Origin of the sequence: Enterobacter sp. EC_64, assembly GCF_019584165.1 — a bacterium.
Taxonomy (GTDB): Bacteria; Pseudomonadota; Gammaproteobacteria; order Enterobacterales; family Enterobacteriaceae; genus Enterobacter; species Enterobacter roggenkampii.
Genome location: NZ_VDAS01000014.1, coordinates 1 through 55,375, shown reverse-complemented (window position 1 = coordinate 55,375; position 55,375 = coordinate 1). Strand labels below are relative to the sequence as shown.

The 55,375-nt window shown below is 54.9% G+C and carries 60 protein-coding genes and 2 tRNA genes (1 of these 62 cut by a window edge); 39 read left to right on the top strand and 23 right to left on the bottom strand.

What is annotated here, in order from left to right; genetic code table 11:
- The 4 genes from lptG to mtgA form a co-directional block, all read left to right on the top strand.
- Positions 1–552: the 3' portion of an LPS export ABC transporter permease LptG gene (gene lptG, locus FHC52_RS13205; protein WP_023326171.1), read on the top strand. It extends 531 nt beyond the left edge of the window; 552 of the gene's 1,083 nt are visible here — the last part of the coding sequence; the start codon falls outside the window, past its left edge; its stop codon occupies positions 550–552.
- A 135-nt stretch (positions 553–687) separates the two neighbouring features.
- A complete protein-coding gene (gene arcB, locus FHC52_RS13200; protein ID WP_008501438.1) occupies positions 688–3,021 on the top strand; it encodes an aerobic respiration two-component sensor histidine kinase ArcB in 2,334 nt (777 codons plus the stop codon).
- 232 nt (positions 3,022–3,253) lie between these two features.
- On the top strand, positions 3,254–3,907 hold the full coding sequence (gene elbB / locus FHC52_RS13195; protein ID WP_032653621.1) for an isoprenoid biosynthesis glyoxalase ElbB: 654 nt from the start codon (positions 3,254–3,256) through the stop codon (positions 3,905–3,907).
- Positions 3,904–4,629 (top strand): monofunctional biosynthetic peptidoglycan transglycosylase, encoded by a 726-nt coding sequence (gene mtgA / locus FHC52_RS13190; RefSeq protein WP_023326169.1) that lies wholly within the window; start codon positions 3,904–3,906, stop codon positions 4,627–4,629. Before elbB ends, mtgA begins: the two co-directional genes overlap by 4 nt.
- A 41-nt stretch (positions 4,630–4,670) precedes the next feature.
- On the opposite strand, the gene npr is transcribed toward mtgA, so the two are convergent.
- The 11 genes from npr to FHC52_RS13135 all read right to left on the bottom strand — a co-directional run bounded on the left by npr (position 4,671) and on the right by FHC52_RS13135 (position 12,590).
- Positions 4,671–4,943: a PTS phosphocarrier protein NPr gene (gene npr / locus FHC52_RS13185; RefSeq protein WP_003861872.1), complete on the bottom strand. Its 273-nt coding sequence runs from the start codon at positions 4,941–4,943 to the stop codon at positions 4,671–4,673.
- Positions 4,940–5,794, bottom strand: a complete 855-nt coding sequence (gene rapZ / locus FHC52_RS13180; RefSeq protein WP_008501442.1) for an RNase adapter RapZ — start codon at positions 5,792–5,794, stop codon at positions 4,940–4,942. Before rapZ ends, npr begins: the two co-directional genes overlap by 4 nt.
- A gap of 45 nt (positions 5,795–5,839) precedes the next feature.
- Positions 5,840–6,331: a PTS IIA-like nitrogen regulatory protein PtsN gene (gene ptsN, locus FHC52_RS13175; RefSeq protein ID WP_008501443.1), complete on the bottom strand. Its 492-nt coding sequence runs from the start codon at positions 6,329–6,331 to the stop codon at positions 5,840–5,842.
- A gap of 82 nt (positions 6,332–6,413) precedes the next feature.
- Positions 6,414–6,701: a ribosome hibernation promoting factor gene (hpf, locus tag FHC52_RS13170; protein ID WP_008501444.1), complete on the bottom strand. Its 288-nt coding sequence runs from the start codon at positions 6,699–6,701 to the stop codon at positions 6,414–6,416.
- Between the two features lie 22 nt (positions 6,702–6,723).
- Positions 6,724–8,157 carry an RNA polymerase factor sigma-54 gene (gene rpoN, locus FHC52_RS13165; RefSeq protein ID WP_008501445.1) on the bottom strand — a complete coding sequence of 478 codons (1,434 nt, stop codon included), beginning with the start codon at positions 8,155–8,157 and terminating at the stop codon, positions 6,724–6,726.
- 47 nt (positions 8,158–8,204) lie between these two features.
- The gene (gene lptB, locus FHC52_RS13160; RefSeq protein WP_008501446.1) at positions 8,205–8,930 is read right to left on the bottom strand and encodes an LPS export ABC transporter ATP-binding protein; all 726 of its coding nucleotides are present in this window, start codon (positions 8,928–8,930) and stop codon (positions 8,205–8,207) included.
- Between the two features lie 6 nt (positions 8,931–8,936).
- Positions 8,937–9,491: a lipopolysaccharide ABC transporter substrate-binding protein LptA gene (gene lptA / locus FHC52_RS13155; RefSeq protein ID WP_008501447.1), complete on the bottom strand. Its 555-nt coding sequence runs from the start codon at positions 9,489–9,491 to the stop codon at positions 8,937–8,939.
- The gene (lptC, locus tag FHC52_RS13150; protein WP_021242266.1) at positions 9,460–10,035 is read right to left on the bottom strand and encodes an LPS export ABC transporter periplasmic protein LptC; all 576 of its coding nucleotides are present in this window, start codon (positions 10,033–10,035) and stop codon (positions 9,460–9,462) included. Before lptC ends, lptA begins: the two co-directional genes overlap by 32 nt.
- The gene (gene kdsC, locus FHC52_RS13145; protein WP_008501449.1) at positions 10,032–10,598 is read right to left on the bottom strand and encodes a 3-deoxy-manno-octulosonate-8-phosphatase KdsC; all 567 of its coding nucleotides are present in this window, start codon (positions 10,596–10,598) and stop codon (positions 10,032–10,034) included. Before kdsC ends, lptC begins: the two co-directional genes overlap by 4 nt.
- 14 nt (positions 10,599–10,612) lie before the next feature.
- Positions 10,613–11,599, bottom strand: coding sequence for an arabinose-5-phosphate isomerase KdsD (kdsD, locus tag FHC52_RS13140; RefSeq protein WP_008501450.1), 987 nt, complete (start codon positions 11,597–11,599; stop codon positions 10,613–10,615).
- Between the two features lie 13 nt (positions 11,600–11,612).
- Positions 11,613–12,590 carry a calcium/sodium antiporter gene (locus FHC52_RS13135; RefSeq protein ID WP_126289146.1) on the bottom strand — a complete coding sequence of 326 codons (978 nt, stop codon included), beginning with the start codon at positions 12,588–12,590 and terminating at the stop codon, positions 11,613–11,615.
- Positions 12,591–12,817: 227 nt separating this feature from the next.
- On the opposite strand from FHC52_RS13135, the gene mlaF reads away from it, so the two are divergent.
- From mlaF to murA, 7 genes are all read left to right on the top strand, one after another.
- Positions 12,818–13,630 carry a phospholipid ABC transporter ATP-binding protein MlaF gene (gene mlaF / locus FHC52_RS13130; RefSeq protein ID WP_008501452.1) on the top strand — a complete coding sequence of 271 codons (813 nt, stop codon included), beginning with the start codon at positions 12,818–12,820 and terminating at the stop codon, positions 13,628–13,630.
- A gap of 7 nt (positions 13,631–13,637) precedes the next feature.
- Complete coding sequence (mlaE, locus tag FHC52_RS13125) at positions 13,638–14,420, top strand: lipid asymmetry maintenance ABC transporter permease subunit MlaE (RefSeq protein ID WP_008501454.1); 783 nt, start codon at positions 13,638–13,640, stop codon at positions 14,418–14,420.
- A gap of 4 nt (positions 14,421–14,424) precedes the next feature.
- Positions 14,425–14,973 carry an outer membrane lipid asymmetry maintenance protein MlaD gene (gene mlaD / locus FHC52_RS13120; protein ID WP_008501455.1) on the top strand — a complete coding sequence of 183 codons (549 nt, stop codon included), beginning with the start codon at positions 14,425–14,427 and terminating at the stop codon, positions 14,971–14,973.
- Positions 14,974–14,991: 18 nt separating this feature from the next.
- Entirely contained in the window at positions 14,992–15,627 is a 636-nt protein-coding gene (gene mlaC, locus FHC52_RS13115; protein WP_220420110.1) for a phospholipid-binding protein MlaC, read from the top strand.
- Positions 15,627–15,920: a lipid asymmetry maintenance protein MlaB gene (gene mlaB / locus FHC52_RS13110; RefSeq protein ID WP_021242262.1), complete on the top strand. Its 294-nt coding sequence runs from the start codon at positions 15,627–15,629 to the stop codon at positions 15,918–15,920. Before mlaC ends, mlaB begins: the two co-directional genes overlap by 1 nt.
- Positions 15,921–16,046: 126 nt before the next feature.
- The gene (gene ibaG / locus FHC52_RS13105; RefSeq protein ID WP_008501458.1) at positions 16,047–16,301 is read left to right on the top strand and encodes a BolA family iron metabolism protein IbaG; all 255 of its coding nucleotides are present in this window, start codon (positions 16,047–16,049) and stop codon (positions 16,299–16,301) included.
- Between the two features lie 50 nt (positions 16,302–16,351).
- The gene (gene murA / locus FHC52_RS13100) at positions 16,352–17,611 is read left to right on the top strand and encodes a UDP-N-acetylglucosamine 1-carboxyvinyltransferase (RefSeq protein WP_008501459.1); all 1,260 of its coding nucleotides are present in this window, start codon (positions 16,352–16,354) and stop codon (positions 17,609–17,611) included.
- A gap of 60 nt (positions 17,612–17,671) precedes the next feature.
- On the opposite strand, the gene sfsB is transcribed toward murA, so the two are convergent.
- Positions 17,672–17,959: a DNA-binding transcriptional regulator SfsB gene (sfsB, locus tag FHC52_RS13095; RefSeq protein ID WP_008501460.1), complete on the bottom strand. Its 288-nt coding sequence runs from the start codon at positions 17,957–17,959 to the stop codon at positions 17,672–17,674.
- Positions 17,960–18,188: 229 nt separating this feature from the next.
- Complete coding sequence (gene ispB / locus FHC52_RS13090) at positions 18,189–19,160, bottom strand: octaprenyl diphosphate synthase (protein ID WP_008501461.1); 972 nt, start codon at positions 19,158–19,160, stop codon at positions 18,189–18,191.
- 257 nt (positions 19,161–19,417) lie between these two features.
- On the opposite strand from ispB, the gene rplU reads away from it, so the two are divergent.
- From rplU to cgtA, 4 genes are all read left to right on the top strand, one after another.
- Positions 19,418–19,729 carry a 50S ribosomal protein L21 gene (gene rplU, locus FHC52_RS13085; protein ID WP_003025032.1) on the top strand — a complete coding sequence of 104 codons (312 nt, stop codon included), beginning with the start codon at positions 19,418–19,420 and terminating at the stop codon, positions 19,727–19,729.
- A gap of 19 nt (positions 19,730–19,748) precedes the next feature.
- On the top strand, positions 19,749–20,006 hold the full coding sequence (gene rpmA / locus FHC52_RS13080) for a 50S ribosomal protein L27 (protein WP_004385076.1): 258 nt from the start codon (positions 19,749–19,751) through the stop codon (positions 20,004–20,006).
- A 96-nt stretch (positions 20,007–20,102) separates the two neighbouring features.
- Complete coding sequence (locus tag FHC52_RS13075) at positions 20,103–21,068, top strand: DMT family transporter (RefSeq protein ID WP_008501462.1); 966 nt, start codon at positions 20,103–20,105, stop codon at positions 21,066–21,068.
- Positions 21,069–21,083: 15 nt separating this feature from the next.
- Positions 21,084–22,259 (top strand): Obg family GTPase CgtA, encoded by a 1,176-nt coding sequence (gene cgtA, locus FHC52_RS13070; protein ID WP_021242261.1) that lies wholly within the window; start codon positions 21,084–21,086, stop codon positions 22,257–22,259.
- Positions 22,260–22,293: 34 nt separating this feature from the next.
- Here the strand turns inward: cgtA and pmrB are convergent, their stop codons facing one another.
- From pmrB to dacB, 3 genes are read right to left on the bottom strand one after another with little or no spacing between them, the layout of a single operon-like run.
- Complete coding sequence (gene pmrB, locus FHC52_RS13065) at positions 22,294–23,337, bottom strand: two-component system sensor histidine kinase PmrB (protein ID WP_126289148.1); 1,044 nt, start codon at positions 23,335–23,337, stop codon at positions 22,294–22,296.
- The gene (gene pmrA, locus FHC52_RS13060; RefSeq protein WP_008501465.1) at positions 23,334–23,996 is read right to left on the bottom strand and encodes a two-component system response regulator PmrA; all 663 of its coding nucleotides are present in this window, start codon (positions 23,994–23,996) and stop codon (positions 23,334–23,336) included. Before pmrA ends, pmrB begins: the two co-directional genes overlap by 4 nt.
- Positions 23,997–23,998: 2 nt before the next feature.
- Entirely contained in the window at positions 23,999–25,432 is a 1,434-nt protein-coding gene (gene dacB, locus FHC52_RS13055; RefSeq protein ID WP_021242259.1) for a serine-type D-Ala-D-Ala carboxypeptidase, read from the bottom strand.
- Positions 25,433–25,660: 228 nt separating this feature from the next.
- Here dacB and greA point away from each other — a divergent pair, with 228 nt between their 5' ends.
- Entirely contained in the window at positions 25,661–26,137 is a 477-nt protein-coding gene (gene greA / locus FHC52_RS13050; RefSeq protein ID WP_003861815.1) for a transcription elongation factor GreA, read from the top strand.
- A 151-nt stretch (positions 26,138–26,288) separates the two neighbouring features.
- On the opposite strand, the gene yhbY is transcribed toward greA, so the two are convergent.
- On the bottom strand, positions 26,289–26,582 hold the full coding sequence (yhbY, locus tag FHC52_RS13045; RefSeq protein ID WP_003861814.1) for a ribosome assembly RNA-binding protein YhbY: 294 nt from the start codon (positions 26,580–26,582) through the stop codon (positions 26,289–26,291).
- A gap of 127 nt (positions 26,583–26,709) precedes the next feature.
- Between yhbY and rlmE the strand changes: the two genes are divergently transcribed.
- The 6 genes from rlmE (at position 26,710) to FHC52_RS13015 (ending at position 32,302) form a co-directional block, all read left to right on the top strand.
- Positions 26,710–27,336 (top strand): 23S rRNA (uridine(2552)-2'-O)-methyltransferase RlmE, encoded by a 627-nt coding sequence (gene rlmE / locus FHC52_RS13040; RefSeq protein ID WP_003861812.1) that lies wholly within the window; start codon positions 26,710–26,712, stop codon positions 27,334–27,336.
- A 102-nt stretch (positions 27,337–27,438) separates the two neighbouring features.
- Positions 27,439–29,373, top strand: a complete 1,935-nt coding sequence (ftsH, locus tag FHC52_RS13035; protein WP_013098921.1) for an ATP-dependent zinc metalloprotease FtsH — start codon at positions 27,439–27,441, stop codon at positions 29,371–29,373.
- A 98-nt stretch (positions 29,374–29,471) separates the two neighbouring features.
- A complete protein-coding gene (folP, locus tag FHC52_RS13030) occupies positions 29,472–30,320 on the top strand; it encodes a dihydropteroate synthase (RefSeq protein WP_008501468.1) in 849 nt (282 codons plus the stop codon).
- Positions 30,313–31,650, top strand: coding sequence for a phosphoglucosamine mutase (gene glmM, locus FHC52_RS13025; RefSeq protein ID WP_021242257.1), 1,338 nt, complete (start codon positions 30,313–30,315; stop codon positions 31,648–31,650). Before folP ends, glmM begins: the two co-directional genes overlap by 8 nt.
- 223 nt (positions 31,651–31,873) lie before the next feature.
- A complete protein-coding gene (gene secG / locus FHC52_RS13020) occupies positions 31,874–32,206 on the top strand; it encodes a preprotein translocase subunit SecG (RefSeq protein ID WP_021242256.1) in 333 nt (110 codons plus the stop codon).
- Positions 32,207–32,215: 9 nt separating this feature from the next.
- Positions 32,216–32,302 (top strand) — tRNA-Leu (locus FHC52_RS13015).
- Positions 32,303–32,481: 179 nt separating this feature from the next.
- On the opposite strand, the gene argG is transcribed toward FHC52_RS13015, so the two are convergent.
- Complete coding sequence (gene argG, locus FHC52_RS13010) at positions 32,482–33,828, bottom strand: argininosuccinate synthase (protein WP_023294661.1); 1,347 nt, start codon at positions 33,826–33,828, stop codon at positions 32,482–32,484.
- Between the two features lie 287 nt (positions 33,829–34,115).
- On the opposite strand from argG, the gene FHC52_RS13005 reads away from it, so the two are divergent.
- The 12 genes from FHC52_RS13005 (at position 34,116) to mtr (ending at position 47,800) form a co-directional block, all read left to right on the top strand.
- Positions 34,116–34,192: transfer RNA gene (locus FHC52_RS13005), tRNA-Met, on the top strand.
- A 207-nt stretch (positions 34,193–34,399) separates the two neighbouring features.
- Complete coding sequence (gene rimP / locus FHC52_RS13000) at positions 34,400–34,852, top strand: ribosome maturation factor RimP (RefSeq protein ID WP_014833432.1); 453 nt, start codon at positions 34,400–34,402, stop codon at positions 34,850–34,852.
- Positions 34,853–34,880: 28 nt separating this feature from the next.
- Complete coding sequence (gene nusA, locus FHC52_RS12995) at positions 34,881–36,383, top strand: transcription termination factor NusA (protein WP_003861798.1); 1,503 nt, start codon at positions 34,881–34,883, stop codon at positions 36,381–36,383.
- Positions 36,384–36,407: 24 nt separating this feature from the next.
- Positions 36,408–39,095 carry a translation initiation factor IF-2 gene (gene infB, locus FHC52_RS12990; protein ID WP_008501472.1) on the top strand — a complete coding sequence of 896 codons (2,688 nt, stop codon included), beginning with the start codon at positions 36,408–36,410 and terminating at the stop codon, positions 39,093–39,095.
- Positions 39,096–39,184: 89 nt separating this feature from the next.
- Complete coding sequence (rbfA, locus tag FHC52_RS12985) at positions 39,185–39,589, top strand: 30S ribosome-binding factor RbfA (RefSeq protein WP_003024988.1); 405 nt, start codon at positions 39,185–39,187, stop codon at positions 39,587–39,589.
- Entirely contained in the window at positions 39,589–40,539 is a 951-nt protein-coding gene (truB, locus tag FHC52_RS12980; protein ID WP_058655019.1) for a tRNA pseudouridine(55) synthase TruB, read from the top strand. Before rbfA ends, truB begins: the two co-directional genes overlap by 1 nt.
- 154 nt (positions 40,540–40,693) lie before the next feature.
- The gene (gene rpsO / locus FHC52_RS12975) at positions 40,694–40,963 is read left to right on the top strand and encodes a 30S ribosomal protein S15 (protein ID WP_003861789.1); all 270 of its coding nucleotides are present in this window, start codon (positions 40,694–40,696) and stop codon (positions 40,961–40,963) included.
- Between the two features lie 242 nt (positions 40,964–41,205).
- Positions 41,206–43,344, top strand: coding sequence for a polyribonucleotide nucleotidyltransferase (gene pnp, locus FHC52_RS12970; protein WP_008501475.1), 2,139 nt, complete (start codon positions 41,206–41,208; stop codon positions 43,342–43,344).
- Between the two features lie 108 nt (positions 43,345–43,452).
- Positions 43,453–44,337, top strand: coding sequence for a lipoprotein NlpI (gene nlpI / locus FHC52_RS12965; protein WP_008501476.1), 885 nt, complete (start codon positions 43,453–43,455; stop codon positions 44,335–44,337).
- A 107-nt stretch (positions 44,338–44,444) separates the two neighbouring features.
- The gene (gene yrbN / locus FHC52_RS23030) at positions 44,445–44,525 is read left to right on the top strand and encodes a protein YrbN (protein WP_100122156.1); all 81 of its coding nucleotides are present in this window, start codon (positions 44,445–44,447) and stop codon (positions 44,523–44,525) included.
- On the top strand, positions 44,518–46,413 hold the full coding sequence (locus FHC52_RS12955) for a DEAD/DEAH family ATP-dependent RNA helicase (protein WP_021242253.1): 1,896 nt from the start codon (positions 44,518–44,520) through the stop codon (positions 46,411–46,413). The genes yrbN and FHC52_RS12955 overlap by 8 nt, the downstream gene beginning before the upstream one ends.
- A gap of 142 nt (positions 46,414–46,555) precedes the next feature.
- The gene (gene mtr, locus FHC52_RS12950; protein ID WP_087449354.1) at positions 46,556–47,800 is read left to right on the top strand and encodes a tryptophan permease; all 1,245 of its coding nucleotides are present in this window, start codon (positions 46,556–46,558) and stop codon (positions 47,798–47,800) included.
- 86 nt (positions 47,801–47,886) lie between these two features.
- Here mtr and FHC52_RS12945 read toward each other — a convergent pair whose 3' ends face one another.
- The 3 genes from FHC52_RS12945 to FHC52_RS12935 form a co-directional block, all read right to left on the bottom strand.
- Positions 47,887–48,894: a luciferase-like monooxygenase gene (locus tag FHC52_RS12945; protein WP_220420109.1), complete on the bottom strand. Its 1,008-nt coding sequence runs from the start codon at positions 48,892–48,894 to the stop codon at positions 47,887–47,889.
- A 78-nt stretch (positions 48,895–48,972) separates the two neighbouring features.
- Positions 48,973–49,851 (bottom strand): U32 family peptidase, encoded by an 879-nt coding sequence (locus FHC52_RS12940; RefSeq protein ID WP_021242250.1) that lies wholly within the window; start codon positions 49,849–49,851, stop codon positions 48,973–48,975.
- Between the two features lie 7 nt (positions 49,852–49,858).
- Positions 49,859–50,854, bottom strand: coding sequence for a peptidase U32 family protein (locus tag FHC52_RS12935; RefSeq protein WP_021242249.1), 996 nt, complete (start codon positions 50,852–50,854; stop codon positions 49,859–49,861).
- A 211-nt stretch (positions 50,855–51,065) separates the two neighbouring features.
- On the opposite strand from FHC52_RS12935, the gene FHC52_RS12930 reads away from it, so the two are divergent.
- Positions 51,066–51,590, top strand: coding sequence for an SCP2 domain-containing protein (locus FHC52_RS12930; protein WP_008501482.1), 525 nt, complete (start codon positions 51,066–51,068; stop codon positions 51,588–51,590).
- Positions 51,584–52,087, top strand: coding sequence for a GNAT family N-acetyltransferase (locus tag FHC52_RS12925; protein ID WP_021242248.1), 504 nt, complete (start codon positions 51,584–51,586; stop codon positions 52,085–52,087). Before FHC52_RS12930 ends, FHC52_RS12925 begins: the two co-directional genes overlap by 7 nt.
- On the opposite strand, the gene FHC52_RS12920 is transcribed toward FHC52_RS12925, so the two are convergent.
- Positions 52,074–52,403 carry a GIY-YIG nuclease family protein gene (locus FHC52_RS12920; protein ID WP_008501484.1) on the bottom strand — a complete coding sequence of 110 codons (330 nt, stop codon included), beginning with the start codon at positions 52,401–52,403 and terminating at the stop codon, positions 52,074–52,076. The genes FHC52_RS12925 and FHC52_RS12920 overlap by 14 nt on opposite strands.
- 14 nt (positions 52,404–52,417) lie before the next feature.
- On the opposite strand from FHC52_RS12920, the gene FHC52_RS12915 reads away from it, so the two are divergent.
- On the top strand, positions 52,418–52,852 hold the full coding sequence (locus tag FHC52_RS12915) for a YhbP family protein (RefSeq protein WP_008501485.1): 435 nt from the start codon (positions 52,418–52,420) through the stop codon (positions 52,850–52,852).
- Here the strand turns inward: FHC52_RS12915 and FHC52_RS12910 are convergent.
- Positions 52,832–53,350 carry a type 1 glutamine amidotransferase domain-containing protein gene (locus tag FHC52_RS12910; RefSeq protein WP_008501486.1) on the bottom strand — a complete coding sequence of 173 codons (519 nt, stop codon included), beginning with the start codon at positions 53,348–53,350 and terminating at the stop codon, positions 52,832–52,834. The two genes, FHC52_RS12915 and FHC52_RS12910, sit on opposite strands and share 21 nt — an antisense overlap.
- Before the next feature lie 128 nt (positions 53,351–53,478).
- On the opposite strand from FHC52_RS12910, the gene FHC52_RS12905 reads away from it, so the two are divergent.
- Both FHC52_RS12905 and FHC52_RS12900 read left to right on the top strand, forming a co-directional pair.
- The gene (locus FHC52_RS12905; protein ID WP_032653594.1) at positions 53,479–54,123 is read left to right on the top strand and encodes an NAD(P)H-binding protein; all 645 of its coding nucleotides are present in this window, start codon (positions 53,479–53,481) and stop codon (positions 54,121–54,123) included.
- Positions 54,124–54,162: 39 nt separating this feature from the next.
- Positions 54,163–55,200 carry a permease gene (locus FHC52_RS12900; protein ID WP_220420108.1) on the top strand — a complete coding sequence of 346 codons (1,038 nt, stop codon included), beginning with the start codon at positions 54,163–54,165 and terminating at the stop codon, positions 55,198–55,200.
- Positions 55,201–55,375: the final 175 nt, after the last annotated feature.

Here is a 55,375-nt window from a genome sequence, read left to right as displayed (position 1 = left end):
TACGCTTTCGATGACCAGCGCCGTCTGCAGTCCGTTCGCCACGCCTCTTCGGCGAAGTTTGACGCCGAACATAAGCAGTGGCGGTTGTCCCAGGTTGATGAATCTGACCTGACCGATCCGAAACAGATTACGGGTGCTCAGACAGTAACCGGTACGTGGAAAACCAACCTGACGCCCGATAAGCTCGGCGTGGTGGCGCTGGATCCTGACGCGCTCTCCATCAGCGGTTTACACAACTATGTGAAATACCTGAAGTCGAGCGGACAGGATGCGGGACGCTATCAGCTCAACATGTGGAGCAAAATCTTCCAGCCGATGTCCGTGGCGGTAATGATGCTGATGGCGCTGTCGTTTATCTTCGGCCCGTTGCGCAGCGTGCCGATGGGAGTCCGCGTCGTGACCGGCATCAGCTTCGGCTTTGTGTTCTACGTGCTCGATCAGATCTTCGGTCCGCTGACGCTGGTTTATGGCATTCCGCCGATTATCGGTGCGCTGCTGCCAAGCGCCAGCTTCCTCCTGATCAGTCTCTGGCTGCTGTTGAAACGCTCCTGATTGACCTCTCCTCGCTTCCGGTTACCCGGGAGCGAGGCTAATCTCCTGTTTCACCCCGCACTTTTTCTCACAACCTTCAACGTCCCGCCGCGAATTTGAGTATTATTGAGCGATAACGTCGTGAAGGGATCCTCTATGAAGCAAATTCGAATGCTTGCCCAGTATTACGTCGACCTGATGATGAAGCTTGGGCTGGTGCGTTTTTCCATGCTGCTTGCGCTGGCGCTGGTCGTTCTGGCCATTGTCGTGCAAATGGCGGTTACCATGGTTCTGCATGGTCAGGTCGAGAGTATCGACGTCATCCGCTCCATCTTCTTTGGCTTGCTTATTACTCCCTGGGCGGTCTATTTCCTTTCCGTGGTGGTTGAACAGCTGGAAGAGTCCCGTCAGCGTTTGTCTAAGCTGGTGGATAAGCTGGAAGAGATGCGCGAGCGTGACCTGAAGCTCAACGTCCAGCTCAAAGACAACATTGCGCAGCTGAATCAGGAGATTTCAGATCGTGAGAAAGCGGAGGCCGAGCGTCAGGCCACCCTGGAACAGCTGAAAATCGAAATGAAAGAGCGCGAGGTCACGCAGATCCAGCTTGAGCAGCAATCTTCTTTCCTGCGATCGTTCCTGGATGCGTCGCCGGATCTGGTGTTCTACCGTAATGAAGATAAAGAGTTTTCCGGCTGTAACCGGGCGATGGAGTTGCTCACCGGGAAAAGCGAGAAGCAGCTGATACACCTGAAGCCGCAGGACGTTTACTCTGAAGAGGCGGCGGCCAAGGTCATGGAGACCGACGAAAAAGTCTTCCGTCATAACGTCTCGCTGACCTATGAACAGTGGCTGGATTACCCGGACGGGCGCAAAGCCTGCTTTGAGATCCGTAAGGTGCCCTACTATGACCGCGTGGGGAAACGCCACGGCCTGATGGGCTTTGGCCGCGATATTACCGAGCGTAAGCGCTATCAGGATGCCCTGGAGCGCGCCAGCCGCGACAAGACCACCTTTATCTCCACCATCAGCCACGAGCTGCGCACGCCGCTTAACGGCATCGTCGGGTTGAGCCGTATTCTGCTGGATACCGACCTGACCGCAGAGCAGGAAAAATACCTCAAGACTATCCATGTTTCAGCGGTCACGCTGGGTAATATCTTCAACGATATTATTGATATGGATAAGATGGAGCGCCGCAAAGTTCAGCTTGATAACCAGCCTGTGGATTTCACCAGCTTCCTTGCCGATCTGGAAAACCTGTCTGGCCTGCAGGCGCAGCAGAAGGGATTGAGCTTTGTCATGGAGCCAACCCTGCCGCTGCCGCATAAAGTGGTGACGGACGGCACGCGACTGCGCCAGATCCTGTGGAACCTGATCAGCAACGCGGTGAAATTTACCCAGAAAGGAAAGGTGGCGGTGCGTATCCGCTATGACGAAGGTGACATGCTGCACTTCGAGGTGGAAGACTCCGGGATGGGTATTCCGCTGGAGGAGCAGGACAAAATCTTCGCCATGTATTATCAGGTGAAGGACAGCAACGGTGGGAAACCGGCCACCGGTACGGGCATTGGCCTGGCGGTGTCTAAACGTCTGGCGAAGAGTATGGGCGGCGATATCACCGTTGCCAGCCAGCCGGGCAAAGGGTCAACCTTCACGCTGACGGTCCATGCCCCTGCGGTGGCGGAAGAGGTAGAGGATACCTTTGAAAATGACGATATGCCGCTGCCTGCCCTGCACGTCCTGCTGGTGGAAGATATTGAGCTGAACGTAATTGTGGCGCGCTCTGTGCTGGAAAAACTGGGCAACAGCGTGGATGTCGCGATGACCGGTAAAGCCGCGCTGGAGATGTTTAAACCAGGCGAATACGATCTTGTTCTGCTGGATATTCAATTACCGGATATGACCGGGCTGGATATCTCGCGCGAGTTGACGCGTCAGTACGCGGCCGACGAACTGCCGCCGCTGGTTGCCCTGACGGCGAACGTGCTGAAAGATAAAAAAGAGTATCTCGATGCCGGTATGGACGATGTACTCAGCAAGCCGCTGGCGGTGCCTGCTCTGACCGCTATGATCAAAAAGTTCTGGGATACCCATGATGAAGAGGAGAGCACCATGACGTCTGTTGATAGCGCAAAAGCCCAAACGATACTCGATACCGCGATGCTGGAGCAGTACATCGATCTGGTGGGGCCGAAACTGATTACCGACGGTCTGGCGGTGTTCGAAAAAATGATGCCGGGCTATCTGAGCGTGCTGGAATCCAACCTGACGGCCCGTGACCAGAAGGGGATCGTGGAAGAAGGACATAAAATCAAAGGTGCCGCCGGCTCGGTTGGCTTACGCCATCTGCAGCAGTTGGGGCAACAGATTCAGTCGCCTGATTTACCTGCATGGGAAGATAACGTGGGTGATTGGGTTGAAGAGATGAAACAGGAATGGCAAAACGATGTGGCGGTGCTAAAAGCCTGGGTTGACGCCAGAAAAAAATGACCCCGGATTAACCGGGGTGCGCGAATACTGCGCCAACACCAGGGAAATCGTGGCTGCGCCTGTTTTTAAACGTTATTTTTGAAAGGGCGCTGCCTGAAAAATTTAGGCCGCACGCAGATAAGATAGCAAATCTTAAATGGTTTGTTACATGAATCAGTGAAATGTGTGAAGCATAGCGTTTTAATCAAAATTATTAATGTGCTTCAGCAAGTTGCAGAAAAGGATTCTCATGATGAAAAAGATTGGTGTCGTGCTAAGCGGATGCGGTGTTTATGATGGCTCTGAGATACATGAAGCCGTCATCACGCTGCTGGCCCTGGCTAAGCAGGGAGCCGAGGTGATTTGTTTTGCACCGGACAAAAATCAGGCGGATGTGATTAACCATCTGACCGGTGAGCCGATGGCGGAAACCCGTAACGTGCTGATTGAAGCCGCGCGCATTGCGCGAGGTGACATCCATCCTCTTATTCAGGCAGACCCTGCAGAGCTTGATGCGCTCATTGTGCCGGGTGGGTTTGGCGCAGCCAAAAATCTCAGTACCTTTGCCGCGCAGGGCGCGGAGTGTCAGATCGATCCTCATCTCAAAGCGCTGTCGCAGGCCATGCATGCGGCAGGAAAACCGCTGGGCTTTATCTGTATCGCACCGGCGATGTTGCCTAAAATTTTTGATTTCCCGCTGCGCCTGACCATCGGGACGGATATTGATACCGCAGAGATTGTCGAAGAAATGGGGGGCGAACACGTTCCGTGCCCGGTGGATGACATTGTGGTTGATGAAGATAACAAGATTGTCACCACGCCTGCGTATATGCTGGCGAAGAATATCGCGGAAGCCGCCGTGGGCATTGAAAAACTGGTCGCCCGCGTGCTGGTGCTGACGGAATGAGGCGTCCGTTTTCCGCAGGCGCATGGGTGAAACGCCTTCTTCTACGCATCGTTCTCGTCATGGCGGTGTTCTGGGGAGGCGGGCTGGCCGTGTTCAGCATTATGCCGGTCCCGTTCTCTGCCGTGATGGTTGAGCGTCAGCTCGGCGCGTGGCTCAGCGGCGATTTCGGCTATGTTGCCCATTCTGACTGGGTAAGCATGGACGAGATCTCTCCGTTCATGGGGCTGGCGGTCATCGCAGCGGAGGATCAGAAATTCCCGGAGCACTGGGGGTTCGACGTTGCGGCCATTGAGAAGGCGCTGGCCCATAATGAACGCCATGAAAACCGCGTGCGCGGCGCGTCAACGTTGTCGCAGCAGACGGCCAAAAATCTGTTTCTGTGGGACGGCCGCAGCTGGGTGCGAAAGGGGCTGGAAGCGGGGCTCACCCTGGGCATGGAAACGGTCTGGAGCAAAAAGCGCATTCTGACCGTGTATCTCAACGTTGCCGAGTTTGGCGACGGGGTATTTGGTGTCGAAGCTGCATCACAACGCTATTTTAATAAACCCGCCAGCAAGCTGAGCATGTCTGAGGCGGCGCTGCTCGCGGCTGTTCTGCCTAATCCCATCCGTTTTAAAGCCAGTGCCCCCTCAGGGTACGTGCGAAGCCGTCAGGCGTGGATTATGCGCCAGATGCGTCAGTTGGGAGGAGAAGGGTTTATGGAGAGCAACAAACTTATGTAGGGCGGGTAAGCGCAGCGCCACCCGCCTGAAGGGCAGAGACCTTAATCTTCGTCGAACCCTGCGTTAAACAGCGCAATCACCGCCGCCAGCGCTTCCTCTTCCTGGGGGCCGGTGGCTTCGACTTCAATCTGACGCCCTTTGGCGGAATCCAGCATCAGCAGCGCAATGACGCTGTTCGCCTCCGCTTCGGTACCTTCGTCATTCCGCAGCAGAACTTCTGCATCGAAACCCTGCATCAGCTCAAACAGCTTCATCGCCGGGCGCGCATGCATGCCCAGCTTATTGGTGATCTCAACGGTCTGTTTTACGGTCATGTTTTACGTTTTTCCAGCGTGCGATGACGGGACTGAACGTTCTTCCCGCGCGAGCGGAAGTAGTCGGCCAGCTGTTCGGCGATATAAACCGAACGATGTTTACCGCCGGTACAGCCAATCGCTACCGTCAGATAGCTACGATTGTTTGTCTCCAGCATAGGTAACCATAGCTCAAGGTAGCTTCGCGTCTGGTAGATAAAATTGTGAACTTCTGTGTGCCTGTCGAGGAAAGCCGCGACGGGTTTATCCAGACCGGTCATAGGACGCAGTTTCGGATCCCAGTGCGGGTTCGGCAGAAAGCGCACGTCGAAAACATAATCCGCATCAATCGGGATACCGTGCTTGAAGCCAAAGGATTCGAACACCATCGTCAGTTCGCGTTCGCGTTTTCCCAGCAAGCGGGTACGCAGCATTTCTGCCAGCTCGTGAACGGACATTTCAGAGGTGTCGACAATCAGGTCGGCGCGAGAACGCAGCGGCTCCAGCAGATCGCTCTCTTCATCGATTGCGCTCTCCAGGGAGAGGTTCTTACTGGAAAGCGGGTGCAAACGACGGGTGTCGCTGTAGCGGCGGATAAGAGTATTACGGTCTGCATCGAGGAACAGCAGCTGAGGCGAGAACGTATCAGGCAGGTTACTCATTGCCTGCTCGAAGATCTCTGGCGATTCCGGCATGTTACGAACGTCGATACTGACGGCAGCCGAGGTCTGTCTCTCGGCAAGCGTACGGGCCAGGTCGGGCAACAACACGACCGGAAGGTTATCGACGCAGTAAAAACCCATGTCTTCCAGCGCGCGCAGAGCCACGGATTTCCCCGACCCTGAACGACCGCTGACAATCATCAGCACCATGTTCCGTTTCTCCTCAGGACAACAGATGTAAAGGCCATCTCCTGGTTATGCATCATCCTGATTGCCTTCTGCTTCGGTGATAATTTGATAAAGCTCTTCATCACTTTGAGCCGAGCGCAGTCGACGGCAAATGGTTTTATCAGCCAGACGTTTGGCGACCAGCGACAGCGTATGCAGATGGGTTTTCGTCTGGTCAGCAGGCACCAGCAGCGCGAAGAGGAGATCGACGGGCTGGTTATCAATGGCATCAAAGGCGATCGGTGTTTCAAGCTGCACAAACACACCGACGGCACGCAGGGTATCCTCTTCCAGCTTGCCGTGCGGGATTGCGATGCCGTTGCCGATACCGGTACTGCCCATCTTTTCACGGGTCAGAATCGCTTCGAACACCACCTGCGGCGGCAGGCCCAGCTGTTTTGCGGCCAGTTCACTGATGATTTCCAGCGCACGTTTTTTGCTCTGGCAGTGAACCGCACTGCGGGTACATTCCTGGTTAAGGACATTGCTCAGTTGAAGAGCGGAATCGTTGTTCATCATAATTTCACCTAAGCGCTAACTGTACAAATGGCCTGTTGTGTTTCACAACAGGCCGTCCTGCACCCGTTAACAGCCCGGACAATTAGTGTTGTTTCAGTTTATCTTTATGTTTATTGAGCTGTCGCGCAAGCTTATCAATCAAGCCGTCGATAGCAGCGTACATGTCTTGCCCTTCCGCACTGGCATGCAGTTCCCCCCCGTTAACATGCAGGGTGGCATCCGAGATATGAGTCACTTTCTCCACTTTCAACACAATGTAGACCTGATTGATCCTTTCGAAATACTGCTCGAGTTTTGCAAACTTCGCGTTCACAAAGTCGCGTAAAGCCTCAGTAATTTCGACGTTTTGTCCAGTGATGTTGAGCTGCATAGTGTCTTCCTTATCGGTTGTGTCAGACCAGCTGTTTACGCTGGTTGGACGGCGGAATGGATAAAGACTCTCGATACTTCGCAACAGTACGACGTGCCACCATAATACCCTGATCGGACAGCATGGTGGTTAACTTACTGTCGCTTAGTGGCTTCGCGGGATTCTCCGCGGCGATCAACTTCTTCACCAGAGCACGAATGGCCGTTGACGACGCTTCGCCGCCGCCCTCGGTATTCACATGGCTGGAGAAGAAATACTTAAGCTCAAAAATACCGCGTGGACTGTGCAGATACTTCTGCGTGGTGACACGGGAAATGGTTGATTCATGCATCTCGACGGCCTGGGCGATATCCGCCAGCACCATCGGTTTCATATACTCTTCGCCCTGCTCAAAGAAAGCCTGCTGCTGTTCGACAATACAGCGGCTGACGCGTAGCAGCGTATCATTTCGGCTCTCCAGACTTTTGATCAGCCATCGCGCTTCCTGCAAATTGCTACGAATATATTGATTGTCGGCGTCGTTACGCACGCTGGTGCACATGGAGGCATACTGCTGGTTGATTTGCAGGCGAGGGATGCTGTCTGAATTCAGTTCAACGACCCAGCGGCCGTTGTGTTTTCTGACCAGCACATCCGGGATCACGTACTCGGGCTCGCTGGTCTGGATCGACTGACCGGGGCGCGGATCGAGCGACTGGATCAGATTCACCGCTTCTTTCAGCACCTCTTCTTTCAGGCGCGTGACGCGCATCAGGGTGCGGAAATCGTGGTTCGCCAGCAGATCCAGATGATCGCTGATGATCGCGCGCGCCTCCTCGAGCCATGGCGTCTCTTTGCTGAACTGAGAAAGCTGGATCAGCAGACAGTCGCGCAGATCTTTTGCAGCCACGCCTACCGGATCGAAACGCTGGATGCGCTTCAGAACGGCTTCGACTTCCTCAAGCTCAATCTCGTCGTCGCCCATGCTTTCCAGTATATCGTCGAGGGTGACGGTCAAATAGCCGGTGTCGTCAACGGCATCGACAATCGACGTGGCAATCGCGCGGTCGGTATCGGAGAAGGGGGTGAGTTCCACCTGCCACATCAGGTAATCCTGCAGCGACTGGGTGGTTTCGCCCTGATAGACCGGTAGCTCATCGTCCTGGTAGTCTGCACGCGTACCGGAAGGGGTTCCGGCGGTGTAGATTTCATCCCAGCTGGCATCAAGCGGAAGCTCGTCGGGCATCTCTTTTTGTTCGAGTGCATCCGCGGTATCGAGCGCTTCAGTATCCTGCGATTGCTGGGTATCTACCTCGTCATGAAGATCGGTTTGTTCCAGCAGGGGGTTACTGTCCAGCGCCTGCTGGAGCTCCTGCTGAAGTTCTAACGTGGACAGTTGCAACAGGCGAATTGCCTGCTGTAGCTGCGGCGTCATCGCCAGTTGTTGGCTGAGCCTTAATTGCAAACCTTGCTTCATGTTCAGAGCATTTTTCTCCGGTTCGGCGTTACGTTACCTCTACCCTATCAGAGTCTGAAGTCTTCCCCAAGATAGACGCGCTTAACATGATCGTCTTCGAGGATCTGCTGCGGCGTACCGTGGGCGATCAGATTGCCCTGGCTGACAATATAGGCGCGTTCACATACGGCCAGCGTTTCACGCACGTTGTGGTCGGTGATCAGTACGCCAAGCCCGCTGTCGCGCAGGTGCTCAATGATACGTTTAATGTCGATAACGGAGATGGGGTCAACGCCCGCAAACGGTTCATCCAGAAGGATAAATTTCGGGTTTGCGGCCAGCGCACGCGCAATCTCAACGCGACGGCGTTCGCCCCCGGAGAGTGCCTGACCGAGGCTGTCGCGCAGATGCTCAATGTGGAACTCTTCCATCAGCTCGTTGGCACGATCCTGACGCTGTTCGTTGGTCAGGTCGTTACGAATTTGCAGGACCGCCATCAGGTTGTCGTAAACGCTGAGACGACGGAAAATGGAGGCTTCCTGCGGCAGATAGCCGATCCCGCGACGCGCGCGCGCGTGCAGCGGCAGAAGACTGATGTCTTCATCGTCAATGATAATGTTGCCGGCATCGCGCGGCACAATACCCACCACCATGTAGAAGGTTGTCGTTTTACCCGCACCGTTCGGGCCAAGCAGCCCCACGATTTCGCCGGAGTTGACGGTGAGACTGACATCTTCTACGACACGGCGGCCCTTATAGGCCTTCGCGAGGTTTTTTGCAGTTAATGTTGCCATAACGAATTAGTTACTCTTCTTCTGTGCCGGGGCCTGGCCCTTGCCTTTGTCCTGCAGCTGCGACGGAACCAGTACGGTGGTCACGCGTTTGCCTTTCTCGCTGGAGGCCTGCATTTTTTGCTCTTTAACCAGATAGGTAATCTGGTCGCCGGTAATGTTGCTGTCCAGCTGTTCCAGATACGCATTCCCGGTCAGGATGACCAGATCCTTCGCCAGCTCATAGTGCATGTGCGTAGCGCGGCCTTTCACCGGCTTGCCGTTGTCCTGCATTTGATAGAAGGTTGCCGGGTTGCCGTAACCATCAATAATCTCTTTGCCCTGCTCGCCACCCGGACGGGTTACGACCACTTTGTCGGCGTTGATTTTGATGGTGCCCTGGGTCATGACGACGTTACCCGTGAAGGTGACGACGTTACCCTGCATATCGAGAGACTGGGTGTCGGACTCAATATGGATCGGCTGGTCGGTATCGCCCGTTACAGCAAGCGCGGGGAGACTGGCCGCCAGCATCGCGCTGGCGATAATTACTTTAAGGCTGAGTTTGTTTGTTTTGAATTTCATAGGAGGTTCTAACCTTTTCAATCAGCTCGGCGTTCTTGCTGCGTAAGTTCCCGCGCATTCTTAAACCGCTGGAATTAAATGTTGTGCCATACAGTGTGACCAGATCCTGCGACGTCACGTCCTGGGTTACCAGGTTGATCTGGGCATTATCCGTCGTAATTTTTCGCAGTTGCGAGTCAGCGGTCAGGGCGTTGACTTCAACGTGGCCATACAGATAAAGCATACGGTCATTTGTCAGTTTGGCCCGATCTGACTTAATTGACCACGTCGGCACTTTGTCTTTATCAAATGTGGTCATCACAGGTTGGGTAAACCATGAAACGCCATCATCGGAAAAATATTCAACATGCTGGGCAATCAGGCGATAGTTCAGCGCGCCTTCCGGGCTATAGACCACGGTGTCGCTGTGATCGCTTTTATAGGTTGGATCGGTATTGTTGATCACTTCCGTTTGCGTATCGTCGCGATCGGCAAGGTTCACGCCAATCAATACCAGTGCGACAAGCGAAAGCAAAATGATAATCCAACGTCTGGTTTTACTCATATCGATTGCCCTTTGGCCTCATCAAGCTTGCCCTGCGCCAGCAGAAGCAGATCGCAGACTTCACGGACAGCGCCGCGGCCACCGTTGATGTGGGTAACGTAGTCGGCGCGCGGGATCAGCAGCGGATGCGCATCGGCAACGGCGATGCTCAGCCCAACTTCAGCCATCACCGGCCAGTCAATCAGGTCGTCCCCGACGTAGGCCACGTTTTCCGGTGCGATAGCCAGTTTACCCAGTAAATCATTGAACGCCGCCATCTTATCGGATTGACCCTGATACAGATGGGTAATACCTAAAGTTTCACAGCGGTCTTCTACCAGTTTAGCGTTTCGTCCGGTGATGATCGCCACCTCAATCCCCGAGGTGAGCGCACAGCGGATACCGTAGCCGTCGCGAACGTTAAACGCCTTCAGCTCTTCACCATTATTGCCCATGTAAATCAGGCCGTCGGAGAGAACCCCATCCACATCGAGGATGAGCAGACGAATGTTTTCCGCCTTTGCCATCATCTGCGTACTGACCGGACCATAACAGGTTGCAAGGGATGCACCCGCATTACTCATTGTCTTATCCTTCATTACACTACGCCTGCGCGCAGCAGATCATGCATATGTACCACACCCAGCAACTGGTCGCCATCGGCAACCATAACGGAGGTGATATGGCGGGACTGCATCAGGTTCAGCACATCCACGGCCAGCGTACCCGGACGCACGCGGATACCGCCCGGCGTCATCACGTCGGCAATGCCGAGCGTGCGGACATCGACACCCATGTCGAACACGCGACGCAGGTCGCCATCGGTGAAGATCCCCTGAATTTTCATCAGATCGTCGCACACGACCGTCATCCCCAGATTCTTGCGGGTGATTTCCAGCAGCGCATCACGCAGGGAGGCTTCTTTACTGACGTGAGGGATCTCATCCCCGGTGTGCATAATATCGTTTACCCGCAGCAGGAGCTTGCGCCCCAGCGCGCCGCCCGGGTGGGAAAGCGCGAAATCTTCCGGCGTAAAGCCACGGGCTTCAAGCAGCGCCACGGCAAGCGCATCGCCCATGACCAGTGCAGCGGTGGTGCTGGAGGTCGGCGCCAGACCGAGCGGACAGGCCTCCTTGGGAACCTTCACGCACAGGTGAATATCGGCTGCACGCGCCATGCTGCTTTCCGGACGGCTGGTCATGCAAATCAGCGGCACCTGCAGTCGCTTCAGAACCGGGATGAGCGCCAGGATTTCATTGGACTCACCGGAGTTGGAGAGCGCGATGACGATATCCTGCGGCGTGACCATACCCAGGTCCCCGTGCGCGGCTTCCCCCGGGTGGACAAAGAAGGAGGAGGTGCCGGTACTGGCAAAGGTTGCCGCCATTTTGCGTCCAATGTGGCCGGACTTGCCCATCCCCATCACCACGACTTTGCCGGCGCAGTAGAATATCTTCTCACATGCCAGACTAAAATCCTGATTAATGTACTGATCTAACTGCGCCAGACCTTCACGTTCAATCTCCAGAACGTCTTTGCCTGCTTTCTGAAAGTCAAAACCCGGCTGCAATTCTATTTGCGACATAATGCGTTTCCGTTTACCCAGAGAGAAGAGGCGAGAGCCAGTACAGCATCGCCATCCATACGATAAATCCACCCGTCAGCAGCGCGCCTGCGCCTTTGCCGATCTGTCGTTGCCGCCGCCAGCAGAGCAGGGCAAAAATTACGCTGACCAGCAACATCACGCCGTAATCACGTGAGAACGCCAGAGGATTAAAGGGCCCTGGCGAAATCAGGGCCGGCAGGCCCATCACAATGGCGATATTAAAAATGTTAGAACCGATGATATTACCAATGGCAATGTCATCCTCACCTTTACGTGCCCCCGCAATGGCGGTGGCCAGCTCCGGCAGGCTGGTGCCGATGGCAATCACCGTCAGGCCTATAGTCAGCTCGCTGATGGCAAAATAGTTCGCCAGCACCGTCGCGTTATCCACGACCATGCGCGTTGCCATCGGCATGATGATCAGTGCGACGCCCAGCCAGAGCAGAGCAACAGGCAGCGTGCCTTCTCGCGGAAGCTCGGCGACCTGCTCGCGCGTGAGGCTATCCTGACCCTGCTTTTCAGCCAGACGGGCGATCTTAACACTATACAGCAGCCAAATAACGGCCAGCGCCAGCAGGAAAATGCCGTCGCTGTAGCTCAGTACGCCATCGTAAAATACGCACCCTGCCAGCAGGCTTACGAGTAACATTAGCGGCAATTCACGGCGCAGAACATCAGAATGCACGCGAAAAGGATGGAGCAGCGCGGCCAGGCCTAAAATCAATAAAATATTGACGATGTTAGAGCCAATGGCGGTGCCGACTGCCAGGTCTACCTGACCATGCAGCGAGGCAGAGACAGAGACGATGATTTCAGGAAGCGACGTTCCTACGCTGACCACGGTCATCCCGATGACAACAGGCGGTACGCCACACAGGCGACACAGGATAGATGCAGCAAACACTAAACGGTCAGCACTGTAGACCACCAACAGTAAACCAATTATTAACAGTGCTGTTGCTAAAAGCATCAAAAGTCCTTTCTTCAGGTATACTCGTCGGTCCATTGCTCGGGAATGGCTGGACTGCATACAGTCTGAGGCGTAACGAATTCCTAATTTTGACTTTATGCGCCGGAAAAGTAAAACAAATGCCAGCTTTCGCTAACCTCTACGGTTATTATTCTGTAAAAATGCGGAGTTTAGGGCTGATTCAGGCTACATGCCTTAACGTGAGCAGGATAAGAAAGGAACCATAAATGAGCCAAACCATGGCGAATTTAGTCGATGTCCGCGGGGTGAGTTTTTCTCGCGCCAACAGATTGATATTTGATGATATTTCGTTGACCGTGCCGCGTGGCAAAATTACTGCCATCATGGGGCCGTCCGGGATCGGTAAAACGACCCTGCTCCGCCTTATCGGTGGGCAGATCCCACCGGATAGCGGTGAAATCCTCTTTGATGGCGAAAACATCCCGGAGATGTCGCGCTCGCGCCTGTATACTGTTCGCAAACGCATGAGCATGCTCTTTCAGTCGGGGGCTTTGTTCACCGACATGAACGTCTTTGATAACGTTGCCTATCCGCTGCGCGAGCATACCAGCCTGCCGCCTGCGCTGCTGAAAAGCACGGTGATGATGAAGCTAGAAGCCGTCGGGCTGCGGGGCGCCGCGAAGCTGATGCCTTCGGAGCTGTCCGGCGGGATGGCGCGTCGTGCCGCGCTGGCGCGAGCCATCGCATTAGAACCTGATTTAATCATGTTCGACGAACCGTTTGTCGGGCAGGATCCCATCACGATGGGCGTGCTGGTGAAGCTCATCTCTGAGCTGAACAGCGCGCTTGGCGTCACCTGCATTGTGGTGTCTCACGATGTACCTGAAGTGTTGAGCATTGCCGATTACGCCTACATCGTAGCGGACAAAAAGATCGTCGCACACGGTAGCGCCCAGGCGCTGCAGGAAAATTGCGATCCGCGCGTGCGGCAGTTCCTCGACGGTATTGCCGATGGCCCTGTGCCGTTCCGCTATCCGGCGGGCGACTATCGTGACGATTTACTGGGAATAGGGAGTTAAGCCACTCATGCTGTTAAATGCGTTGGCCGCTCTCGGACACCGTGGCATAAAAACCATCAGGACGTTCGGGCGTGCCGGATTAATGTTATTCAACGCGCTGGTCGGCAAGCCGGAATTCCGTAAGCACGCGCCGCTATTGGTGCGTCAGCTTTATAACGTCGGCGTGCTGTCGATGCTCATCATCATTGTCTCCGGTCTGTTTATCGGTATGGTGCTGGGTCTGCAGGGCTACCTGGTGCTGACAACCTACAGTGCGGAAACCAGCCTCGGGATGCTGGTGGCGCTCTCGCTGCTGCGTGAACTGGGGCCCGTTGTGGCGGCGCTGCTTTTCGCCGGGCGCGCGGGGTCGGCCTTAACGGCTGAAATTGGCCTGATGCGCGCGACCGAGCAGCTCTCCAGCATGGAGATGATGGCGGTCGATCCGCTGCGTCGCGTGATCTCGCCGCGTTTCTGGGCCGGGGTCATCTCTTTACCGCTGCTGACGATTCTGTTTGTCGCCGTGGGGATCTGGGGCGGTTCGCTGGTTGGCGTGCACTGGAAAGGCATTGATGCCGGTTTCTTCTGGTCTGCCATGCAGGACGCCATTGATCTGCGAATGGATCTGATTAACTGCCTGATTAAGAGCGTGGTATTTGCCATTACGGTCACCTGGATTGCATTGTTCAATGGTTACGATGCCATCCCGACGTCGGCGGGCATTAGCCGCGCAACTACACGTACTGTCGTTCATTCGTCGCTGGCCGTACTGGGTCTGGATTTTGTGCTCACCGCACTGATGTTTGGGAATTGAGTTCATGCAAACGAGAAAAAATGAAATTTGGGTCGGTGTATTCCTGCTGCTGGCGCTGCTGGCCGCGCTGTTTATCTGCCTGAGAGCGGCGGATATTACGTCTGTGCGCACCGAGCCGACGTATCGCATCTATGCCACCTTCGATAACATCGGCGGGCTGAAGGCGCGTTCACCGGTCCGTATTGGCGGCGTGGTGATCGGACGCGTATCTGACATTACGCTGGATGAGAAGACCTATCTGCCACGTGTCGCGATGGATATCGAAGAGCGTTACAACCACATTCCGGACACCAGCTCCCTTTCTATCCGGACTTCCGGTCTGCTGGGCGAACAATATCTGGCGCTTAACGTCGGTTTTGAAGACCCCGAGCTGGGAACGACTATCCTTAAGGACGGGAGCGTGATCCAGGACACCAAGTCCGCCATGGTACTGGAAGATATGATTGGTCAGTTCCTTTACAACAGTAAAGGGGATGATAAAAAGTCTGACAATGCCCCTGCGCAGAGTGAAGACCATACCAATGCTGCGCCGACCCCAGGTGCTGCGAATTAATATCAGGAGAAGTCATTCATGTTTAAACGACTGTTAATGGTTGCCATGCTGGTTATTGCCCCTCTCACCGCGGTGCACGCGGCGGATCAGAGTAACCCGTACAAACTGATGGACGAAGCCGCGAAGAAAACCTTCGATCGTCTTAAAAACGAGCAGCCTAAGATTCGTGCTAATCCTGATTACCTGCGTGACGTGGTTGACCAGGAGCTGCTGCCGTACGTGCAGATCAAATATGCGGGAGCCCTGGTGCTGGGCCGCTATTACAAAGACGCAACCCCGGCGCAGCGTGAGGTCTATTTTGCCGCTTTCCGTGAATACCTGAAGCAGGCGTATGGTCAGGCGCTGGCGATGTACCACGGTCAGACCTATCAGATCGCCCCGGAGCAGCCGCTGGGTGATGCGACCATCGTCCCTATTCGCGTAACGATCAACGATCCTAACGGTCGTCCGCCGGTGCGTCTGGATTTCCAGTGGCGTAAAAACAGCCAGACCGGCCACTGGCAGGCGTATGACATGATCGCCGAAGGCGTAAGCATGATCACCACCAAACAGAACGAGTGGAGCGACCTGCTGCGCACCAAGGGGATTGATGGCCTGACCGCGCAGCTGCAGTCCATCGCTCGTCAGAAAATTAGTCTGGACGAGAAGAAGTAATGTCACAGCAACTCAGCTGGTCGCGTGAAGGCGAGACATTAAAGCTGTCCGGTGAGCTGGATCAGGATCTGCTGAACCCCTTATGGGATAAACGCCATGAGGCCATGCAGGGCGTGACGGTTATTGACTTAACCGACGTCACGCGGGTAGATACGGCAGGCGTTGCACTGCTTGCCCATCTGGTTGCGGTAGGGAAAAAGCAGGGGGCGAGCGTCACGCTTCGCGGCGCGAGCGAGAATGTCGTGACCCTTGCGCAGCTCTACAATCTCCCTCAGGACGTACTGCCTCGTTAATATTTTCAGTGCGTTACTTCCGAAAGCCCTGACTGTTTCATCGTCGGGGCTTTTTGCTTGTTTAAGACGACGCCACTTTGCTCTAAGATGTTGGGCTTGTTTTCACTATCAGATGATTAAGAGCCCATGGAAAATCATGAAATCCAGACAGTGCTGATGAATGCACTCTCCCTTCAGGAAGCCCACGTCACAGGCGATGGCAGTCACTTCCAGGTTATTGCTGTGGGTGAGATGTTCGACGGTATGAGCCGTGTGAAGAAACAGCAGGCTGTGTACGCGCCGCTGATGGAATATATTGCGGATAACCGCATCCACGCCCTGTCGATTAAAGCGTTCACCCCGCAAGAGTGGGCACGCGATCGCAAACTAAACGGTTTTTGAGCTGAGGGCGACAGGCCCGCAGCACGGTTGAATTTATAAGAGAGCACACCATGGATAAATTTCGTGTACAGGGGCCAACGCGTCTCCAGGGCGAAGTCACAATTTCTGGCGCGAAAAACGCCGCGCTGCCCATCCTCTTTGCTGCACTGCTCGCGGAAGAGCCGGTAGAGATTCAGAACGTACCGAAGCTGAAAGATATCGACACCACCATGAAGCTGCTCACCCAGTTGGGCACGAAAGTCGAGCGTAACGGTTCCGTCTGGATCGACGCCAGCAAGGTGAATAACTTCTCTGCCCCTTACGATCTGGTGAAAACCATGCGTGCTTCCATCTGGGCGCTTGGCCCGCTGGTGGCGCGTTTCGGTCAGGGTCAGGTTTCGCTGCCGGGCGGTTGCGCTATCGGTGCGCGTCCGGTTGACCTGCACATCTTTGGCCTGGAAAAACTGGGCGCAGAGATCAAGCTGGAAGAAGGCTACGTTAAAGCGTCCGTCAATGGTCGTCTGAAAGGCGCGCACATTGTTATGGACAAAGTGAGCGTGGGCGCAACGGTGACCATTATGTCTGCGGCAACGCTGGCAGAAGGGACCACGATCATCGAAAACGCCGCGCGTGAACCGGAGATTGTGGATACTGCCAACTTCCTCGTGGCGCTGGGTGCGAAGATCTCCGGTCAGGGTACCGACCGCATCACCATCGAAGGCGTTGAGCGTCTGGGCGGGGGTGTCTATCGCGTACTGCCGGACCGTATCGAAACCGGTACCTTCCTGATCGCTGCTGCGATCTCTGGCGGGAAAATTGTTTGTCGCAACGCGCAGCCAGATACCCTGGATGCAGTGCTGGCGAAACTGCGCGATGCGGGTGCGGATATCGAAATCGGTGAAGACTGGATCAGCCTTGATATGCATGGACAGCGTCCAAAAGCGGTCAATGTGCGTACGGCACCGCATCCGGCGTTCCCAACTGACATGCAGGCACAGTTCACCTTGTTGAACCTGGTCGCCGAAGGGACCGGCTTTATCACGGAAACCATTTTCGAGAACCGCTTTATGCACGTACCGGAGCTGATCCGTATGGGGGCACGTGCCGAGATCGAAAGTAATACTGTGATTTGCCACGGCGTTGAGAAACTGTCCGGTGCTCAGGTGATGGCAACCGATCTGCGTGCGTCTGCCAGCCTGGTGTTGGCGGGCTGTATCGCAGAAGGCACAACGATCGTGGATCGTATTTATCACATCGATCGTGGTTATGAGCGTATCGAAGATAAACTGCGCGCGCTGGGTGCCAATATCGAGCGTGTGAAGGGCGAGTAATCGTTCCGGCAGCCCCCTGCCAGAAATGACCGGGGGGTTGCTGTTCCTGTCAAAAAAACCTTATTCCTGCGATTCTTTTTTTACTTTTCTCTGGCGAATCATGCGCGATCTGTCGATAAATTCATGGGTGACAGGATCGTGGTAGCGCGAAGGCCAAATCACCCACGGATGCGTGTCCAGCGCCGTTGCGATAATTAATTCTCCTTTTGGCCAGGGGCGGGTGAGGGCGTTTGCCAGAGTTGAAGAACTCAGTCCATGGCGGCGGGACTCTGCTGCCAGTGAAGTGCCTTTTTTGCGCAGTGCGGCAATAATATCAGCCGTGTGCCAGTCGATAAATTTCGTATCCATAACGCCGTCCTTAAGTTCGGATTCACCTACGCCGTTTCTTCTGAAACGACGGGTTTACTATACCCATTTCGAACTCTTGTTCTAAAAAGTTCGCGTTACTTGAAGGAATATTCAGAATAAGACATGGCTTTATTCATGCGGTCTCTAAACCGATGAATTTACATGAACGCGGAATTTACTGGTGTGTACTGGAATCTCCCCGCCAGGTTCGCGGGGAGAAAAAGGGAGATTAACGGTCGCGCTGAACGGCGATGTGGGCAAGGCCAATCAGTGCTTCGCGCCATGGGCTGTCTGGAATGACCTGAAGGGCCTCGATGGCCTTGTCGGCTTCTTCTTCTGCACGCTGACGCGTCCATTCCAGCGATCCGCAGATTGCCATGGTTTCCAGTACAGGTTCCAGAAGATGGCGGCCATTTCCCTGCTCAATCGCTTCACGGATCATCTTCGCCTGGTCGGCCGTTCCGTTACGCATGGCGTGGAGCAGCGGCAGGGTCGGTTTGCCTTCGTTCAGGTCATCGCCAACGTTTTTGCCGAGCGTCTCGCCGTCCGCACTGTAGTCCAGCAGATCGTCAATCAGCTGGAAGGCTGTGCCCAGATAGCGGCCATAGTCCTGCAGGCCTTTTTCCTGCGCTTCGGTACAGCCCGCCAAAATACCGGAACACTGGGCCGCCGCTTCAAACAGGCGCGCGGTTTTGCTGTAGATGACGCGCATGTAGTTTTCTTCAGTGATGTCCGGGTCGTTGACGTTCATCAGCTGCAGCACTTCGCCTTCAGCGATGACGTTAACGGCTTCGGACATCACTTCCAGCACTTTCAGGGAACCCAGGCTGGTCATCATCTGGAAGGCGCGGGTATAGATAAAATCTCCCACCAGGACGCTGGCTGCGTTCCCGAAAGCGGCGTTAGCCGTAGCTTTGCCACGACGCATATCCGATTCATCCACCACATCGTCGTGCAGAAGCGTCGCCGTGTGGATAAATTCGATGAGCGCGGCGATAGTGATGTGGGCATTTCCCTGATAGCCAACGGCTCTGGCAGCCAGAATAGCAATCATCGGACGAATGCGTTTACCGCCGCCGCTGACAATGTAATAGCCCAACTGATTGATCAGCTGAACGTCAGAGTTGAGTTGCTCCAGGATTGCTGCATTCACACCCGCCATATCTTGCGCGGTTAACTCGTTGATTTTTTCTAAATTCATCGCAAAAGCCGGGCTTTTTATCCTGTTGATCCCATCTTCAATGGGGTAACGAAGGGTTTCGGTTTATCAATACTAGTGCTGATTGTACTGAAAAAACGGCTCAGATAAACGTTACCGTACGTGTTGTGTTTTTTTTCTTCATGTATTGACGGTAGCACTTGTCAAAGGCTCGCGTTTTGCGTAATATTCGCGCCCTATTGTGAATATTTATAGCGCACTCTGATTCATACGAGGACGTGCGCGGAAGCGGAGTTTATATGTACGCGGTTTTCCAAAGTGGTGGTAAACAACACCGAGTAAGCGAAGGTCAGACCGTTCGCCTGGAAAAGCTGGACATCGCAACTGGCGAATCTGTTGAGTTCGCAGAAGTTCTGATGATCGCAAACGGTGAAGAAGTCAAAATCGGCGTTCCTTTCGTTGATGGCGGCGTTATCAAAGCTGAAGTTGTTGCACACGGTCGTGGCGAGAAAGTTAAAATCGTTAAGTTTCGTCGTCGTAAGCACTACCGTAAGCAGCAGGGCCACCGTCAGTGGTTCACTGATGTGAAAATTACTGGCATCAGCGCCTAAGACCTGAGGAGAGATTTAAATGGCACATAAAAAGGCTGGCGGCTCCACACGTAACGGTCGCGATTCAGAAGCTAAACGCCTGGGCGTTAAGCGTTTCGGTGGCGAATCCGTTCTGGCGGGTAGCATCATCGTTCGTCAACGTGGTACCAAATTCCACGCTGGCAACAACGTAGGTTGCGGTCGTGACCACACTCTGTTTGCTAAAGCAGACGGTAAAGTGAAATTTGAAGTTAAAGGCCCGAACAACCGTAAATACATCAGCATCGTTGCTGAGTAAGGTTTTCTCGGTCCGGTAACGGATTAAAGCCCCGCACCCTGTTGCGGGGCTTTTTACATTGGAAACCCGGTAATTTTTTCTGTAGGGAAAACGGGCATGAAGCAGCAGGCCGGCATAGGAATTCTTTTGGCGCTCACAACCGCAATGTGCTGGGGTGCGCTGCCAATTGCAATGAAGCAGGTACTGGAAGTGATGGAGCCGCCTACGGTGGTCTTTTATCGCTTTCTGATGGCAAGCATCGGCCTCGGGGCGATTCTGGCCATCAAAGGTAAGCTTCCACCCTTGCGGCTCTTCCGTAAACCGCGCTGGCTGGTATTGCTGGCTATCGCGACGGGCGGTCTGTTCGGTAACTTCATCCTGTTCAGCTCTTCCCTGCAATATCTCAGCCCCACGGCGTCGCAGGTGATTGGTCAGCTTTCGCCGGTGGGCATGATGGTCGCCAGCGTCTTTATCCTCAAGGAGAAGATGCGCGGTACGCAGATTATCGGGGCGAGCATGCTGTTGTGCGGTCTGGTGATGTTCTTCAACACCAGTCTGATCGAGATTTTTACCCGCCTGACGGATTACACCTGGGGTGTCATTTTCGGTGTGGGGGCAGCAACGGTCTGGGTGAGCTATGGCGTCGCGCAAAAGGTGTTATTGCGTCGGCTTGCCTCACAGCAGATCCTCTTTTTGCTGTACACTTTGTGTACAATAGCATTGCTGCCATTAGCGAAGCCGGGCGTGATTACCCAGCTTAGCGACTGGCAACTGGCGTGCCTCATTTTTTGTGGGCTGAACACGCTGGTCGGTTATGGCGCGCTGGCCGAAGCGATGGCGCGCTGGCAGGCAGCACAGGTAAGCGCGTTGATCACGCTTACCCCGCTGTTTACGCTGTTATTTTCAGATTTGTTATCAATGGCCTGGCCCGATGTCTTCGTCAGACCGATGCTCAACCTGTTGGGTTATCTCGGTGCGTTTGTCGTGGTTGCGGGCGCGATGTATTCCGCCATTGGTCATCGTCTTTGGGGACGTTGGCGCAAAAATGAAGCGGTTGTAGTAGTCCCCCGCTCAGGCGAATGAGTTACGGAGAGTAAAATGAAGTTTGTTGATGAAGCGACGATCCTGGTCGTGGCTGGTGATGGCGGCAACGGTTGCGTGAGCTTCCGCCGTGAAAAGTATATCCCTCGTGGCGGTCCTGATGGCGGCGACGGTGGGGATGGTGGTGACGTGTGGCTGGAGGCGGATGAGAACCTCAACACGCTGATCGACTACCGTTTCGAAAAATCCTTCCGCGCTGAACGTGGCCAGAACGGCCAGAGCCGTGACTGTACCGGGAAACGCGGTAAAGACGTCACCATTAAAGTTCCGGTCGGTACGCGTGTGATTGACCAGGGGACGGGTGAAACCATGGGCGACATGACCAAACACGGTCAGCGCCTGATGGTGGCGAAAGGCGGCTGGCACGGTCTGGGTAACAGCCGTTTCAAATCTTCCGTTAACCGTACGCCGCGTCAGAAAACGATGGGTACGCCGGGCGATAAGCGCGACCTGCAGCTGGAACTGATGCTTCTGGCTGACGTGGGCATGCTGGGTATGCCAAACGCAGGTAAATCGACGTTTATTCGCGCGGTTTCTGCGGCGAAGCCAAAAGTGGCTGACTATCCGTTTACCACGCTGGTACCAAGCCTGGGCGTTGTCCGTATGGATAACGAGAAGAGCTTCGTGGTCGCCGATATTCCGGGCCTGATTGAAGGCGCCGCGGAAGGGGCGGGTCTGGGCATTCGCTTCCTGAAACACCTTGAGCGCTGCCGCGTGCTGCTGCACCTCATTGATATCGATCCTATCGACGGTTCCGATCCGGTTGAAAACGCCCGCATCATCGTTGGCGAACTGGAGAAATACAGCGAGAAACTGGCGAACAAACCACGCTGGCTGGTCTTCAACAAGATCGACCTGATGGACAAAGCCGAAGCGGAAGCAAAAGCGAAAGCCATTGCTGAAGCGATGGGTTGGGAAGATAAATACTACCTGATCTCTGCGGCAAGCCAGGTTGGCGTGAAAGATCTGTGCTGGGATGTGATGACCTTCATCATTGAGAACCCAATTGTTCAGGCGGAAGAAGTCAAACAGCCTGAAAAAGTCGAATTCATGTGGGATGACTACCACCGCCAGCAGCTCGAAGAGCTGGAAGCGGAAGAAGACGATGAAGACTGGGATGATGACTGGGATGAAGACGACGAAGAAGGCGTCGAGTTCATCTACAAGCACTAATTGCTGTTCAAAGCCCCCGTTATGGGGGCTTTTTTTATTCCAGCGTTGCGGGCAGCCAGCAGCTGGCGATTAAGCCACCTTCAGCGCCATTCTCAAGCGTTAGCCTGCCGTGGTGGAGCTGGAGGATGCGCTGCACGATGCTCAGGCCCAGCCCACTGCCTCCGTAGCGCTGGTCAAGACGGCGGAATGGCTCGGTAATTGACTGTCGGTGCGCTTCATCAATTCCAGGACCCTGATCGATAACGCTAATCTGCGTCCCGCCGTCGACCTCGGTTAATGTCACTGTAATCGTTGTCCCTGACGGGCTGTAGCGCCCGGCATTCTCCAGCAGGTTGCGCAGCATGAGGCGCAGGAGAACGGCGTCTCCCTGAACCGTGAGCGCGCTTTTAGCGGGCCAAACCACCGTATGCTCTTTGGCTTCATGCCCCAGGCCGAGAGGTTCAATGATATTTTCCGTCCAGTTCACGGTTTCGTAGTGTCCGCTCGCCATGGCCTGTCCGGCCCGGGCCAGCATCAGCAGCTGTTCGACGGTATGCATGAGCTGATCGATACGGCTAATCAGCGTGGCGGCCTGTGGCGCACCTGACTGCGACATCAGCTCCAGATGGAGCCGTATGCCAGCAAGAGGCGTTCTCAGCTCGTGAGCAGCGTCTGCAGTGAAGAGACGTTCCTGCTTAATGGTGCTATCCAGCCGGGCCAGCAGCTGGTTCAGGGAGGTCGTCACCGCGCCAATTTCTTCCATGTCGGAAAACATGGGAAGCGGGGTTAAGTTATCGGCTGAACGGTTAGCGAGGCTGGCGCGGAGTTTATTCAGCGGCCGGGTTATCCAGGTGACCGCCCAGAAAGAGAAGAGCAGGGTAAAGCCAACCATCACCAGGGAAGGGACCAGCAGCGAGGCAATCGCTTCGCGTATCTCTTTCTCAACGTGATTATTGCGCGCTTTCGCTGACAGCGTTTCGTTGACCAGAAAACCAATCTGTTCACGGCTTTCATGCCATAGCCAGATGACGCTTATCAGCTGGAAAAACAGGAGAATGACCGCCAGCAGTACCATCAGACGCCGACGCATGCTGTTCATTTCTGGCTCTCCAGACGATAGCCGACGCCGCGAACGGTTTTGATCCTGTCTTTGCCGAGCTTACGCCTCAGATTATGGATGTGGACCTCAAGGGTATTTGACCCGGGATCGTCCTGCCAGGAGTAGATATCCTGCTGGAGCGTTTCTCTGTGTACCGTTTGCCCGCTGCGCATGATCAGACGCGTAAGCAAGGCGAACTCTTTTGGCGTGACCTCTACGGCCTGATCCTGTTGCAGCACCTGCTGGGTTTGCAAATTCAGCGTAATGTCGCCGTCGGTCAGTAAGTTATCACTATGGCCCTGATAACGGCGAATCAACGCTCGCACCCGTGCCTGCAGCTCCGCGAGCGCGAAAGGCTTCACCAGATAATCATCTGCGCCTGCATCGAGGCCGGTGATACGATCTTCAATGGCATCACGTGCCGTCAGGATCAGGACGGGATTGTTGATGCCGCGACGTCGCCACTGGCTGAGCAGCGTGGCGCCGTCTTTATCCGGCAAGCCCAAATCGAGGATCACCAGGCTGTATTCGCCGCTCTGGATCAGGGCATCCGCCTCTGCTGCGGTGCCTGCACAGTCGAGAGCATACCCTTCATTGGCCAGCCCCAGCGCCAGCCCTTCCTGCAATAACAGATCGTCTTCAACTATAAGTAGTTTCATCGCTAGTTATTCTGGTAGATGTCCTTATAAAGCCTGCTTTCGAAGCGAACCAGCGGAATACGACGATTGCGCTGATCGGTCGGTTCGACGGCATAGCCGGAAAGATACTGCACGAATGCCATGCGCTGTCCGCTGGCGGTAGTGATGAAGCCTGCAAGGTTGTAAACCCCCTGCAGTGAGCCTGTTTTCGCGGAGACTTTGCCATCCACGCCGGCAGCGTGAAGCCCCGCACGGTACTGCAGTGAACCGTCATGTCCGGCCAGCGGCAGCATTGAAATAAAGTTTAGCTCAGTGTCATGCTGTGCAATGTACTGAAGCACCTGCATCATCGTGGCCGGAGAGATCAAATTATGGCGCGACAGGCCGGAGCCATCGACGGCGATGGTATTACCCAGGTCAATCCCCGCCTGCTGGCGCAGAATCTGACGCACCGCGTCTGAGCCCGCGCGCCAGGTTCCCGGCACGCCGAAACGGGCGTGGCCAATCATGCGGAACACCGTATCGGCAATCATATTGTCCGACTTTTTCAGCATAATTCGCAGTAAATCGTGCAGCGGCGCAGACTGTTTGCTCGCGATGACCGTGCCGGGCTGGTTGACCTGCGTCTGACGAAGCAGGGTGCCGGAATAGGTTATTCCCGCTTGTTTCAGCTCATCTTTCAGAATGGCGCCTGCATAGCTTGCGCCATCCTGTATCGCAAAGGCCAGCGGCAGCGGATCGGCGCGCTGCGTCAGGCAGCCGGTGAGCGTGAAGCGGTTAAGGTCGCCTGGCACCACATCCAGTTCGCAATACTGGGCATCGGGGGAACCCTTGGCCAGCGTGCGAACCTGGCTAAACATGGTGACCGGGTAGTAGGACGCGATGCGGATAAACGCTAAGTCATCCGGCTTTGGCGCACTGTAAAGCGAAACCGAGAAGCAGTTGCGGTCAACAATCGCGGCGGCGGGCGGGGCGCTAAAACACTGCGTCATGTCGTTCCACGGCCAGCCCGGGGCTTTGTCGTGGCTGGCAAAGATGGACGTGTCGATCAGTACATTGCCGTCAATTTTTTGCACGCCGGTTTTTTTCAGTACCGCGACCATATTGCGGATATCCTGGCGTTTAAAGGTTGGATCGCCGCCAAAACGGGCGATAAGATCGCCTTTCAGTTCGCCACCCTCAACGTTACCTTTGGTTTCAAGGGTGGTCGTAAAACGGAAGTCAGGCCCGAGCTGGAGCAGAGCGGCGAGGGCGGTGATCACCTTTTGGGTACTGGCAGGCAGCGCCATCTGTTGACTGTGATAGTCAATCTCGGGAGCCTGTGCGCCAACCTTCTGCACCATCAGGGCGAGGTTCGCGCCTGCGGGAAGCTGATTAATGTACTCATCAACATTCGCGGCCTGGGCGGTGAACGTTATACTGGTAGTCAATCCGATGATAAAACTGGAAAATCGCATAATCTCGCGCTAACAACCCGAAAACAAACCGTCATACTACGGTGCATGGCACTGCAAAGTAAACGATGACCCATAGTGAACTTCGCGGTAAAATGCGTATCAAATTGAAAAATTGCTGCTGACCTGGGGCGTTGCTCCCGGGTCGGTTTTCTTTTTGCTTCTGGCCTGTTCAGGTGGGCTGGAGCAGGGAACACTGCTCCCAACAGGAATGTTTAAGAGGTATAACAAATGCAAGCTATTCCGATGACCTTACGTGGTGCCGAAAAACTGCGCGAAGAGCTGGATTTTCTGAAATCCGTACGTCGCCCTGAAATCATCGCCGCTATCGCGGAAGCCCGTGAGCATGGCGACCTGAAAGAGAACGCTGAATACCACGCCGCGCGTGAGCAGCAGGGCTTCTGTGAAGGGCGTATTAAAGATATCGAAGCAAAACTGTCCAATGCACAGGTTATCGATATCACCAAAATGCCGAATAATGGCCGTGTGATTTTTGGTTCAACCGTTACCGTGCTGAACCTGGACAACGACGAAGAGCAGACCTATCGCATCGTGGGTGATGATGAAGCTGACTTCAAACAGAACCTGATTTCGGTGAACTCACCGATTGCTCGCGGCCTGATTGGCAAAGAGCAGGACGATGTTGTCACCATCCGCACCCCTGGTGGTGAAGTGGAATACGAAATTATTAAGGTTGAATACCTGTAATTCGCTTCTCTACTAAGATGTTGATACATTGTAAAGAAAAGAAAAAGGCCGCGTAGCGGCCTTTTATCAACTCAAGGAGCATGGCATTTTGCTCGCCTGCTGACAGAAATCCCTCGTTTCACACAGAAAATGTGTTTAATTCAGGATATCCTTAACGTGGCAGCGAGATTTTACGCTCTTTAGATGGGCGGTAGAGCACCAGCGTTTTACCGATGACCTGTACATTACAGGCGCCGGTTTCGCGCACGATGGCTTCCACGATCAGGTTTTTAGTGTCTCTGTCTTCAGAGGCGATTTTCACCTTGATCAGCTCGTGGTGTTCCAGCGCTTGTTCAATCTCGGCAAGCACCCCTTCGGTCAAACCATTGTTGCCAAGCATCACTACAGGCTTGAGCGGATGTGCCAGACCTTTAAGGTGCTGTTTTTGTTTAGTACTCAGATTCATCGTATATTTTTGCTTACGTTGGGATTGAAAACGGTTCATTCTACCGCCATCTCCCTAATATCGCCAAATAGCTGCGTAGAAATTTACGTCACAGGCAAGTAACGATGAACCAGGACGGAAATGTTAAATGACAGGTAAAAAGCGTTCTGCCAGCTCCAGCCGCTGGCTTCAGGAACACTTTAGCGATAAATATGTTCAACAGGCACAGAAAAAGGGGTTGCGTTCCCGTGCCTGGTTTAAACTTGATGAAATACAGCAAAGTGACAAACTTTTTAAGCCGGGGATGACGGTTGTTGACCTCGGTGCGGCACCTGGCGGATGGTCCCAGTATGCGGTAACGCAGATCGGCGGAACGGGCCGAATCATCGCGTGCGATCTTTTACCAATGGATCCCATCGTCGGTGTCGACTTCCTTCAGGGCGACTTTCGTGATGAATTAGTGCTGAAAGCGTTACTTGATCGTGTAGGTGACAGTAAGGTCCAGGTTGTCATGTCAGATATGGCACCAAATATGTGCGGAACACCGGCGGTGGATATCCCCCGCGCCATGTATCTGGTGGAGCTAGCGTTAGAAATGTGTCGTGATGTACTAGCGCCTGGTGGTAGTTTTGTTGTGAAGGTGTTTCAGGGCGAAGGTTTCGAGGAGTATCTTAAGGAAATTCGCTCCCTGTTTGCGAAGGTCAAAGTTCGTAAGCCGGACTCTTCCCGGGCCCGTTCCCGTGAAGTGTATATTGTAGCGACCGGGCGAAAATGATAACCGGGAGATTTCAGACGAAAGTTTGAATGAAACTGGATATAGAGTATCCTGACGCTGTTTTTAACACAGTTGTAATATGAGGTTAATCCCTTGAGTGACATGGCGAAAAACCTAATACTCTGGCTGGTCATTGCCGTTGTGCTGATGTCAGTATTCCAGAGCTTTGGGCCCAGCGAGTCGAATGGCCGCAAGGTGGATTATTCTACCTTCCTGCAGGAGGTCAATCAGGACCAGGTTCGCGAAGCGCGTATCAACGGACGTGAGATCAACGTTACCAAGAAAGATAGTAACCGTTACACGACTTACATCCCGGTGAACGATCCTAAGCTGCTTGATAACCTTCTGACCAAAAACGTCAAAGTGGTAGGCGAGCCGCCAGAAGAACCAAGCCTGTTGGCTTCTATCTTCATTTCCTGGTTCCCGATGCTGCTGCTTATCGGCGTCTGGATCTTCTTTATGCGCCAGATGCAGGGCGGCGGTGGCAAAGGTGCCATGTCGTTCGGTAAGAGCAAGGCGCGTATGTTGACGGAAGATCAGATCAAGACCACTTTTGCGGACGTTGCCGGGTGTGACGAAGCGAAAGAAGAGGTCGGTGAACTGGTTGAATACCTGCGCGAGCCGAGCCGTTTCCAGAAGCTGGGCGGTAAAATCCCGAAAGGCGTGCTGATGGTTGGCCCTCCGGGTACCGGTAAAACCCTGCTGGCGAAAGCCATCGCGGGTGAAGCGAAGGTGCCGTTCTTTACTATTTCAGGTTCTGACTTCGTCGAAATGTTCGTGGGTGTTGGTGCATCTCGTGTGCGTGACATGTTCGAGCAGGCCAAGAAGGCAGCACCGTGCATTATCTTCATCGATGAAATCGACGCCGTAGGCCGCCAGCGTGGCGCAGGCCTGGGCGGTGGTCACGATGAACGTGAACAGACGCTGAACCAGATGCTGGTTGAGATGGACGGCTTCGAAGGTAACGAAGGTATCATCGTTATCGCGGCAACTAACCGTCCGGACGTACTTGACCCGGCGCTGCTGCGTCCAGGCCGTTTCGACCGTCAGGTTGTTGTCGGTCTGCCGGATGTTCGCGGTCGTGAACAGATTCTGAAAGTCCACATGCGTCGCGTACCGCTGGCGCCAGATATCGACGCGGCAATCATTGCGCGCGGTACTCCGGGCTTCTCCGGTGCGGATCTCGCTAACCTGGTCAACGAAGCTGCACTGTTTGCCGCTCGCGGTAACAAGCGCGTCGTGTCGATGGTGGAGTTCGAGAAAGCGAAAGATAAGATCATGATGGGTGCGGAACGTCGCTCCATGGTGATGACGGAAGCGCAGAAAGAGTCCACGGCTTACCACGAAGCGGGTCACGCGATTATCGGTCGCCTGGTGCCGGAACACGATCCGGTGCATAAAGTGACGATTATTCCGCGCGGTCGTGCGCTGGGTGTGACCTTCTTCCTGCCTGAAGGCGACGCGATCAGCGCCAGCCGTCAGAAGCTGGAAAGCCAGATCTCAACCCTGTACGGCGGTCGTCTGGCGGAAGAGATTATTTACGGTCCGGAACATGTTTCTACCGGTGCGTCGAACGACATTAAAGTGGCGACAAACCTGGCGCGTAACATGGTGACTCAGTGGGGCTTCTCCGACAAACTCGGTCCGCTGCTCTATGCAGAGGAAGAGGGCGAAGTGTTCCTGGGCCGCTCCGTGGCAAAAGCGAAACATATGTCCGATGAAACGGCTCGTATCATCGACCAGGAAGTGAAAGCGCTGATTGAACGTAACTACGGTCGCGCGCGTCAGATCCTGAATGACAACATGGACATTCTGCATTCCATGAAAGATGCGCTCATGAAATATGAGACCATCGATGCACCGCAGATTGACGACCTGATGGCGCGCCGCGAAGTACGTCCGCCAGCAGGCTGGGAAGACCCAGGCGCTTCCAATAACTCTGACAACAATGGCACCCCGCGTGCACCGCGTCCGGTTGATGAACCGCGTACGCCAAACCCGGGCAACACCATGTCAGAACAGTTGGGCGATAAGTAAGTCACTGCTGTTGAAGCGTTTGTTTGTACCTCAAACCCTGGAGCTTGCTCCGGGGTTTTTCATTTCTGTTTAACCATTTAGATATCAGGGATTTCGCCATGAAATTATTCGCTCAGGACTCGCATCTCGATCTTTCACATCCCCATGTGATGGGGATCCTGAATGTTACCCCTGACTCCTTCTCTGACGGCGGCACGCATAACACGCTTATCGAGGCGGTTAAGCATGCGAATTTAATGATTAATGCAGGTGCCACCATCATTGACGTTGGCGGCGAATCGACGCGTCCCGGTGCGGCGGACGTGTCTGTGGAAGAAGAGCTGGCGCGCGTGGTGCCGGTCGTTGAAGCAATCGCACAGCGGTTTGAAGTGTGGATCTCAGTAGATACCTCCAAACCGGAAGTGATCCGAGAAGTGGCGAAAGTGGGCGCTCACATTATCAATGATATTCGTTCACTTACCGAGCCGGGAGCGATTGAGGCGGCTGCGGAAACCGGGCTGCCGGTTTGCCTGATGCATATGCAGGGGCAACCGAAAACCATGCAGGACGCGCCGAAGTATGACGATGTCTTTGCCGACGTAAATCGCTTCTTTATTGAGCATATCGAACGTTGTGAACGTGCCGGTATCCCAAAAGAGAAATTGCTGCTCGACCCGGGGTTCGGTTTCGGTAAAAATCTCTCACACAACTATGCGCTGCTTGCGCGCTTATCGGAATTTCATCACTTTGGCCTGCCGCTGCTGGTGGGGATGTCGAGAAAGTCGATGATTGGCCAGTTGCTGAATGTAGGCCCGAGCGAACGCCTGAGCGGCAGCCTGGCCTGCGCGGTGATTGCGGCGATGCAGGGTGCGCACATCATTCGTGTCCATGACGTCAAAGAAACAGTAGAAGCCATGCGTGTGGTGGAAGCCACACTGGCAGCGAAGGAAAACAAACGCTATGAGTAATCGTAAATATTTTGGTACCGACGGTATCCGTGGGCGCGTAGGTGATGCTCCCATCACCCCTGATTTTGTCCTGAAGCTCGGCTGGGCTGCCGGCAAGGTTCTGGCGCGTCATGGCTCACGTAAAATTATCATCGGTAAAGACACCCGTATTTCCGGCTATATGCTGGAATCCGCGCTGGAAGCGGGGCTGGCGGCGGCTGGACTGTCCGCCTCTTTTACAGGCCCAATGCCAACGCCTGCGGTCGCGTATCTGACGCGCACCTTCCGTGCGGAAGCGGGGATTGTCATCTCGGCCTCTCACAACCCGTTCTACGACAACGGCATTAAATTCTTCTCTATTGATGGCACCAAGCTGCCGGATGAGGTGGAAGAAGCCATTGAAGCTGAAATGGAAAAAGAGATCACCTGTGTTGATTCCGCAGAGCTGGGTAAAGCGAACCGTATCGTTGATGCGGCGGGTCGCTATATCGAATTCTGTAAAGGCACCTTCCCGAATGAGCTGAGCCTGGCGCACCTCAAAATTGTGGTGGACTGCGCAAATGGCGCGACCTACCACATTGCCCCGAATGTCTTCCGCGAGCTCGGTGCGAAAGTGATCGCCATTGGCTGTGAGCCGGATGGTCTGAACATCAACGAGCAGGTCGGTGCGACGGACGTTCGTGCCCTGCAGGCGCGCGTTCTGGCAGAAAAAGCCGATCTGGGCATTGCGCTGGACGGCGACGGTGACCGCGTGATCATGGTTGATCACGAAGGTAACAAGGTCGACGGCGACCAGATCCTCTACATTATTGCGCGTGAAGGTCTGCGTCAGGGTCAGCTGCGCGGCGGTGCGGTCGGGACGCTGATGAGTAACATGGGCCTGGAACTGGCGCTGAAACAGCTCGGTATTCCGTTCGTTCGCGCGAAAGTGGGTGACCGCTATGTGCTGGAAAAATTGCAGGAGAAGGGCTGGCGTATCGGCGCTGAGAATTCAGGTCACGTGATCCTGCTCGACAAAACCACCACCGGTGACGGTATTGTGGCCGCGTTGCAGGTGGTTGCCGCCATGGCGCGCAACCATATGAGCCTGCACGATCTGTGCAGCGGCATGAAAATGTTCCCACAGATCCTCGTAAACGTACGTTTCACTGCCGGCAAAGGCGATCCGCTGGAAAATGAGAACGTGAAAGCGGTGATGGCTGACGTTGAAGCGGCCCTGGGCAGCCGTGGACGCGTGCTGCTGCGTAAGTCTGGTACTGAACCGCTGATCCGCGTGATGGTGGAAGGCGAAGACGAAGCGCAGGTAACCGAATTTGCGCACCGTATTGCGGATGCTGTTAAAGCTGCATAATCTTGCACGCTAAATGTTTAAAAAGGCGGCGTTTGCCGCCTTTGTTTTAAGCAATTAATGGCTTTTTGCTGTTTTTTTCCGCAGTTGATACAATGCGTCGAAAATGCCCTTGCGAAGGTGATTCGCTTTGGTTAGTATTCACACCCGCTTCAGTGGGAAACAGAAATCCTGCTAATTGGTCGAAGCATTGGTATGCGGCAAATCCGCAAGGAACAGGTTGATTATGTACGAAGCTCTTTTAGTTGTTTTCCTTATTGTAGCCATCGCTCTCGTAGCGCTGATTATGCTGCAGCAAGGTAAAGGCGCTGATATGGGAGCCTCCTTCGGAGCAGGCGCTTCCGGTACGCTGTTCGGTTCAAGTGGTTCTGCGAACTTCATGACCCGCACGACGGCGATTCTGGCGACGCTGTTCTTCATCATCAGTCTGGTGCTTGGCAATATCAACAGCAACAAGACCAGCAAAGGAAGCGAGTGGGAAAACCTGAGCGCGCCAGCAAAAACTGAGCAGACTCAGCCAGCTGCACCGGCTAAGCCAACCAGCGATATCCCGCAGTAAGTATTCCGTACCGAGGTGGTGGAATTGGTAGACACGCTACCTTGAGGTGGTAGTGCCCTAACGGGCTTGTGGGTTCGAGTCCCATCCTCGGTACCAATATTCCAGAAGAAAGACGTCGAAAGACGTCTTTTTTTTCGTCTGTAGCTTTTGCCGTTCGTAGGCCCGGTAAGCGCAGCGCCACCGGGCAAAATGGCGGGTGGCGCTGCGCTTACCCGCCCTACAAAAGCCGAACAAAAAGGCGCCCATTGGGCGCCTTTTGCATGTTTCATTATCGATTATTTCTTATCGCTGTGTTCCAGGTTTTCAACCTGCGGCAGGCCGTTACCTGAATTCGCAGAGAGCAGGCCATTCTCAACATAGTTGAACAGCTTCTCACGGGTATCGGTGATGTCCAGGTTACGCATGGTCAGCTGGCCAATACGATCGTCCGGTGAGAACACTGACTCACCTTTCTCCATGGTCAGACGCTCTGCTTTATAGGTCAGGTTATCAGACACGGTGTTCAGGATGGAGTAGTCGTTACCGCGACGCAGTTCCAGGGTCACTTCACCGGTAATTGCACTCGCCACCCAACGCTGAAGCGCATCACGCAGCATCAGCGCCTGCGGATCGAACCAGCGGCCCTGATACAGCAGTTTGCCCAGCTGACGGCCATGAGAGTGATACTGCTCAATGGTGTCTTCGTTGTGAATACCAGTCAGCAGACGCTCGTAAGCAATATGCAGCAGCGCCATTCCCGGAGCTTCATAGATGCCACGGCTTTTCGCTTCGATGATACGGTTTTCAATCTGATCGCTCATGCCCAGGCCGTGACGACCACCAATACGGTTAGCTTCCAGCATCAGCTCAACGTCATCAGAGAAGGTTTTGCCGTTCAGCGCAACCGGATGACCACGTTCGAAACGCACGGTCACTTCTTCTGCCGGGATCTTCACGTTCTCATCCCAGAACTTCACGCCCATGATTGGGTTAACGATCTTCACGCTGGAGTTCAGGAATTCCAGGTCTTTTGCTTCGTGCGTCGCACCCAGCATGTTGGAGTCGGTAGAGTAGGCTTTCTCGACGGACATCTTATAGTCAAAGCCGCAGGCGATCATAAACTCGGACATCTCATGACGACCACCCAGCTCGTCGATGAAGTCGGTATCCAGCCACGGTTTGTAGATCTGCAATTCGGCGTTGGTCAGCAGGCCATAACGATAGAAACGTTCAATATCGTTTCCTTTATAGGTGCTGCCGTCACCCCAGATGTTGACGCCGTCTTCTTTCATGGCGGCAACCAGCATGGTACCGGTGACCGCACGGCCCAGCGGGGTGGTGTTGAAATAGGTCAGGCCGCCGGTGGTGTTATGGAATGCACCACACTGAATCGCCGCGATACCTTCCGCGACCAGTTGCTTACGGCAGTCAATCAGGCGCGCGTTCTCTGCACCATACTCTTTCGCGCGACGAGGAATGGCATCATAGTCGTCCTCATCCGGCTGACCCAGGTTCGCAGTATAAGCATACGGAACCGCTCCCTTCTGGCGCATCCACAGCAGTGCAGCGCTGGTATCCAGGCCACCTGAGAAAGCGATGCCAATACGTTGTCCTACCGGAAGATGCTTGAGAATCGTCGTCATAGAATAAAACCCTGCTTGATTGACTGATTAGAGACCGCTTTCGCTCTCTTGTGCATTTTTATGCAAAATAAGTGAGTATTCATTTAATCATCTTTTGGCGAAGACCGGAAGAGACTCGTGCGTTTTTTGTAAAAATTTTGGTCTGATCGATCTGGCGGAAGTCGCCTTGACAGGTGGGGTCAACTATCAATATACTAAACGCCGATTTTACGTCCCGTCTTCGGTACCAAATCCCAGCATTATTTGCAAATTCTGTCCAAAACGCGTAGAATTTGCCACGTTTCAGGCGCGGGGTGGAGCAGCCTGGTAGCTCGTCGGGCTCATAACCCGAAGGTCGTCGGTTCAAATCCGGCCCCCGCAACCACTTTCCCATAAAGTTCTTTTTCAAATATACTGTGAAGACTTAGAGCCTTCGTAGCTGGATTTGAAAAAATTCTTTCGGAGAGTGCTCCAGGCCACAGTTGTGGCTATAGGGTTCAGTTATCTAAAGCCCCGATTTATCGGGGTTTTTTGTTATCTGACTACAGAATAACTGGGCTTTACGCCCTTTTTTTATGTCTTGGGGGTGGGCTTGTCCACATTAGAGCAAAAATTAACAGAGATGATTACTGCACCGGTCGAAGCACTGGGCTACGAACTGGTCGGCATCGAATTCGTTCGCGGCCGTACATCGACGCTGCGCATCTATATTGATAGTGAAGATGGCATCAATGTTGATGATTGTGCTGATGTCAGCCACCAGGTGAGTGCGGTTCTTGATGTTGAAGACCCAATTACCGTTGCGTACAACCTGGAAGTTTCCTCACCTGGCCTCGATCGCCCGATGTTCACGGCCGAGCACTATGTGCGCTTTACCGGTGAAGAAGTGGCTCTCGTTCTGCGTATGGCCGTACAGAACCGCCGTAAATGGCAGGGAATTATCAAAGCCGTTGATGGTGAAATGATCACGGTGACAGTCGAAGGCAAAGATGAAGTGTTCGCGCTGAGTAATATCCAGAAGGCGAACCTGGTTCCCCACTTTTAACAGTCTGGATTGAGGTGAAAAGCCCGCGATGAACAAAGAAATTTTGGCTGTTGTTGAAGCCGTCTCCAACGAGAAATCACTGCCGCGTGAGAAGATTTTTGAAGCGCTGGAAAGTGCACTGGCTACAGCAACCAAGAAAAAATACGAACAAGAGATCGATGTTCGCGTAGAAATCGATCGTAAAAGCGGTGACTTCGATACATTCCGTCGTTGGGTAATCGTTGAAGAAGTGACCCAGCCGACTAAAGAGATCACGCTGGAAGCCGCCCGTTTTGAAGACGAAAGTCTGAACGTGGGTGACTACGTTGAAGATCAGATTGAATCTGTGACCTTCGACCGTATCACCACCCAGACCGCTAAACAGGTTATCGTGCAGAAAGTGCGTGAAGCCGAGCGCGCGCTGGTTGTCGATCAGTTCCGCGATCAGGAAGGCGAAATCATCACCGGCGTGGTGAAGAAAGTGAACCGCGACAACATCTCTCTGGAGATCAAATCCGAAGGGTTGCCGGGTAACGCTGAAGCCGTGATCCTGCGTGAAGATATGCTGCCGCGTGAAAACTTCCGTCCGGGCGACCGTATTCGTGGTGTTCTGTACGCTGTGCGTCCAGAAGCTCGCGGTGCGCAGCTGTTCGTGACCCGTTCTAAACCAGAAATGCTGGTAGAACTGTTCCGTATCGAAGTACCGGAAATCGGTGAAGAAGTTATCGAAATTAAAGCGGCGGCTCGCGATCCGGGCTCCCGTGCGAAAATTGCGGTGAAAACCAACGACAAGCGTATCGACCCGGTCGGTGCTTGCGTCGGTATGCGCGGTGCGCGTGTCCAGGCAGTTTCTACTGAGCTGGGCGGCGAACGTATTGATATCGTTCTGTGGGATGACAACCCGGCGCAGTTCGTGATCAACGCAATGGCTCCGGCTGATGTGGCGTCTATCGTTGTTGACGAAGACAAACACACCATGGATATCGCTGTTGAAGCGGGCAACCTGGCGCAGGCAATCGGCCGTAACGGTCAGAACGTACGCCTGGCGTCACAGCTGAGCGGCTGGGAACTCAACGTCATGACCGTTGATGACCTGCAGGCTAAGCATCAGGCTGAAGCCCATGCGGCGATCGATACCTTCACCAAATACCTGGATATTGACGAAGATTTCGCCACTGTTCTGGTTGAAGAAGGTTTCTCTACGCTGGAAGAACTGGCCTATGTGCCAATGAAAGAGCTGCTGGAAATTGACGGTCTGGATGAACCAACCGTTGAAGCCCTGCGTGAACGCGCTAAAAACGCACTGACCACCCTGGCACTGGCTCAGGAAGAAAGCCTTGGCGATAAGAAGCCGGCTGATGACCTGCTGAATCTGGAAGGTCTTGATCGTGCGATTGCGTTCAAGCTGGCTGCCCGTGGTGTTTGTACGCTGGAAGATCTCGCTGAGCAAGGCGTTGATGACCTGGCTGATATCGAAGGTTTAACCGACGAGAAAGCCGGCGAGCTCATCATGGCCGCACGTAATATTTGCTGGTTCGGCGACGAAGCGTAATAAACTGTAGCAGGAAGGAACAGCATGACTGATGTAACTGTAAAATCGCTGGCTGCTGAGATTCAGACCTCCGTGGACCGCCTGGTACAGCAATTTGCTGATGCAGGGATCCCGAAGTCCGCTGATGACTCGGTGACCGCGCAAGAAAAACAAACCTTGTTAACGCACCTGAACCGTGAACACGGCTCTACGCCTGACAAGTTAACGCTGCAGCGCAAAACGCGTAGCACGTTAAACATCCCTGGTACCGGTGGCAAAAGCAAATCGGTACAAATTGAAGTCCGCAAGACGCGCACCTTTGTAAAACGTGATCCGCAAGAGGCAGAACGCCTTGCCGCGGAAGAGCAGGCACAGCGTGAAGCGGAAGAACAAGCTCAGCGTGAGGCGGAAGCAGCCGCTAAACGTGAAGCAGAATTAAAAGCTGAACGTGAGGCCGCAGAAAAAGCGAAACGCGACGCAAGTGATAAAGTGAAGCGTGACGCTGCGGAAAAAGACAAAGTGAGCAATCAACAGACAGACGAAATGACCAAAACCGCCCAGGCTGAAAAAGCCCGCCGTGAAAATGAAGCTGCCGAACTGAAGCGTAAAGCGGAAGAAGAAGCCCGCCGTAAGCTGGAAGAAGAAGCTCGCCGCGTCGCCGAAGAAGCGCGTCGCATGGCAGAAGAAAATGAGAAGAACGGTGTTGATACCGCTGAGCAGTCTGAAGACACCAGCGACTATCACGTGACCACTTCTCAGCACGCACGTCAGGCTGAAGATGATAACGACCGTGAAGTAGAAGGCGGCCGTGGCCGTGGTCGTAATGCAAAAGCAGCGCGTCCGGCGAAAAAAGGTAACAAGCACGCGGAATCTAAAGCTGACCGTGAAGAAGCACGTGCGGCTGTTCGCGGTGGTAAAGGCGGCAAGCGTAAAGGTTCCGCTCTGCAGCAGGGCTTCCAGAAGCCGGCTCAGGCCGTTAACCGTGACGTTGTGATCGGCGAAACCATTACCGTTGGCGAACTGGCGAACAAGATGGCGGTTAAAGGCTCTCAGGTCATCAAAGCAATGATGAAGCTGGGCGCGATGGCAACCATCAACCAGGTGATCGATCAGGAAACCGCGCAGCTGGTTGCGGAAGAGATGGGCCACAAAGTTATCCTGCGTCGTGAAAACGAGCTGGAAGAAGCAGTAATGAGCGACCGTGACACAGGTGCTGCGGCAGAACCGCGCGCACCGGTAGTGACCATCATGGGTCACGTTGACCACGGTAAAACCTCGCTGCTTGACTACATTCGCTCTACCAAGGTTGCCTCTGGCGAAGCGGGTGGTATTACTCAGCACATCGGTGCATACCACGTAGAAACTGACAACGGTATGATCACCTTCCTGGATACCCCAGGCCACGCCGCATTTACCTCCATGCGTGCTCGTGGTGCTCAGGCGACGGATATCGTTGTTCTGGTTGTTGCTGCAGACGACGGCGTCATGCCGCAGACCATCGAAGCTATCCAGCACGCGAAAGCAGCGGGTGTGCCGGTTGTGGTTGCGGTGAACAAGATCGATAAGCCAGAAGCGGATCCCGATCGTGTTAAAAACGAACTTTCCCAGTACGGTATCCTGCCGGAAGAGTGGGGCGGCGAAAGCCAGTTCGTACACGTGTCTGCGAAAGCGGGTACCGGTATCGACGAACTGCTGGACGCGATCCTGCTGCAGGCCGAAGTTCTGGAGCTGAAAGCCATCCGTAACGGTATGGCGAGCGGTGCGGTTATCGAATCCTTCCTGGATAAAGGACGTGGCCCTGTTGCTACCGTTCTGGTTCGTGAAGGTACACTGCATAAAGGCGATATCGTTCTGTGCGGTTTCGAATACGGTCGCGTTCGTGCGATGCGTAACGAACTGGGTCAGGAAGTGCTGGAAGCAGGTCCGTCCATTCCAGTGGAAATCCTGGGCCTGTCCGGTGTTCCGGCTGCTGGTGACGAAGTGACCGTGGTGCGTGACGAGAAGAAAGCGCGTGAAGTGGCACTGTATCGTCAGGGCAAATTCCGTGAAGTTAAACTGGCTCGTCAGCAGAAATCTAAACTCGAGAACATGTTTGCCAACATGACCGATGGCGAAGTTCACGAAGTGAACATCGTTCTGAAAGCCGACGTTCAGGGTTCTGTGGAAGCGATCTCCGACTCCTTGCTGAAACTGTCTACCGACGAAGTGAAAGTGAAGATCATCGGTTCTGGCGTAGGTGGTATCACCGAAACCGACGCGACCCTGGCTGCTGCCTCCAACGCTATCCTGGTTGGCTTCAACGTTCGTGCGGATGCCTCTGCGCGTAAAGTGATTGAATCCGAAAGCCTGGATCTGCGTTACTACTCCGTCATCTATAACCTGATCGACGAAGTGAAAGCAGCGATGAGCGGTATGCTGTCTCCTGAGCTGAAACAGCAGATCATCGGTCTGGCTGAAGTACGTGACGTGTTCAAATCACCGAAATTCGGTGCGATCGCGGGCTGTATGGTTACCGAAGGTAACATCAAGCGTCACAACCCAATCCGCGTACTGCGTGACAACGTGGTTATCTATGAAGGCGAGCTGGAATCCCTGCGCCGCTTCAAAGATGACGTTAACGAAGTCCGTAACGGCATGGAATGTGGTATCGGCGTGAAGAACTACAACGACGTTCGCGTTGGCGATATGATCGAAGTGTTCGAGATCATCGAAATTCAGCGTACCATCGCTTAATTTCCGATTGTAAGCCGGGATCGCCTCGCGCCACCCGGCAATAATTTCAAAAAGGGGCTTTAGCCCCTTTTTTGTCTGGAGAATTTATTATGGCGAAAGAATTTGGTCGCCCTCAGCGCGTAGCGCAGGAAATGCAGAAAGAGATCGCACTCATTCTGCAACGTGAAATCAAAGACCCGCGCGTCGGCATGATGACCACCGTTTCCGGTGTGGAAATGTCCCGCGACCTGGCCTATGCAAAAGTGTTCGTCACCTTCCTGAACGATCAGGACGAAGCCGCAGTGAAAAACGGCATTAAAGCGCTGCAGGAAGCCTCTGGTTTCATCCGCTCTCTGCTCGGCAAAGCGATGCGCCTGCGTATCGTGCCTGAACTGACCTTCTTCTACGACAACTCGCTGGTCGAAGGTATGCGTATGTCCAACCTGGTGACCAGCGTGGTGAAACATGACGATGAGCGTCGTGTTAACCCGGCGGACGACAGCAAGGAGGACTGATGAGTCGTCCTCGTCGTCGTGGTCGCGACGTGCATGGTGTGCTGCTGCTGGATAAACCCCAGGGCGCTTCCAGCAACGACGTGCTGCAAAAAGTGAAGCGTATTTTTAACGCCAACCGAGCGGGCCACACCGGCGCGCTCGATCCGCTGGCAACCGGCATGCTGCCGGTCTGTCTGGGAGAGGCGACAAAATTTTCCCAGTACCTGCTCGACTCCGATAAGCGTTACCGCGTAATCGCTAAGCTGGGCCAGCGCACGGATACCTCCGACGCGGATGGCCAGGTCGTGGAAGAGCGTCCGGTGACCTTTAGTGCGGAGCAGCTTGATGCGGCGCTGGAGAGCTTCCGTGGGGAGACGATGCAGGTGCCGTCGATGTATTCGGCGCTGAAGTATCAGGGCAAAAAACTCTACGAATACGCGCGCCAGGGTATTGACGTCCCGCGTGAAGCCCGTCCGATTACCGTGTATGAGCTGCTCTTTATTCGCCACGAAGGTGATGAGCTGGAGCTGGAAGTGCACTGTTCGAAAGGGACCTATATTCGCACCATCATTGATGACCTCGGTGAAAAGCTGGGCTGCGGCGCGCATGTGATTTACCTGCGTCGCCTTGCGGTGAGCAAGTACCCGGTGGAGCGAATGGTGACCCTGGAACATCTGCGCGAGCTGGTTGAACAGGCGGAATCTCAGGGGATCGCGCCGGCAGAGCTGCTCGACCCACTGCTGATGCCGATGGACAGTCCGGCTGCGGACTTCCCGGTTGTTAATCTTCCTTTAACATCGTCCGTTTACTTTAAGAACGGCAACCCGGTTCGTACGTCAGATGCGCCGCTGGAAGGCCTGGTACGCGTGACTGAAGGTGACGAAGGGAAATTCATCGGCATGGGCGAAATGGATGGCGAAGGGCGCGTTGCGCCGCGTCGTCTGGTCGTCGAATATCCGGTCGACGCGTGACGGTAATAACGGCTCACCTTGCGATAAGCAGGGGAGACGAGTAGAATATCGCCGCTTAACGCCTGGTAAATTGTTTAACAATCTGCGGGGCGTACATGGGATTGCTGAATTAGAGATCGGCATCCTTACATTCTTTATACTTTGGAGTTTGAAAATGTCTCTAAGCGTTGAAGCTAAAGCTAAAATCGTTTCTGAGTTTGGTCGTGGTACTAACGACAGCGGTTCTACCGAAGTTCAGGTTGCACTGCTGACTGCACAGATTAACCACCTGCAGGGTCACTTTGCAGAGCACAAAAAAGATCACCACAGCCGTCGTGGTCTGCTGCGTATGGTTTCTCAGCGTCGTAAACTGCTCGACTACCTGAAACGTAAAGATGTTGCACGCTACACCGCGCTGATCGAGCGTCTGGGTCTGCGTCGCTAAGTCTTGCGAGTTTCAGAAAAGGGGGCCTGATGGCCCCTTTTTTCAAGCAGACGGCAGCAATTCACTGGAAACTATTGTATTGTTGCTATAAATGATCTTCATTGCAGAGGTTCGCGCGGCTAATGAGAGGCTTCACCCAGGGGGGTGTTGGTTGTCATTAGTCGCGAGGATGCGAAGAAGGTCGGGTCAAATCGACAGCACACCGGTGGTGTGCTGTCAAACATTTAAGAAAGGACAGAACTTTGCTGAATCCGATCGTTCGTAAATTCCAGTATGGTCAACATACCGTCACGCTGGAAACCGGCATGATGGCACGTCAGGCGACTGCTGCCGTTATGGTAAGCATGGATGACACTGCGGTATTCGTTACCGTTGTGGGCCAGAAAAAAGCTAAACCAGGTCAGGACTTCTTCCCGCTGACCGTTAACTACCAGGAGCGTACCTACGCTGCCGGTAAAATCCCGGGTGGCTTCTTCCGTCGTGAAGGCCGTCCAAGCGAAGGCGAAACCCTGATCGCGCGTCTGATTGACCGCCCGGTTCGTCCGCTGTTCCCGGAAGGCTTCGTTAACGAAGTACAGGTTATCGCGACCGTTGTTTCCGTTAACCCACAGGTTAACCCGGACATCGTGGCGATGATCGGTGCGTCCGCTGCCCTGTCACTGTCTGGTATTCCATTCAATGGCCCAATCGGTGCCGCGCGCGTCGGTTACATCAACGACCAGTACGTGCTGAACCCAACTCAGGAAGAGCTGAAAGAAAGTAAGCTGGACCTGGTGGTTGCGGGTACCGAAGCCGCTGTGCTGATGGTTGAATCCGAAGCTGAACTGCTGAGCGAAGACCAGATGCTGGGCGCTGTGGTCTTCGGCCATGACCAGCAGCAGGTTGTTATCCAGAACATCAACGACCTGGTGAAAGAAGCCGGTAAACCACGTTGGGACTGGCAGCCAGAAGCGGCCAACGACGCGCTGAACGCACGCGTTGCAGCTCTGGCAGAATCTCGTCTGAGCGATGCGTACCGCATCACCGACAAACAGGAGCGTTACGCTCAGGTTGATGTGATCAAATCTGAAGTAACCGCGACCCTGGTTGCCGAAGACGAAACGCTGGACGCTAACGAAATTGGCGAAATCCTGCACGCCATTGAGAAAAACGTTGTTCGTAGCCGCGTGCTGGCTGGCGAGCCGCGTATCGATGGCCGTGAAAAAGACATGATCCGTGGTCTGGATGTGCGTACTGGCGTGCTGCCACGTACTCACGGTTCTGCGCTGTTCACCCGTGGTGAAACGCAGGCGCTGGTTACCGCGACCCTGGGTACAGCCCGTGACGCGCAGATCATCGACGAACTGATGGGCGAGCGCACTGACAGCTTCCTGTTCCACTACAACTTCCCTCCGTACTCCGTAGGTGAAACCGGCATGGTTGGCTCACCGAAGCGTCGTGAAATTGGTCACGGTCGTCTGGCGAAGCGCGGCGTGCTGGCAGTGATGCCAGAAGCAGACAAATTCCCGTACACCGTACGTGTAGTGTCTGAAATCACCGAATCCAACGGTTCCTCTTCCATGGCTTCCGTGTGTGGTGCCTCTCTGGCGCTGATGGATGCAGGCGTGCCAATCAAAGCCGCCGTTGCGGGTATCGCAATGGGCCTGGTGAAAGAAGGCGACAACTATGTTGTTCTGTCTGACATTCTGGGCGACGAAGACCACCTGGGCGATATGGACTTCAAAGTAGCGGGTTCCCGCGACGGTATCTCTGCGCTGCAGATGGATATCAAAATTGAAGGTATCACCAAAGAGATCATGCAGGTTGCGCTGAACCAGGCTAAGGGTGCACGTCTGCACATCCTGGGCGTGATGGAACAGGCTATCAACGCGCCACGCGGTGATATCTCTGAATTCGCACCGCGTATTCACACCATCAAGATCAATCCAGACAAGATCAAAGATGTTATCGGTAAGGGCGGTTCCGTAATCCGTGCGCTGACCGAAGAGACCGGCACCACCATCGAAATCGAAGATGACGGTACCGTGAAGATCGCAGCAACCGACGGCGAGAAAGCGAAATTCGCGATCCGTCGCATCGAAGAAATCACTGCAGAAATCGAAGTGGGCCGCGTGTATGCAGGTAAAGTGACCCGTATCGTTGACTTTGGTGCGTTCGTTGCCATCGGCGGCGGTAAAGAAGGTCTGGTTCACATCTCTCAGATCGCTGACAAGCGCGTTGAGAAAGTGACCGATTACCTGCAGATGGGTCAGGAAGTGCCGGTTAAAGTTCTGGAAGTCGATCGCCAGGGCCGTATCCGTCTGAGCATTAAAGAAGCAACCGAGCAGTCTCAGCCAGCTGCTGCGCCAGAAGCACAGGCAGCAGAACAGCAAGGCGAGTAAGTTGCCATTTGCCCTCCGCTTTGCGGAGGGCCTATTATCAGGCAGGACGCCTTGTTAAGCCGCCGGGGGACAGGACGTTCATCCAATAGTTGTCTTCGGGAGTGGGAAATGAAGCCTTTTTTGCGCTGGTGTTTCGTTGCGACAGCTTTAACGCTGGCAGGATGCAGCAACTCTGCCTGGCGTAAGAGCGAAGTCCTCGCAGTGCCATTGCAACCGACTTTGCAGCAGGAAGTGATCCTGGCACGCATGGAACAAATACTTGCCAGTCGGGCTTTAACCGATGACGAACGCGCACAGCTTTTATATGAGCGCGGAGTGTTGTATGATAGTCTCGGTCTGAGGGCATTGGCGCGAAATGATTTTTCACAAGCGCTGGCTATCCGACCTGATATGCCTGAAGTATTCAATTACTTAGGCATTTATTTAACGCAGGCAGGCAATTTTGATGCTGCCTATGAAGCGTTTGATTCTGTACTTGAGCTTGATCCAACTTACAACTACGCGCACTTGAATCGCGGTATCGCATTGTATTACGGCGGTCGTGACAAGTTAGCGCAAGATGATCTGCTGGCGTTTTATCAAGACGATCCTAATGATCCTTTCCGTAGCCTGTGGCTTTACATCGTTGAGCGGAAGCTCGATGAGAAGCAGGCAAAAGAGGCACTGAAACAGCGCTTCGATAAATCGGACAAGGAACAGTGGGGATGGAACATTGTCGAGTTCTACCTGGGCAACATTAGCGAAGCAACGCTGATGGAACGCCTCAAGGCGGACGCAACGGATAACACCTCGCTCGCTGAGCATCTCAGTGAAACCAACTTCTATTTAGGTAAGTACTACCTAAGTCTGGGGGATAAGGACAGCGCTACGGCACTGTTCAAATTAGCGGTTGCTAACAACGTACACAACTTCGTTGAGCACCGTTATGCATTGTTGGAATTATCGCTCTTGGGCCAGGAGCAAGACGACCTGGCAGAATCGGACCAGCAATAGCTGACGACATAAACATCAGCCCGTAATCTTTTGATTGCCATCACCTTAACTGGTGAGGGCGTTGTTGTTCGTCAATACACCTACTTTGAGCCGGTTCACACTTTTCAATGAAAATTGCTAATCATTTTCACGATGAGCTAAGTAGACTGGCCGCCATTGACATTGAGGCACTCGTACTACATGGCTGAATTCGAAACCACTTTTGCAGATCTGGGCCTGAAGGCTCCTATCCTTGAAGCCCTTAACGATCTGGGTTACGAAAAACCATCTCCGATCCAGGCTGAGTGTATCCCACACCTGCTTTCTGGTCGTGACGTGCTGGGCATGGCCCAGACTGGTAGCGGTAAAACTGCAGCGTTCTCGCTGCCGCTGCTGAACAACATTGATCCGGACCTGCGTGCACCGCAGATCCTCGTTCTGGCTCCAACCCGTGAACTGGCTGTTCAGGTTGCAGAAGCCATGACGGAATTCTCTAAACATATGCGCGGCGTAAACGTGGTTGCCCTGTACGGCGGCCAGCGTTATGACGTGCAGTTACGCGCCCTGCGCCAGGGCCCACAGATTGTTGTCGGTACGCCGGGCCGTCTGCTGGATCACCTGAAGCGCGGTACCCTGGACCTCTCTAAACTGAGCGGTCTGGTACTGGATGAAGCAGATGAAATGCTGCGTATGGGCTTCATCGAAGACGTTGAAACCATCATGGCGCAGATCCCGGACGGTCATCAGACCGCGCTGTTCTCTGCCACCATGCCGGAAGCGATTCGTCGTATCACCAAACGCTTCATGAAAGAACCTCAGGAAGTGCGTATTCAGTCCAGCGTAACCACTCGCCCGGATATCAGCCAGAGCTACTGGTCTGTATACGGCATGCGTAAAAACGAAGCGCTGGTACGTTTCCTGGAAGCGGAAGATTTTGATGCGGCGATTATCTTCGTTCGTACCAAAAATGCGACCCTGGAAGTGGCTGAAGCCCTGGAGCGTAGCGGCTACAACAGCGCAGCGCTGAACGGCGACATGAACCAGGCCCTGCGTGAGCAGACTCTGGAGCGTCTGAAAGACGGTCGTCTGGATATCCTGATTGCAACCGACGTGGCAGCACGTGGTCTGGACGTTGAGCGTATCAGCCTGGTTGTTAACTACGACATCCCGATGGATTCCGAGTCTTACGTTCACCGTATCGGCCGTACCGGTCGTGCGGGTCGTGCTGGCCGTGCGCTGCTGTTCGTTGAGAACCGCGAGCGTCGTCTGCTGCGTAACATCGAACGCACCATGAAGCTGACCATTCCAGAAGCGGACCTGCCAAACGCAGAACTGCTGGGCAAACGCCGTCTGGAAAAATTCGCCGCCAAAGTACAGCAGCAGCTGGAAAGCAGCGATCTGGATCAGTACCGTGCGCTGCTGTCGCAGATTCAGCCTGTTGCTGAAGGCGAAGAGCTGGACATGGAAACCCTGGCTGCAGCACTGCTGAAAATGGCTCAGGGCGAACGTAGCCTGATCGTGCCACCAGATGCACCGATGCGTCCTAAGCGTGAATTCCGTGACCGTGACGACCGCTTCGAACGTCGTGGCGACCGTAACGATCGTGGCCCACGTGGTGACCGTCCAGAGCGTGGTGGTGAAGACCGTCCTCGTCGTGAACGTCGCGACGCAGGCGATATGGAACTGTACCGCATTGAAGTGGGCCGTGATGATGGTGTTGAAGTTCGTCACATCGTTGGCGCTATCGCTAACGAAGGCGACATCAGCAGCCGTTACATTGGTAACATCAAGCTGTTCGCCTCCCACTCTACCATCGAGCTGCCGAAAGGCATGCCGGGTGAAGTACTGCAGCACTTTACGCGTACCCGCATCCTGAACAAGCCGATGAACATGCAGCTGCTGGGCGATGCACAGCCACGCCCTGACCGTGGCGGCGAACGTCGTGGCGGTGGTCGCGGTTTCGGCGGCGAGCGTCGTGAAGGCGGTCGCAGCGAAGGTCGCGGTGGTGAAGGTCGTCGTTTCTCCGGCGAGCGCCGTGAAAGCCGTGGCCCGCGTCGTGAAGAAGGCACCAGCCGTCGTCGTTTCGGTGACGCGTAAGCCTTACGCTTCTGACGTAAAGTAAAATATACAGCCCCGATACATGCTATCGGGGCTTTTTTTATTCCCTCTGTACTCTTGTACTGGTACAGTGCGTCACATTAAAATGCAGAACCGCATGATTGACTGGAGAAAAGGCTGTATGGCGACACTAACCACCACCCAAACGTCACCTTCGCTGCTTGGCGGCGTGGTGATCATCGGCGGAACCATTATAGGTGCCGGGATGTTCTCCCTGCCCGTGGTCATGTCCGGTGCGTGGTTCTTCTGGTCGCTGGCCGCGCTGGTCTTTACCTGGTTCTGTATGCTCCATTCCGGGCTAATGATCCTCGAAGCCAACCTGAACTACCGCATTGGCGCGAGCTTCGACACCATCACCAAAGACCTGCTGGGCAAAGGCTGGAACCTGGTGAACGGGCTGTCCATCGCGTTTGTGCTCTATATTCTGACCTACGCGTATATCTCGGCAAGTGGTTCGATTCTGCATCACACCTTCTCGGAGATGTCGCTGAACGTACCGGCGCGTCTGGCCGGGCTGTGCTTTGCGCTGGGCGTGGCGTTTATCGTCTGGATGAGTACCAAAGCGGTAAGCCGGATGACGGCGATCGTGCTGGGCGCGAAGGTCATCACCTTCTTCCTGACCTTCGGCAGCCTGCTGGGGCACGTGACGCCTGCCACGCTGTTTAACGTTGCCGAAGTGAATACCTCCTATACGCCTTACCTGCTGATGACCCTGCCGTTCTGCCTGGCGTCGTTTGGCTACCACGGTAACGTGCCGAGCCTGATGAAGTACTACGGCAAGGATCCGCGCACCATCGTGAAATGCCTGGTCTACGGCACGCTGCTGGCGCTGGGGCTGTATGTGATTTGGTTGCTGGGGACGATGGGTAACATCCCGCGTCCGGAATTTATCGGCATTGCGCAGAAGGGCGGTAACATTGATGTGCTGGTGCAGGCCCTGAGCGGCGTGCTGAACAGCCGCAGCCTGGATTTACTGCTGGTGATCTTCTCTAACTTCGCGGTGGCGAGCTCTTTCCTCGGCGTGACGCTGGGCCTGTTTGACTACCTGGCGGATCTGTTTGGCTTTGATGATTCCGCGATGGGGCGCTTCAAAACCGCGGTGCTGACCTTCCTGCCGCCGATTGTGGGCGGCCTGCTGTGGCCGAACGGTTTCCTGTACGCCATCGGCTATGCCGGTCTGGCGGCAACCATCTGGGCGGCGATTGTGCCGGCGCTGTTGGCCCGCAAATCACGTAAACGCTTCGGCAGCCCGAAATTCCGCGTCTGGGGCGGCAAGCCGATGATTGCGCTGATCCTGGTGTTTGGCGCGGGCAATGCCCTGGTACATGTGCTGTCGAGTTTTAATCTGTTGCCGGTGTACCAGTAAACATTTTGTGCCGGATGGCGGCTACGCCTTATCCGGCCTACGCGTCCCCGTAGGCCAGGTAAGCGAAGCGCCACCTGGCAAAAAGGCTACCCCACCAACTCCTCTTTCACCTGCATGGCCAAATCAAACGAGTGCAAACGTGCCTGGTGATCGAAAATCTGGCCGTTAACCATAATTTCATCCGCCTGCGTTTCGCGCAGCACTGCTTCCAGCCCGTGACGCACTTTCGCTTTATCACCCACCAGCGACATGCTCAGCGCCTGCTGTACGCCATACTGCTCTGAAGCTGACCACAGCTGATGCATATTCTCCACCGGCGGCGGAAGCTGGCCCGTCTCACCGCGACGCAGCTTCACAAACGCCTGCTGCATGGAGGTGAACAGGAATTCCGCGTCGCGATTGCTGTCGGCGGCAATAATGTTGATACAGACCATCGCGTACGGTTTCTCCAGACGCTCGGACGGTTTGAAGTGCGTGCGGTAGAGATGCAGTGCCTGATACAGCATATCCGGTGCGAAATGCGAGGCAAACGCAAACGGCAGCCCCAGCTGGGCGGCAAGCTGCGCGCTGTAGAGGCTTGAGCCCAGCAGCCAGACCGGGATCTTCTCGCCGTAACCCGGTACCGGGCGCACGTGCGGGTTCGGGTCACGCGCGTCGAACCAGTCCACCAGTTCGGCCACGTCGCGCGGGAAGTTGTCGATATCGCCGCTCATATGGCGGCGCAGGGCGCGCATGGTCGGCTGATCGCTGCCCGGCGCACGGCCAAGCCCTAAATCAATACGGCCCGGATAGAGGGTATTCAGCGTGCCGAACTGCTCGGCGATCACCAGCGGGGCGTGGTTCGGCAACATCACGCCGCCGGAGCCCAGGTGCAGCGTGGTGGTATTTGCCGCCAGATAACCAATCAGTACCGAGGTGGCGGCGCTGGCAATGCCCACCATGTTGTGGTGTTCGGCCAGCCAGTAGCGGTGATAGCCACGCTTTTCGGCCAGCTGAGCCAGATCCAGAGAGTGCGAAAAGGCTTCTCTTGCCGAGGAGCCTTGTGGGATCGGCGCCAGATCCAGCACCGAAAACGGAAGGGTTTTGTCAGTCATAACAGCTCACTTTGTCGACGGTGAATCTTTAATACTGCATTAAAAAATGATAACCGTTGTTAACAAAGTGAGCCTTTTTTAGGCCTGCAGTTCCAGCCCGGCCAGACGCTTCCAGTAGCCGTTACAGTCGCTGTTTGCCGTCAGCGGCAGCGGAGCAGCGCCATTTTCGTTAGCGCGGAAGGCGTCCAGCATCGCGAACACGCCGGTATCCAGCGGCGACAGGCGCACCATATCGACCAGCCCGTCCATCGACGCCAGCTCGTTGCCGAGGTTATAGACATAGCCGCTCATGGTCTGAATACCGTTGAGAACAAACACCTGCTGATTCTCCTGCGACAGCATGCTGCGCCCGTTCGGATACTTAATACAGCAGGTTTCGCACTCGTCTTTCGGACGGTCTTCCGAGCGTGCGGTAAAGCAGCGGGCGGAATAGGCCAGCGGCAGATGCCCGTAGCTCAGCACTTCCACTTCAAACTTGTTGCGAATGCCCAGCTCTTCACACTGCGTGAGCAGGTTTGCCAGCCAGTCGCGGGAGAGTTCAACCGGCATGCACCAGCGCGTCATCCCCTGTTTGAGCAGCAGGCGCAGGGTCACCGCGTTGTAGCAGTTCAGGGCATGACCCGCGACAAACGGCAGCTTGCGCTCGGCACACATGTTCACCACGCCGAGATCGCTCGCTTCCAGCAGGAACTCGCCGTTCTCAACGTAGCGTTTCAGCTCGCCCAGTTCAGAAGAGGCCTGCACCAGCGCGAGCGTGGAAAGCACCACCTGTTTGCCGCTTCCCGCCAGGCTTTTCGCCATCTCCAGCCAGTCGCCCACTTTCGTCGCCCGACGTTTGCTGCACACCGCTTCGCCGAGGTAAATCACATCGGCGCTGCTGGTGGCGGCCTGCTGGTAAAAATCTTCCAGCGTCTCTTTTGGCCAGTAGTAAAGCACTGGCCCTAATGAATATTTCATGATTTTCTCACTGCCATTTACGGTGATACGCGCCCAGCGTGGTTTGCGTGCCTTCGGACATCGATCCGAGCGTCTCCATCCAGGCCTGCTGCGGCGCGTAGTTCTGCGGGTCCGCCATGCAGCGGTCGATAGCCTGACGCCACACTTTCGCCACCTGGCTCACGTACGCCGGGCTGCGCTGGCGACCTTCAATTTTCACCGAGGCGATATTGGCCGCCAGCAGCTCCGGCAGCAGCTCCAGCGTGTTAAGGCTGGTGGGCTCTTCCAGGGCATGGTAACGCTCGCCGTCGACCAGATAGCGGCCTTTACACAGGGTAGGATAACCGGCGTTTTCACCGTCCTGATAGCGGTCGATCAGCACCTCATTCAGGCGAGATTCCAGCCCCTGCGGCGTTTGCTGCCAGCGGACAAAGCGGGCAGGGGAGCAGGCCCCGACGGTATTTGGCGACTCGCCGGTTAAATACGAGGAAAGATAGCAACGGCCTTCGGCCATAATGCACAGGCTACCAAAGGCAAAAACTTCCAGCGGCACTGGCGTGACGCGCGCGAGTTGCTTAACCTGATGAATAGAGAGTACGCGCGGCAGCACCACGCGGGCCACGTCAAAGTTTCGGTGATAAAAACGCACGGCCTCTTCGTTGGTGGCAGATGCCTGAACAGAGACGTGGCGCTCAATATGGGGATAGCGTTCTGCCGCATACTCAAGCATGGCGAGGTCGGCCAGAATCAGCGCATCGGCACCCAGCTGTGCCGCCATATCCACCGCGCGCTGCCAGCGGGCGTAGCCGTCAGGATGAGCAAAGGTATTGATGGCGATATGCAGCTTGCGGCGGTGCTGATGAACGAAGTTAACGGCTTCCTGAAGCTTTTTCTCCGTAAAGTTGAGGCCAGCAAAATGGCGGGCATTGGTGTCATCTTTCAGCCCGATATAGACCGCATCGGCCCCATTTTCGATGGCCGCCTTAAGCGCCGGAAGGTTTCCGGCAGGGCAGAGCAGCTCCATAATTTATCCTGATGTTGTCGATCGCAAAAATGTTAACGAGCTGGGATTTTAATTAACCCATACGCGACAATTTTTGATTTAAGGCAGCTAATGGCGTATTGATGGCACCAATAATGAGGTTGTCCGGACGACGGTTTGTTGATTTACGCCGCTATGTTATGCGTCGGATATGGCAAAATAGCAGGACTATAGATATCAGGGAGTAAAGCTCGTGCTGGATAAACTGCGTTCACGTCTCGTACAATTTGGCCCATCAATGCTGAGCGTGCCGGTAAAGCTGGCGCCGTTCGCGCTTAAACGTCAGGTGCTGGAGCAGGTCCTGAGCTGGCAGTTCCGCCAGGCGCTGCAGGATGGCGAGCTGGAATTCCTGGAAGGCCGCTGGTTGAGCATTGAGGTACGTGACATCGGGCTGCGCTGGTTTACCTCCGTTGAGAATGACCAGCTGATCGTCCGCGAAACCGCCGAGGCGGACGTGAGCTTTAGCGCCAACGCCAGCGATCTGCTGATGATCGCCGCGCGCAAGCAGGATCCGGATACGCTCTTCTTCCAGCGCCGTCTGGTGATTGAAGGCGACACGGAGCTGGGCCTGTACGTTAAAAATTTAATGGATGCCATTGAGCTGGAGCAGATGCCGAAAGCGCTGCGCGTGATGTTAATGCAAATGGCAGATTTCGTTGAGGCCGGGCTGAAAACCCCGCCGGACAGTAAACACACTTCAGTAGGTGAGCCATGCTGATTCGAGTCGAAATTGGGATTGATGCACCGGGTATCGATGCGTTATTACGCCGCTCTTTTGAGAGTGATGCGGAAGCCCAACTGGTCCACGATCTCCGTGAAGACGGCCTGATCACGCTGGGGCTGGTTGCCACCGATGATGAAGGTCAGGTGGTGGGCTATGTTGCTTTCAGTCCGGTCATCGTTCAGGGCGAAGAGCTGCAGTGGGTCGGTATGGCACCGCTGGCGGTGGATGAAAACTATCGCGGGCAGGGGCTGGCGCGCCAGCTGGTCTATGAAGGGCTGGATTCGCTCAATGAGTTCGGTTATGCGGCCGTTGTAACGCTGGGCGATCCGGCATTCTATGGCCGTTTGGGCTTCGAGCAGGCCGCGCATTACGATCTGCGCTGCCGCTGGCCGGGTACGGAATCCGCTTTCCAGGTGCACCGTCTGGCGGACGACGCGCTCAACGGCGTCAATGGTCTGGTTGAATACCACGACCATTTCAATCGCTTTTAATCAGGCTCTCGCGTAGCGCCTCAAAGGAGCCGTCTCCGGTCACGAGGCGCTCTTTCTGGCGCTTCGTCAGCTGTTTGATGCGGTATTCCAGCCTGAGCGCCAGCGATCGGTCACCGACGGGCGCCGAAAAGGCGAGCTGTAATTCTCCTTTCCCCCGCAGCGCTTTTGCCCCTTTCCCCGTTTGATGTTGTAAAAAACGCCGCGCCACATCGGTGGTGATCCCGGTGTAGAGTGCGTTATCAGCGGTTCGGACAAGATAGAGAAACCAGCACACGGTAAACAGATTCAGTATGTTAAGGTGAACGCACCATAGCATGAGAGAGAACGAAAATGGAAACACTGGCCGCCATTAACCGCTGGCTGGCGAAGCAGCACGTCGTCACCTGGTGCGTCTACAGCGAGGGTGAGATGTGGTGCGCAAACGCATTTTACTACTACGATCCGGAGCGCGTCGCATTTTACGTCATGAGCGAAGACAAAACGCGTCATGCGCAGATGACCGGCCAGCAGGCAAAAGTCGCGGGCACGGTAAATGGCCAGCCGAAAACAGTCGCGCTGATCCGTGGGGTACAGTTTAAAGGGGAAATCCGTCGCCTGGACGGAGAAGAGAGCGACGCGCGTCGCAAGCACTACACGCGCCGCTTTCCGGTCGCCGCTGCGCTAAAAGCCCCGGTGTGGGAAATCCGCCTCGATGAGCTGAAATTTACCGACAACACCCTGGGCTTTGGCAAGAAGCTGCACTGGTTACGCGCCGAGCAGGCGTAGCGCTTCGCGGTTAAACGCCGGGAGATCGTCCGGGGTCCGGCTGGTGATCAGCTGGTCTTTGTCGTTGACCACCTCCTGATCGTAAAACTCGGCCCCCGCATTTTTCAGATCGATAACGATTGGTTTCACCGCCGTGAGCTTACGCCCGCGTACAACCTCCGCGCTGATGAGCAACTGCGGGCCGTGACAGATGGCAAAGACCGGTTTGCCGGTAGAGACAAAGTCCCGGGTGAAGGTTACGAAGCGCTCGTCTCCGCGCAGGGAATCCGGTGAATGGCCGCCGGGTAAAAGCAGGGCGTCAAAATCTGAGGGGCTCACGTTATCGATAGTCTCGTCGATGGTCACGCTGGCCTCGCCCTTATGGCCTTTCACCGTTTTGCCCGCCTCTTTCTCGATGGTGATGACCTCATGTCCCGCCTTGCGGAACGCCTCTGCAGGAGAGGTGAATTCTGAATCTTCAAACTCGTCGGTAATCAAGACTGCGATTTTCTTGCCCATGCTTCCTCCGTTGTTTTGGCTTCAGACTGATTTTTCTCCGCTTGTGGTAAATACTTACCTGTAACAGACTTCTAAGTGTGGTCGACGACGCCGAGTTCGCAAACGGACAATTCTGTAAAGGGGATACGATGAGTCAGGTACTGATTACCGGTGCTACCGGATTAGTGGGCGATCATCTGCTGCGGCTGCTGATTCAGGATCGCCGCGTGAACTACATCGCCGCCCCGACGCGTCGACCGCTGGTGGACATCGCCGGGGTCTTTAATCCGCACGATCCCCAGCTGACGGATGCGCTGGCGCAGGTCCAGGACCCGATTGATATCGCCTTTTGCTGTCTGGGCACCACGCGGCGGGAGGCGGGGAGCAAAGAGGCATTTATCCACGCCGACTATACGCTGGTGGTGGACACCGCGCTTACGGCGAAAAAGCTGGGAGCCAGACATTTTCTGGTGGTCAGCGCGCTGGGCGCCAGTGCCGGATCGCCTTTCTTCTACAACAAGGTGAAGGGCAAGATGGAGGATGCGCTGATTGCGCAGAAATGGGAGCAGCTGACGATTGTGCGCCCCTCAATGCTGATCGGCCACCGGGACGAGCGCCGCTTTAACGAGTCGATATTTGCCCCGCTGTTTCGGATCCTGCCCGGCAACTGGAAATCTATCGAGGCGCGGGACGTCGCGCGTGCGATGTTAAAAGAGGGACTGGCTCCGTCGAAAGCGGGCGTAAACATTATCCCTTCGGCAAAACTGCGTGAAATCGCGCAGGGCGAGGCGTAAACTCCCCCGGCTAATTACTCATACTCTCCGGGGAATGCTATGACTGGTCAGTCTTCATCTCAGGCGGCAACACCTGTTCAATGGTGGAAGCCCGCACTCTTCTTTCTCGTGGTCATTGTTGGCCTTTGGTACGTGAAATGGCAACCATACTACGGCAAAGCCTTCACCGCCGCCGAAACGCACAGCATCGGTAAATCTATTCTCGCTCAGGCGGATGCCAGCCCGCTTCAGGCGGCGTGGGACTATGCCATGGTCTACTTCCTTGCCGTCTGGAAGGCTGCCGTCCTGGGCGTGATCCTGGGCTCACTGATTCAGGTGCTGATCCCGCGCAACTGGCTGGTGAAAACCCTCGGACAGCCGCGCTTTCAGGGTACGCTGCTGGGAACGATCTTCTCCCTGCCGGGCATGATGTGCTCCTGCTGCGCTGCGCCCGTGGCGGCAGGGATGCGCCGCCAGCGCGTGCCGATGGGCGGCGCGCTGGCGTTCTGGATGGGCAACCCGCTGCTCAATCCGGCGACGCTGGTTTTTATGGGCTTTGTCCTGGGCTGGCATTTCGCGTTCATTCGTCTGGTGGCCGGACTGCTGACCGTGCTGGTGGTGGCGACGCTGGTGCAAAATCTGGTGAAGGATAAGACGCCAGAGTCCGCGTCTGTTGAGCTGGACGTCAGCGAGCCGCAGGGCGGGTTCTTTGCGCGCTGGGGCAGGGCGCTATGGCAGCTTTTCTGGAGCACCATTCCGGTCTATATCCTGGCGGTGCTGGTTCTCGGCGCGGCGCGCGTCTGGCTCTTCCCGCATGCGGATGGCGCTATCGACAACACGCTGTTGTGGGTCATTGCGATGGCCGTTGCAGGCTGCCTGTTTGTGATCCCTACCGCCGCAGAAATTCCTATTGTTCAGACCATGATGCTGGCCGGCATGGGCACCGCACCGGCACTGGCATTGCTCATCACGTTACCGGCCATCAGCCTGCCGTCGCTGATTATGCTGCGTAAATCATTCCCGGCGAAAGCGCTGTGGCTCACCGCGGGGCTGGTGGCGTTGAGCGGGGTGATGGTGGGAAGTATTGCGCTTCTGTGAAAAACGCCCGGTGGGGCTACGCTTACCGGGCCTACAAAAAAATCCCCTCACTTGAGGGGATTTTTTTATTGTCATCCCTAAACCACCTCCTGGGGAGGTGGTGATTGATCCTGTAAGGCTATAGCCTGAAGAATGCCCATGCCGGAATATCTCTTCTTACTCACCACAAGTAAAA

Bases quoted from the DNA above. Each gene is read 5' to 3' on its own strand.
- FHC52_RS13075 (WP_008501462.1), top strand. From the start codon at position 20,103: ATGAAGCAGCAGGCCGGCATAGGAATTCTTTTGGCGCTCACAACCGCA.
- mlaE (WP_008501454.1), top strand. From the start codon at position 13,638: ATGCTGTTAAATGCGTTGGCCGCTCTCGGACACCGTGGCATAAAAACC.
- elbB (WP_032653621.1), top strand. From the start codon at position 3,254: ATGAAAAAGATTGGTGTCGTGCTAAGCGGATGCGGTGTTTATGATGGC.
- rbfA (WP_003024988.1), top strand. From the start codon at position 39,185: ATGGCGAAAGAATTTGGTCGCCCTCAGCGCGTAGCGCAGGAAATGCAG.
- hpf (WP_008501444.1), bottom strand. From the start codon at position 6,701: ATGCAGCTCAACATCACTGGACAAAACGTCGAAATTACTGAGGCTTTA.
- glmM (WP_021242257.1), top strand. From the start codon at position 30,313: ATGAGTAATCGTAAATATTTTGGTACCGACGGTATCCGTGGGCGCGTA.
- greA (WP_003861815.1), top strand. From the start codon at position 25,661: ATGCAAGCTATTCCGATGACCTTACGTGGTGCCGAAAAACTGCGCGAA.
- infB (WP_008501472.1), top strand. From the start codon at position 36,408: ATGACTGATGTAACTGTAAAATCGCTGGCTGCTGAGATTCAGACCTCC.
- ptsN (WP_008501443.1), bottom strand. From the start codon at position 6,331: ATGATGAACAACGATTCCGCTCTTCAACTGAGCAATGTCCTTAACCAG.
- secG (WP_021242256.1), top strand. From the start codon at position 31,874: ATGTACGAAGCTCTTTTAGTTGTTTTCCTTATTGTAGCCATCGCTCTC.
- mtr (WP_087449354.1), top strand. From the start codon at position 46,556: ATGGCGACACTAACCACCACCCAAACGTCACCTTCGCTGCTTGGCGGC.
- kdsD (WP_008501450.1), bottom strand. From the start codon at position 11,599: ATGTCGCAAATAGAATTGCAGCCGGGTTTTGACTTTCAGAAAGCAGGC.
- ftsH (WP_013098921.1), top strand. From the start codon at position 27,439: ATGGCGAAAAACCTAATACTCTGGCTGGTCATTGCCGTTGTGCTGATG.
- FHC52_RS12915 (WP_008501485.1), top strand. From the start codon at position 52,418: ATGGAAACACTGGCCGCCATTAACCGCTGGCTGGCGAAGCAGCACGTC.
- folP (WP_008501468.1), top strand. From the start codon at position 29,472: ATGAAATTATTCGCTCAGGACTCGCATCTCGATCTTTCACATCCCCAT.
- kdsC (WP_008501449.1), bottom strand. From the start codon at position 10,598: ATGAGTAATGCGGGTGCATCCCTTGCAACCTGTTATGGTCCGGTCAGT.
- FHC52_RS12955 (WP_021242253.1), top strand. From the start codon at position 44,518: ATGGCTGAATTCGAAACCACTTTTGCAGATCTGGGCCTGAAGGCTCCT.
- rpmA (WP_004385076.1), top strand. From the start codon at position 19,749: ATGGCACATAAAAAGGCTGGCGGCTCCACACGTAACGGTCGCGATTCA.
- rlmE (WP_003861812.1), top strand. From the start codon at position 26,710: ATGACAGGTAAAAAGCGTTCTGCCAGCTCCAGCCGCTGGCTTCAGGAA.
- yhbY (WP_003861814.1), bottom strand. From the start codon at position 26,582: ATGAATCTGAGTACTAAACAAAAACAGCACCTTAAAGGTCTGGCACAT.
- FHC52_RS12900 (WP_220420108.1), top strand. From the start codon at position 54,163: ATGACTGGTCAGTCTTCATCTCAGGCGGCAACACCTGTTCAATGGTGG.
- mlaD (WP_008501455.1), top strand. From the start codon at position 14,425: ATGCAAACGAGAAAAAATGAAATTTGGGTCGGTGTATTCCTGCTGCTG.
- FHC52_RS12905 (WP_032653594.1), top strand. From the start codon at position 53,479: ATGAGTCAGGTACTGATTACCGGTGCTACCGGATTAGTGGGCGATCAT.
- rplU (WP_003025032.1), top strand. From the start codon at position 19,418: ATGTACGCGGTTTTCCAAAGTGGTGGTAAACAACACCGAGTAAGCGAA.
- arcB (WP_008501438.1), top strand. From the start codon at position 688: ATGAAGCAAATTCGAATGCTTGCCCAGTATTACGTCGACCTGATGATG.
- rpsO (WP_003861789.1), top strand. From the start codon at position 40,694: ATGTCTCTAAGCGTTGAAGCTAAAGCTAAAATCGTTTCTGAGTTTGGT.
- yrbN (WP_100122156.1), top strand. From the start codon at position 44,445: ATGAAAATTGCTAATCATTTTCACGATGAGCTAAGTAGACTGGCCGCC.
- lptA (WP_008501447.1), bottom strand. From the start codon at position 9,491: ATGAAATTCAAAACAAACAAACTCAGCCTTAAAGTAATTATCGCCAGC.
- FHC52_RS12940 (WP_021242250.1), bottom strand. From the start codon at position 49,851: ATGAAATATTCATTAGGGCCAGTGCTTTACTACTGGCCAAAAGAGACG.
- ispB (WP_008501461.1), bottom strand. From the start codon at position 19,160: ATGAATTTAGAAAAAATCAACGAGTTAACCGCGCAAGATATGGCGGGT.
- nusA (WP_003861798.1), top strand. From the start codon at position 34,881: ATGAACAAAGAAATTTTGGCTGTTGTTGAAGCCGTCTCCAACGAGAAA.
- murA (WP_008501459.1), top strand. From the start codon at position 16,352: ATGGATAAATTTCGTGTACAGGGGCCAACGCGTCTCCAGGGCGAAGTC.
- truB (WP_058655019.1), top strand. From the start codon at position 39,589: ATGAGTCGTCCTCGTCGTCGTGGTCGCGACGTGCATGGTGTGCTGCTG.
- mtgA (WP_023326169.1), top strand. From the start codon at position 3,904: ATGAGGCGTCCGTTTTCCGCAGGCGCATGGGTGAAACGCCTTCTTCTA.
- mlaB (WP_021242262.1), top strand. From the start codon at position 15,627: ATGTCACAGCAACTCAGCTGGTCGCGTGAAGGCGAGACATTAAAGCTG.
- argG (WP_023294661.1), bottom strand. From the start codon at position 33,828: ATGACGACGATTCTCAAGCATCTTCCGGTAGGACAACGTATTGGCATC.
- rapZ (WP_008501442.1), bottom strand. From the start codon at position 5,794: ATGGTGCTGATGATTGTCAGCGGTCGTTCAGGGTCGGGGAAATCCGTG.
- lptC (WP_021242266.1), bottom strand. From the start codon at position 10,035: ATGAGTAAAACCAGACGTTGGATTATCATTTTGCTTTCGCTTGTCGCA.
- dacB (WP_021242259.1), bottom strand. From the start codon at position 25,432: ATGCGATTTTCCAGTTTTATCATCGGATTGACTACCAGTATAACGTTC.
- FHC52_RS13135 (WP_126289146.1), bottom strand. From the start codon at position 12,590: ATGCTTTTAGCAACAGCACTGTTAATAATTGGTTTACTGTTGGTGGTC.
- ibaG (WP_008501458.1), top strand. From the start codon at position 16,047: ATGGAAAATCATGAAATCCAGACAGTGCTGATGAATGCACTCTCCCTT.
- rpoN (WP_008501445.1), bottom strand. From the start codon at position 8,157: ATGAAGCAAGGTTTGCAATTAAGGCTCAGCCAACAACTGGCGATGACG.
- FHC52_RS12945 (WP_220420109.1), bottom strand. From the start codon at position 48,894: ATGACTGACAAAACCCTTCCGTTTTCGGTGCTGGATCTGGCGCCGATC.
- sfsB (WP_008501460.1), bottom strand. From the start codon at position 17,959: ATGGATACGAAATTTATCGACTGGCACACGGCTGATATTATTGCCGCA.
- FHC52_RS12935 (WP_021242249.1), bottom strand. From the start codon at position 50,854: ATGGAGCTGCTCTGCCCTGCCGGAAACCTTCCGGCGCTTAAGGCGGCC.
- pmrB (WP_126289148.1), bottom strand. From the start codon at position 23,337: ATGAACAGCATGCGTCGGCGTCTGATGGTACTGCTGGCGGTCATTCTC.
- cgtA (WP_021242261.1), top strand. From the start codon at position 21,084: ATGAAGTTTGTTGATGAAGCGACGATCCTGGTCGTGGCTGGTGATGGC.
- lptB (WP_008501446.1), bottom strand. From the start codon at position 8,930: ATGGCAACATTAACTGCAAAAAACCTCGCGAAGGCCTATAAGGGCCGC.
- pmrA (WP_008501465.1), bottom strand. From the start codon at position 23,996: ATGAAACTACTTATAGTTGAAGACGATCTGTTATTGCAGGAAGGGCTG.
- mlaF (WP_008501452.1), top strand. From the start codon at position 12,818: ATGAGCCAAACCATGGCGAATTTAGTCGATGTCCGCGGGGTGAGTTTT.
- FHC52_RS12920 (WP_008501484.1), bottom strand. From the start codon at position 52,403: ATGCTATGGTGCGTTCACCTTAACATACTGAATCTGTTTACCGTGTGC.
- FHC52_RS12910 (WP_008501486.1), bottom strand. From the start codon at position 53,350: ATGGGCAAGAAAATCGCAGTCTTGATTACCGACGAGTTTGAAGATTCA.
- FHC52_RS12925 (WP_021242248.1), top strand. From the start codon at position 51,584: ATGCTGATTCGAGTCGAAATTGGGATTGATGCACCGGGTATCGATGCG.
- nlpI (WP_008501476.1), top strand. From the start codon at position 43,453: ATGAAGCCTTTTTTGCGCTGGTGTTTCGTTGCGACAGCTTTAACGCTG.
- npr (WP_003861872.1), bottom strand. From the start codon at position 4,943: ATGACCGTAAAACAGACCGTTGAGATCACCAATAAGCTGGGCATGCAT.
- mlaC (WP_220420110.1), top strand. From the start codon at position 14,992: ATGTTTAAACGACTGTTAATGGTTGCCATGCTGGTTATTGCCCCTCTC.